The 40,774-nt window shown below is 73.5% G+C and carries 40 protein-coding genes and 1 riboswitch; of the genes, 29 read left to right on the top strand and 11 right to left on the bottom strand.

The genetic code is table 11. From position 1 onward, the window contains the following. Positions 1–218 precede the first annotated feature (218 nt). From clsA to ABT026_RS29790, 10 genes are all read left to right on the top strand, one after another. Positions 219–833: a cardiolipin synthase ClsA gene (gene clsA / locus ABT026_RS29835; protein WP_351118306.1), complete on the top strand. Its 615-nt coding sequence runs from the start codon at positions 219–221 to the stop codon at positions 831–833. A gap of 113 nt (positions 834–946) precedes the next feature. Continuing rightward, positions 947–3,442 carry a sugar phosphate nucleotidyltransferase gene (locus ABT026_RS29830; RefSeq protein ID WP_351118305.1) on the top strand — a complete coding sequence of 832 codons (2,496 nt, stop codon included), beginning with the start codon at positions 947–949 and terminating at the stop codon, positions 3,440–3,442. A 95-nt stretch (positions 3,443–3,537) separates the two neighbouring features. Then, on the top strand, positions 3,538–4,479 hold the full coding sequence (locus tag ABT026_RS29825; protein WP_351118303.1) for a DUF881 domain-containing protein: 942 nt from the start codon (positions 3,538–3,540) through the stop codon (positions 4,477–4,479). Then, complete coding sequence (locus ABT026_RS29820) at positions 4,476–4,808, top strand: small basic family protein (RefSeq protein ID WP_108956887.1); 333 nt, start codon at positions 4,476–4,478, stop codon at positions 4,806–4,808. Before ABT026_RS29825 ends, ABT026_RS29820 begins: the two co-directional genes overlap by 4 nt. 4 nt (positions 4,809–4,812) lie before the next feature. Next, the gene (locus tag ABT026_RS29815) at positions 4,813–5,688 is read left to right on the top strand and encodes a DUF881 domain-containing protein (RefSeq protein WP_351118302.1); all 876 of its coding nucleotides are present in this window, start codon (positions 4,813–4,815) and stop codon (positions 5,686–5,688) included. A gap of 82 nt (positions 5,689–5,770) precedes the next feature. Further along, the gene (locus ABT026_RS29810) at positions 5,771–6,655 is read left to right on the top strand and encodes a zinc-ribbon and FHA domain-containing protein (RefSeq protein WP_502968078.1); all 885 of its coding nucleotides are present in this window, start codon (positions 5,771–5,773) and stop codon (positions 6,653–6,655) included. Between the two features lie 39 nt (positions 6,656–6,694). Continuing rightward, positions 6,695–7,477, top strand: a complete 783-nt coding sequence (gene ftsR / locus ABT026_RS29805) for a transcriptional regulator FtsR (RefSeq protein WP_351118301.1) — start codon at positions 6,695–6,697, stop codon at positions 7,475–7,477. A gap of 67 nt (positions 7,478–7,544) precedes the next feature. Beyond that, positions 7,545–8,018, top strand: a complete 474-nt coding sequence (locus ABT026_RS29800; RefSeq protein WP_151772043.1) for a bifunctional nuclease family protein — start codon at positions 7,545–7,547, stop codon at positions 8,016–8,018. A 250-nt stretch (positions 8,019–8,268) separates the two neighbouring features. Beyond that, positions 8,269–8,916 carry a MerR family transcriptional regulator gene (locus ABT026_RS29795; protein ID WP_351118300.1) on the top strand — a complete coding sequence of 216 codons (648 nt, stop codon included), beginning with the start codon at positions 8,269–8,271 and terminating at the stop codon, positions 8,914–8,916. A 103-nt stretch (positions 8,917–9,019) separates the two neighbouring features. Further along, entirely contained in the window at positions 9,020–10,573 is a 1,554-nt protein-coding gene (locus ABT026_RS29790) for a DNA polymerase IV (RefSeq protein WP_351118298.1), read from the top strand. Between the two features lie 64 nt (positions 10,574–10,637). On the opposite strand, the gene ABT026_RS29785 is transcribed toward ABT026_RS29790, so the two are convergent. After that, positions 10,638–11,009, bottom strand: a complete 372-nt coding sequence (locus ABT026_RS29785; RefSeq protein ID WP_351118297.1) for a PRC-barrel domain-containing protein — start codon at positions 11,007–11,009, stop codon at positions 10,638–10,640. Between the two features lie 127 nt (positions 11,010–11,136). Then, a riboswitch (glycine riboswitch) is annotated at positions 11,137–11,232 on the top strand. A 184-nt stretch (positions 11,233–11,416) separates the two neighbouring features. Here ABT026_RS29785 and gcvP point away from each other — a divergent pair. After that, complete coding sequence (gcvP, locus tag ABT026_RS29780; RefSeq protein ID WP_351118296.1) at positions 11,417–14,302, top strand: aminomethyl-transferring glycine dehydrogenase; 2,886 nt, start codon at positions 11,417–11,419, stop codon at positions 14,300–14,302. 102 nt (positions 14,303–14,404) lie between these two features. Here gcvP and ABT026_RS29775 read toward each other — a convergent pair whose 3' ends face one another. Further along, entirely contained in the window at positions 14,405–14,593 is a 189-nt protein-coding gene (locus ABT026_RS29775; protein ID WP_351118295.1) for a DUF5999 family protein, read from the bottom strand. A 303-nt stretch (positions 14,594–14,896) separates the two neighbouring features. Further along, on the bottom strand, positions 14,897–15,490 hold the full coding sequence (locus ABT026_RS29770; RefSeq protein WP_351118294.1) for a hypothetical protein: 594 nt from the start codon (positions 15,488–15,490) through the stop codon (positions 14,897–14,899). A 584-nt stretch (positions 15,491–16,074) separates the two neighbouring features. On the opposite strand from ABT026_RS29770, the gene ABT026_RS29765 reads away from it, so the two are divergent. Together ABT026_RS29765 and ABT026_RS29760 are read left to right on the top strand one after the other, a co-directional pair. Continuing rightward, the gene (locus ABT026_RS29765) at positions 16,075–17,589 is read left to right on the top strand and encodes a glutamate-cysteine ligase family protein (protein ID WP_351118293.1); all 1,515 of its coding nucleotides are present in this window, start codon (positions 16,075–16,077) and stop codon (positions 17,587–17,589) included. A gap of 239 nt (positions 17,590–17,828) precedes the next feature. Further along, positions 17,829–18,569, top strand: a complete 741-nt coding sequence (locus ABT026_RS29760) for a CPBP family intramembrane glutamic endopeptidase (RefSeq protein WP_351118309.1) — start codon at positions 17,829–17,831, stop codon at positions 18,567–18,569. A gap of 9 nt (positions 18,570–18,578) precedes the next feature. Here the strand turns inward: ABT026_RS29760 and ABT026_RS29755 are convergent, their stop codons facing one another. Further along, positions 18,579–19,397 (bottom strand): PhzF family phenazine biosynthesis protein, encoded by an 819-nt coding sequence (locus tag ABT026_RS29755; protein ID WP_351118292.1) that lies wholly within the window; start codon positions 19,395–19,397, stop codon positions 18,579–18,581. A gap of 164 nt (positions 19,398–19,561) precedes the next feature. Between ABT026_RS29755 and ABT026_RS29750 the strand changes: the two genes are divergently transcribed. Then, positions 19,562–20,587: an EamA family transporter gene (locus ABT026_RS29750; protein ID WP_502968077.1), complete on the top strand. Its 1,026-nt coding sequence runs from the start codon at positions 19,562–19,564 to the stop codon at positions 20,585–20,587. A gap of 104 nt (positions 20,588–20,691) precedes the next feature. Here the strand turns inward: ABT026_RS29750 and ABT026_RS29745 are convergent, their stop codons facing one another. Continuing rightward, positions 20,692–21,378, bottom strand: a complete 687-nt coding sequence (locus ABT026_RS29745; RefSeq protein ID WP_351118290.1) for a pyridoxamine 5'-phosphate oxidase family protein — start codon at positions 21,376–21,378, stop codon at positions 20,692–20,694. A gap of 23 nt (positions 21,379–21,401) precedes the next feature. Between ABT026_RS29745 and ABT026_RS29740 the strand changes: the two genes are divergently transcribed. Continuing rightward, positions 21,402–22,733 (top strand): aminotransferase class I/II-fold pyridoxal phosphate-dependent enzyme, encoded by a 1,332-nt coding sequence (locus ABT026_RS29740; RefSeq protein ID WP_351118308.1) that lies wholly within the window; start codon positions 21,402–21,404, stop codon positions 22,731–22,733. A 107-nt stretch (positions 22,734–22,840) separates the two neighbouring features. Continuing rightward, positions 22,841–23,758, top strand: coding sequence for a LysR family transcriptional regulator (locus tag ABT026_RS29735; RefSeq protein ID WP_351118289.1), 918 nt, complete (start codon positions 22,841–22,843; stop codon positions 23,756–23,758). Positions 23,759–23,802: 44 nt separating this feature from the next. Here the strand turns inward: ABT026_RS29735 and ABT026_RS29730 are convergent, their stop codons facing one another. Beyond that, complete coding sequence (locus tag ABT026_RS29730) at positions 23,803–24,270, bottom strand: pyridoxamine 5'-phosphate oxidase family protein (RefSeq protein WP_351118288.1); 468 nt, start codon at positions 24,268–24,270, stop codon at positions 23,803–23,805. 258 nt (positions 24,271–24,528) lie between these two features. Between ABT026_RS29730 and ABT026_RS29725 the strand changes: the two genes are divergently transcribed. From ABT026_RS29725 to ABT026_RS29675, 11 genes are all read left to right on the top strand, one after another. Beyond that, the gene (locus tag ABT026_RS29725; RefSeq protein ID WP_351118287.1) at positions 24,529–25,158 is read left to right on the top strand and encodes a DoxX family membrane protein; all 630 of its coding nucleotides are present in this window, start codon (positions 24,529–24,531) and stop codon (positions 25,156–25,158) included. 133 nt (positions 25,159–25,291) lie between these two features. Further along, a complete protein-coding gene (locus ABT026_RS29720) occupies positions 25,292–26,191 on the top strand; it encodes a universal stress protein (protein WP_351118286.1) in 900 nt (299 codons plus the stop codon). Between the two features lie 150 nt (positions 26,192–26,341). Continuing rightward, the gene (locus tag ABT026_RS29715; RefSeq protein WP_351118285.1) at positions 26,342–26,788 is read left to right on the top strand and encodes a pyridoxamine 5'-phosphate oxidase family protein; all 447 of its coding nucleotides are present in this window, start codon (positions 26,342–26,344) and stop codon (positions 26,786–26,788) included. A 232-nt stretch (positions 26,789–27,020) separates the two neighbouring features. Beyond that, positions 27,021–27,707 (top strand): response regulator, encoded by a 687-nt coding sequence (locus tag ABT026_RS29710; protein ID WP_351118284.1) that lies wholly within the window; start codon positions 27,021–27,023, stop codon positions 27,705–27,707. Positions 27,708–27,716: 9 nt separating this feature from the next. Continuing rightward, positions 27,717–29,450 (top strand): sensor histidine kinase, encoded by a 1,734-nt coding sequence (locus ABT026_RS29705; protein ID WP_351118283.1) that lies wholly within the window; start codon positions 27,717–27,719, stop codon positions 29,448–29,450. 178 nt (positions 29,451–29,628) lie between these two features. Beyond that, complete coding sequence (locus ABT026_RS29700) at positions 29,629–30,384, top strand: HipA family kinase (RefSeq protein WP_351118282.1); 756 nt, start codon at positions 29,629–29,631, stop codon at positions 30,382–30,384. Between the two features lie 44 nt (positions 30,385–30,428). Next, positions 30,429–30,842 carry a DUF3037 domain-containing protein gene (locus ABT026_RS29695; protein WP_351118307.1) on the top strand — a complete coding sequence of 138 codons (414 nt, stop codon included), beginning with the start codon at positions 30,429–30,431 and terminating at the stop codon, positions 30,840–30,842. A 214-nt stretch (positions 30,843–31,056) separates the two neighbouring features. Next, positions 31,057–31,818 carry a 3-oxoacyl-ACP reductase FabG gene (gene fabG / locus ABT026_RS29690; RefSeq protein ID WP_351118281.1) on the top strand — a complete coding sequence of 254 codons (762 nt, stop codon included), beginning with the start codon at positions 31,057–31,059 and terminating at the stop codon, positions 31,816–31,818. Between the two features lie 41 nt (positions 31,819–31,859). Further along, on the top strand, positions 31,860–32,630 hold the full coding sequence (locus tag ABT026_RS29685) for an SDR family oxidoreductase (RefSeq protein WP_351118280.1): 771 nt from the start codon (positions 31,860–31,862) through the stop codon (positions 32,628–32,630). 184 nt (positions 32,631–32,814) lie between these two features. Next, positions 32,815–33,498: a uracil-DNA glycosylase gene (locus ABT026_RS29680; protein ID WP_351118279.1), complete on the top strand. Its 684-nt coding sequence runs from the start codon at positions 32,815–32,817 to the stop codon at positions 33,496–33,498. A gap of 257 nt (positions 33,499–33,755) precedes the next feature. Then, positions 33,756–34,199 carry a hypothetical protein gene (locus tag ABT026_RS29675; protein ID WP_351118278.1) on the top strand — a complete coding sequence of 148 codons (444 nt, stop codon included), beginning with the start codon at positions 33,756–33,758 and terminating at the stop codon, positions 34,197–34,199. A 41-nt stretch (positions 34,200–34,240) separates the two neighbouring features. Here ABT026_RS29675 and ABT026_RS29670 read toward each other — a convergent pair whose 3' ends face one another. Further along, positions 34,241–34,840 (bottom strand): collagen-like domain-containing protein, encoded by a 600-nt coding sequence (locus tag ABT026_RS29670; protein WP_351118277.1) that lies wholly within the window; start codon positions 34,838–34,840, stop codon positions 34,241–34,243. Positions 34,841–35,017: 177 nt separating this feature from the next. After that, positions 35,018–36,538 carry an apolipoprotein N-acyltransferase gene (lnt, locus tag ABT026_RS29665; RefSeq protein ID WP_351118276.1) on the bottom strand — a complete coding sequence of 507 codons (1,521 nt, stop codon included), beginning with the start codon at positions 36,536–36,538 and terminating at the stop codon, positions 35,018–35,020. 105 nt (positions 36,539–36,643) lie between these two features. Between lnt and ABT026_RS29660 the strand changes: the two genes are divergently transcribed. After that, positions 36,644–37,258, top strand: coding sequence for a DUF4291 domain-containing protein (locus tag ABT026_RS29660; RefSeq protein WP_351118275.1), 615 nt, complete (start codon positions 36,644–36,646; stop codon positions 37,256–37,258). Positions 37,259–37,265: 7 nt separating this feature from the next. On the opposite strand, the gene ABT026_RS29655 is transcribed toward ABT026_RS29660, so the two are convergent. The 3 genes from ABT026_RS29655 to ABT026_RS29645 form a co-directional block, all read right to left on the bottom strand. Next, complete coding sequence (locus tag ABT026_RS29655; protein ID WP_351118274.1) at positions 37,266–37,676, bottom strand: VOC family protein; 411 nt, start codon at positions 37,674–37,676, stop codon at positions 37,266–37,268. 72 nt (positions 37,677–37,748) lie between these two features. Further along, positions 37,749–38,402, bottom strand: a complete 654-nt coding sequence (locus ABT026_RS29650) for a response regulator (RefSeq protein ID WP_351118273.1) — start codon at positions 38,400–38,402, stop codon at positions 37,749–37,751. Next, positions 38,399–39,553 carry a sensor histidine kinase gene (locus ABT026_RS29645; RefSeq protein ID WP_351118272.1) on the bottom strand — a complete coding sequence of 385 codons (1,155 nt, stop codon included), beginning with the start codon at positions 39,551–39,553 and terminating at the stop codon, positions 38,399–38,401. Before ABT026_RS29645 ends, ABT026_RS29650 begins: the two co-directional genes overlap by 4 nt. Before the next feature lie 480 nt (positions 39,554–40,033). On the opposite strand from ABT026_RS29645, the gene ABT026_RS29640 reads away from it, so the two are divergent. After that, positions 40,034–40,585 (top strand): GlcG/HbpS family heme-binding protein, encoded by a 552-nt coding sequence (locus ABT026_RS29640; RefSeq protein ID WP_351118271.1) that lies wholly within the window; start codon positions 40,034–40,036, stop codon positions 40,583–40,585. Positions 40,586–40,774: the final 189 nt, after the last annotated feature.

Genomic DNA, 40,774 nt, shown 5'->3' with positions numbered 1-40,774 from the left:
GTACTGCAGGGGGGACCCTGTGGGAGAGTAGGACGCCGCCGAACAAATATTGGGAAAGCCCCCGCACCTTGTGCGGGGGCTTTCCGCATTTCCGGGCCGTTTCGGCCCCGTTATGCCCCTTTCCTCGCACGTCAGGGCACCCCTCCGCATCCGGACGGCGCGCCTGGCGGTAAGGTTCGATCGCATCGTTGACACGTATCACCACAGGAGGCCCCCGGGTGGAGGTCCAGGAGACCCGCGTCCAGACGGATCGGGTGCTCACCATCCCCAACATCCTCAGCATGGCGAGACTTCTCGGCGTGCCGTTGTTCCTGTGGCTCATTCTGCGGCCCGAGTTCGGCGGCCCGAAGAGCGACGGCTGGGCGCTGCTCGTGCTGGCGCTGAGCGGTGTCACCGACTATCTCGACGGCAAGCTCGCGCGGCGCTGGAACCAGATCAGCAGCCTCGGCCGGCTGCTCGACCCCGCGGCCGACCGGCTGTACATCCTCTCCACCCTTCTCGGCCTCACCTGGCGGGACATCCTGCCGTTGTGGCTCACGCTGGTCCTGCTGGCACGTGAAGCCGTGCTCCTGGTGATGGTCGCCGTCCTGCGCCGGCACGGATATCCGCCGCCGCAGGTGAACTTCCTCGGGAAGGCCGCGACGTTCAATCTGATGTACGCCTTCCCGCTCCTTCTGCTGAGCGACGGAAGCGGATGGCTGGCCTCCCTGGCGGCTGTTTTCGGTTGGGCCTTCGCGGGGTGGGGTACAACCCTCTATTGGTGGGCAGGAGTCCTCTACGTGGTGCAGGTCCGACGCCTTGTTCGCGCGGACACCATGGCCACTACCGACTGACTCGCCGATGAGTGGCCCTTCGGGGTCCGACGGCCCGTGTCCAGAACTGGCGCGACCCTTCGGGCGGAGGATGTCGGTCAACCCGTCGTCTGTCAGAGGAGGACGCTTCCGACATGAAGGCCGTCGTGATGGCCGGAGGCGAGGGCACCCGCCTTCGCCCCATGACCTCGAGCATGCCCAAACCGCTCCTGCCGGTGGTCAACCGGCCGATCATGGAGCACGTTCTGCGGCTGCTGAAAAGGCATGGGCTCAACGAAACCGTGGTCACCGTCCAGTTCCTGGCCTCCTTGGTCAAGAACTACTTCGGTGACGGCGAAGAGCTCGGTATGGAGCTCACCTATGCCAACGAGGAAAAGCCGCTCGGCACCGCGGGAAGCGTCAAGAACGCCGAAGAGGCACTCAAGGACGATGCCTTCCTGGTGATCTCCGGTGACGCTCTGACCGATTTCGATCTGACCGAGCTGATCAACTTCCACAAGGAGAAGGGCGCCCTCGTCACCGTCTGCCTGACGCGTGTGCCGAACCCGCTGGAGTTCGGCATCACCATCGTGGACGACGAGGGCAAGGTCGAGCGCTTCCTCGAGAAGCCGACCTGGGGCCAGGTCTTCTCCGACACGGTCAACACGGGCATCTACGTGATGGAGCCCGAGGTCTTCGACTACGTCCAGCCCGATGTGCCGGTGGACTGGTCGGGTGACGTCTTCCCGCAGCTCATGAAGGAGGGCAAGCCGATCTACGGCTTCGTCGCCGAGGGCTACTGGGAGGACGTCGGCACGCACGAGAGCTACGTGAAGGCCCAGGCCGACGTGCTCGAGGGCAAGGTCGACGTCGACATCGACGGCTTCGAGATCTCGCCGGGCGTGTGGGTGGCCGAGGGCGCCGAGGTGCACCCGGACGCCGTCCTGCGCGGGCCGGTCTACATCGGCGACTACGCCAAGGTCGAGGCCGGCGCGGAGCTGCGCGAGCACACCGTCGTCGGTTCCAACGTGGTCGTGAAGAGCGGGGCCTTCCTGCACAAGGCCGTCGTCCACGACAACGTGTACGTCGGGCCGCACAGCAACCTCAGGGGCTGTGTGGTCGGCAAGAACACCGACATCATGCGGGCCGCCCGGATCGAGGACGGGGCGGTGATCGGCGACGAGTGCCTGATCGGTGAAGAATCGATCGTCCAGGGCAACGTGCGGGTCTACCCGTTCAAGACCATCGAGGCCGGCGCCTTCGTCAACACCTCGGTGATCTGGGAGTCCAGAGGCCAGGCGCACCTCTTCGGCGCGCGTGGCGTCTCCGGCATCCTGAACGTGGAGATCACCCCCGAGCTCGCGGTGCGGCTGGCGGGCGCGTACGCCACGACCCTGAAGAAGGGCGCCACCGTCACCACCGCGCGAGACCACTCGCGAGGTGCCCGCGCGCTCAAGCGGGCGGTGATCTCGGCGCTGCAGGCCAGCGCCATCGACGTCCGCGACCTGGAGAACGTGCCGCTGCCCGTCGCCCGGCAGCAGACCGCCCGGGGCAGCGCCGGCGGCATCATGATCCGGACGACTCCCGGGGTCCCGGACTCCGTGGACATCATGTTCTTCGACAGCCAGGGCGCAGACCTCTCGCAGGCCGGGCAGCGGAAGCTGGACCGCGTCTTCGCGCGGCAGGAGTACCGGCGGGCCTTCCCCGGCGAGATCGGCGACCTGCACTTCCCGTCCAGCACCTTCGACTCCTACACCGGGTCGCTGCTGCGCAACGTCGACACCAGCGGCATCGCCGACGCGGGGCTGAAGGTCGTGGTGGACGCCTCCAACGGCAGCGCCGGACTGGTGCTGCCCAGCCTGCTCGGCAAGCTCGGGGTCGACTCCCTGACGATCAACCCTGGTCTGGACGAGGCGCGGCCCACCGAGACGCTGGAGATGCGGCGGGCCGGGCTCAAGCGGCTCGGCGAGATCGTCGCCTCCTCCGGGGCGGCCTTCGGCGTGCGCTTCGACCCGGTCGGCGAGCGGCTGTCGCTCGTCGACGAACAGGGCCGCATCGTCGAGGACGACCGGGCGCTGCTGGTGATGCTGGACCTGGTCGCGGCCGAGCGCCGCAGCGGCCGGGTGGCGCTGCCGGTGACCACCACCCGCATCGCCGAGCAGGTGGCCGCCTACCACGGCACGCAGGTCGAGTGGACGACCACCTCGCCCGACGACCTGACCCGGGTCGGCCGCGAGGAGACGACCATCTTCGGCGGCGACGGCCGGGGCGGCTTCATCGTCCCCGAGTTCAGCGGTGTCTTCGACGGCACCGCCGCCTTCGTGCGGCTCATCGGGCTGGTCGCGCGCACACAGCTCACCCTGAGCCAGATCGATGCGCGGATCCCGCGGGCGCACGTGCTCAAGCGGGACCTGGCCACGCCGTGGGCGGTCAAGGGCCTGGTGATGCGCCGGGTGGTCGAGGCGGCCGGAGACCGGTTCGTCGACACCACCGACGGCGTGCGGGTCGTGGAGGCCGACGGGCGCTGGGTGCTGGTCCTGCCCGACCCGGCCGAGGCGGTCACCCACCTGTGGGCGGAGGGCCCCGACGACGCGTCCGCGCAGGCGCTCCTGGACGAGTGGAGCACCGTCGTGGAGGGCGCCGGGAACTGAGCCGGGTCTTTCCACGCGTGCCGGGCGGCCCCCGTGGCGGGGCCGCCCGGCACGCCGGTGGGGCCGTTCGTGGTACACGGGCGCGGCATGCGACGATGTGCGGCATGCCGCAGCAGCCCCCCGTTCGGAGCACTTCCGTTCGCCCTCCGCGTCCGGACGCCTCCATGTCGCTGCTCACCAACGTCATGGACCACAGCCTCGACGACGGCTATGCCGAGGCGGCCGCGCGCAAGCGCGGGGAGGGCGGCGGGCTGCCGAAGACGCTCAAGGCGAAGCTGGGGCTGGCGGCCGGGCTCGTGCTGGCCGGTCTGGTGGTCACGCTGGGAGCGGCGCAGGCCCGGGAGGACGCGCCGGTGGTCGCCCGGGAGCGCGAGGAACTGATCGACCGGATCGGGCGCCAGACCGAGCGGGCCGACGAACTGCAGAGCAGCGTCGACCGGCTCCGGGCCGAGGTGGGCGACCGGCAGCGCGAGGCGTTGCGGGAGCACGGCGGCGGCGGTGGCCGGCTGGAGACCGTCCAGATCCTGTCCGGGGCCGTCCCCGTGCACGGGCCGGGCGTCAAGCTGGTCGTCGACGACGCGGAGGACTCCGGCACAGGGGCCGACGCGGAGCCCCGCGGCTCCAGCGGCTTCTCGGACACCGGCCGGGTACGTGACCGGGACCTGCAGCGGGTCGTGAACGGACTGTGGGAGTCGGGCGCCGAGGCGATCTCCGTCAACGGGCAGCGTCTCACCGCGCTGTCCGCCATCCGGGCGGCGGGCGACGCGATACTGGTCGACAACAAGCCGCTGGCGCCGCCGTACACGGTGCTGGCGGTGGGGGACGGGAAGCCGCTGAGCACCCGGTTCCAGGACAGCGCGGACGGCCTCTACCTGTACGCGCTGCAGGAGAACTACGGGATCCGCACCGCCATCTCGGTCGAGAAGGACCTGAAGCTGCCCGCGGCCCCCAGCGTCATACTGCGCGAGGCGAAGCCGGCGCAGCCATCGGAACCAGCAGAGGCCGAAGAGCCGAACAGCGGGAAGGGCACATCGTGATCGCCGTACTGGGCCTCGTCGTGGGAGTCGTGGTGGGCCTGTTGGTCCGGCCCGAGGTCCCGGTCGCCGTGGAGCCGTATCTCCCCATCGCCGTGGTGGCGGCGCTGGACGCCGTGTTCGGCGGACTGCGGGCCATGCTGGACGGCATCTTCGACGACAAGGTCTTCGTCGTGTCGTTCCTGTCCAACGTGGTCGTCGCGGCGCTGATCGTCTTCCTCGGCGACGAGCTGGGCGTGGGCGCCCAGCTGTCCACCGGTGTGGTGGTCGTCCTCGGCATCCGCATCTTCTCCAACGCCGCGGCCATCCGCCGGCACGTGTTCAGGGCGTGAGGCGATGAGCGAGGAGCATCGCGAGGGGCCCGTGGGGCCCCGCGGGAACGGAGAGGCGCCGGAGCACCGGTTGCGCAAGGAGCTGCCCGAGGAGAGGCCCGCCACGGCCCCTGAGCCGCGGGCGCCGGAACAAGAGGCTCCGCCGACCGTGACAGGCCGTCAGAGGCTCGTACAGAGCGTCTGGCCGCCCAGGGCGAGCAGGGCCCAGCTGATCGTGGCGCTGCTGCTGTTCGGTCTGGGCTTCGGACTGGCCGTCCAGGTGGCCTCGCACAGCGCGGGGGACACCGCGCTGCGTGGCGCCCGGCAGGAGGACCTGGTCCGCATCCTCGACGAGCTGGACGACCGCACGGCGCGGCTCGAGGAGGAGCAGAAGACCCTCGAGGACCAGCGGTCGGAGCTGGAGAACAGTTCCGACCAGGCCGAGGAGGCCCGTCGCCAGACGCTCGCCAAGGAGCGGCAGCTCGGCGTGCTGGCCGGCACGGTCCCCGCCGAGGGTCCCGGCATCGAGGTCACGGTCGAGGACCCGCGCAAGGCGGTGGGCCCCGACAAGCTGCTGGACGCCGTCCAGGAGCTGCGGGCCGCCGGAGCGGAGGCCATCGAGCTCAACGGCGTGCGCGTGGTCGCGAGCACCTACCTGACGGCCCGCCCGGACACGGGCGCCGGAGTGTCGGTGGACGGAAAGAAGATCTCCGCTCCGTATCGTTTCAAGGTCATCGGGAAACCGCAGGATCTGGAGCCCGCGCTGAACATCCCCGGAGGGGTGGTGCAGACTCTGGAGAAGGAGCAGGCCACCGTCGTCGTGGAGCGCCGGACGAAGATCGTCGTGGACGCCTTGCGAGCGGCGAAGCGGCCTGACTACGCTCGGTCGTCGGCCCGGTGAGGCGGGCCTACGGGTACGCCGTTCCGACGGGACGTCGGGTCGCGGGGGGTCGGCGCGCCGAAGAAGTGGTGTGTGGTGGAAACTGTATGGCGGAGACGGACGTTGTGAAGATGTCCGGGTCGGCCGGTCGGTGCAGTCAGGGTTCGTCCTGCCCCACGGGCGGGTCTGTTTCGGTCAAGGGGAATCGCCCGTGAATTTGTTTGCGAAGTTGTTCGGCAAGAGTGCGCGAGAGGGCGGCAGCGAGACGGCCCGCCATCGCGAAGGTTCCGACGCGGGGAACCGGCCGCTCTACCGTGACCAGGTCGCTGGTCCGGAGGGTGGCAATTCCGGTGGTCACGGCGCGTCGGCCGTTGACCCTGCCCAGGCGGCCCGCATAGGTTTCGGGGACCCGTCGGGCTCAGCGGCGGGGCAGCCGCAGCAGAGGGATCCGTCCATGTCGGCGCTGGTGTGCACGCGGTGCGGCAACCGCAATCCGGAGAACAGCCGCTTCTGCTCGCACTGCGGAGCGCCGCTGCGGGCAGGCGTCCCGGAGCGTCCCTCCGAGACGACGTCGACGATCTCCATCTCCGGCATCGAGTCGTACGACCCGGAGGCCACCGGTCAGACGCAGGTCCCGGCGCTGTCGCCCGAGGCTCAGGCCGCGGTCGAGGCGCTGCCTGCCGGATCGGCCCTCCTGGTGGTACGGCGCGGCCCCAACTCCGGCAGCCGTTTCCTGCTGGACGCCGACCTGACGACGGCGGGTCGTCATCCGCAGAGCGACATCTTCCTGGACGACGTGACGGTCTCCCGCAGCCACGTGGAGTTCCGCCGCGGCCCCGAGGGTCACTTCACGGTGGCCGACGTGGGCAGCCTCAACGGCACGTACGTGAACCGGGAGCGCATCGACGAGGTCGCCCTGGCCAACGGTGACGAGGTCCAGATCGGCAAGTACCGCCTGGTCTTCTACGCGAGCCAGCGGAGCGTCTGACCCTCCGGACCAGTCCGGAGGCAACTCCAGGGAAGGTCCATGCTTGAACCACCCAGTGGCGGCGCCGGAACCGGCGCCGCCACCGCGGACAGCCGGCTGATGAGTATCGGCACGGTGCTCAGTCTGCTGCGCGACGAGTTCCCCGAAGTCACCGTCTCCAAGATCCGGTTCCTGGAGTCGGAAGGGCTGGTCGAGCCCCGGCGCACCCCGTCGGGATACCGGAAGTTCAGTGCGGGGGACGTCGAGCGGCTGGCCCGGGTGCTGCGGATGCAGCGGGACGGCTATCTGCCCCTGAAGGTCATCCGTGAGCGTCTCGACGTGCTCGAGGGCGTGCGGGTCCCGGACGACGGGGCGGACGACGACGCGGCCGTCCCCGCCCTCGGCGGGGCGGGCGAGCCGGAGGAGTACCTCGGCGAGGCGCCCGGGGCCGACCAGGAGCCGGAGGCCGCCACGGCGGTGCGGATCGGCCGCGACGAACTCCTCGCGGCCGCCGGCACCGGCGAGGAGCAGCTGGAGGCCTGGGAGGCCTACGGACTGATCGCGCCGCTGCCGGAGGGCGGCTACGACGCGGCGTCGGTCACCGTCGCCACGCTGCTCGCCGAGATGGCCCGGTTCGGGATCGAGCCGCGCCACCTGCGGGCCATGAAGACCGCCGCCGACCGCGACGCGGGCCTGGTGGACCAGGTCGTCGCCCCGCTGCGGCGCCACCCCAACCCCGACACCCGGCAGGACGCGCGGGTCAGGACGCGGGAGCTGGCCGGGCTGGCCACCCGCCTGCACTCCGCGCTGCTGCAGACCGCGCTCGGCGTGAGCCTGTCGTGAGGGCCGGAAATCCACCCATGCCCTGCTCGACTACCCAAACCGTGCGGGCACGGCCTAGGGTTGCTGTGTGAACGAGCTCGATGTCGTAGGTGTCCGGGTCGAAATGCCCTCCAACCAGCCGATCGTGCTCCTGCGCGAAGTGGGAGGCGACCGCTACCTTCCCATTTGGATCGGCCCCGGGGAGGCGACGGCGATCGCCTTCGCCCAGCAGGGCATGGTGCCCGCGCGGCCGCTCACGCACGACCTGTTCAAGGACGTGCTGGAGGCGGTGGGCCAGGAGCTCAGCGAGGTGCGGATCACCGACCTTCGTGAGGGAGTCTTCTTCGCCGAGCTGGTCTTCGCCAGCGGCGTGGAGGTCAGCGCCCGTCCGTCCGACGCCATAGCGCTCGCCCTGCGCACCGGCACGCCGATCTACGGCAGTGACGGCGTGCTCGACGACGCGGGCATCGCGATCCCGGACGAGCAGGAGGACGAGGTGGAGAAGTTCCGCGAGTTCCTCGACCAGATCTCTCCCGAGGACTTCGGCACCAGCAACCAGTGACAGAACCACACGATCAGAGGCAGTCCCAGGACGCGCCGGCCGTTCGCGGCCGGCGCGTCGGCAATTGCCCGGGACGCGTGCCGCCGTCCTGCGGCCCGCGCGGAGCGCATTCGGCTAGCCTTTCCCCGAGACGGGGCACGGAAAACCACTCGCAGGGTGATTATCACTCGGCGTGGCGAGTGTGGCGATCGTTGACGCACCCCTGACGACTGCCTACCGTCTGGATGGCAGGTCTAGGACGGAGGTCGGCGTGAGAATCAGCGGCGACGGTACGGCCGACGGCTCCCCGGGACGTGTCCCGGGCGGCAGCGGTCCGTATCGGCCCCACGGCAACGCGGCCGGTTACGCGCCGCAGCGCTCGGCGGCCGGGACGGGCGGCCGGGACGGGGCACAGACGACGGCCGAGCAGGTCGGATACCGCGGGCCCACGGCCTGCGCCGCCGCGGGGATCACCTACCGCCAGCTGGACTACTGGGCGCGCACCGGGCTCGTCGAGCCCAGCGTGCGCCCGGCCCACGGGTCGGGGACGCAGCGGCTCTACAGCTTCCGGGACGTCGTCGTCCTGAAGATCGTCAAGCGGTTCCTCGACACCGGGGTGTCGCTGCAGAACATCCGCACCACGGTCCAGCACCTGCGCGAGCAGGGGTTCCGGGACCTGGAGGGGATGACGCTGATGTGCGACGGGGCCACGGTCTACGAGTGCACCTCGCCGGACGAGGTGCACGCGCTGCTCCAGGGCGGCCAGGGGATCTTCGGCATCGCGGTCGGAGTCGTGTGGCGGGACGTCGAGAAGGCGCTTTCGCAGCTGCACGGCGAGCGTGTGGACACCGGGGAGACGTTGATCGGTCACAACCCGGCCGACGAGCTGGCGCGCAGGCGCGGCAACCGGGCGGTCTGACCCCGCACGCCCGCCGCTCCAAGCCCCGGCCCGCCTCCGTCGGAGCCTCGCCGCGCACGGCCGGTGGGCCGCACTGTCGGTGGTGTGCGGCACCATCGGAGGTGTGAGGTCCGCGCCGACGATTCTCCATCTCGACATGGACGCCTTCTTCGCCGCCGCGGAGCAGGCGTCCAAGCCGAGCCTGCGCGGCAAGGCGGTGGTGGTCGGCGGGCTGGGGCCGCGCGGCGTGGTGGCCACCGCCTCCTACGAGGCACGCGTCTTCGGGGTGCGCTCCGCGATGCCCACCGCCCAGGCGCGCAGGCTGGCGCCCAACGCCGCGTACCTGTCGCCGCGCTTCTCCCTGTACCGCTCGGTCAGCGACCAGGTGATGGCGCTGCTTCGCGCCCTGTCGCCGCTCGTCGAGCCGCTCAGCCTCGACGAGGCGTTCGTCGACCTCGAGGCCGGCGGCGTCGCCCACGACTCCGCGTCCGCCCTGCGGGCGGGCGAGCGGCTGCGCGAGGACATCCGCAAGGTCACCGGACTCACCGGATCGGTGGGGCTCGCCGCGTCGAAGATGCTGGCGAAGATCGCCTCCGAGGAGGCCAAGCCGGACGGCCTGGTGCTGATCGAACCGGGGACGGAGCGGGAGCTGCTGGCGCCGATGCCGGTGCGGACCCTGCCCGGCGTGGGGCCCGCCACCGGCGACCACCTGCGCCGCGCGGGCATCACCACCGTGGGGGAGCTCGCCGAGGCCGGTGAGGACGAGCTGGTGCGGCTGGTGGGCAAGGCCCACGGACAGGGCCTGTACGCCATGGCGCTGGCCCTCGACACCCGGCCGGTGGTGGCCGAGCGGGAGACCAAGTCGGTGTCCGTGGAGGACACCTACGACGTGGACATCCACGACCGGGTGCGGATCCAGGTGGAGGTCCAGCGGCTCGCCGACCGCTGCGTGCGCAGGCTGCGCGACGGCGGCCACGCGGGGCGCACCATCCAGCTGAAGGTGCGGCGCTACGACTTCTCCACGCTGACCCGCTCGGAGACCCTGCGCGGCCCGACGGACGACGCCGCGGTGGTCCAGGAGGCGGCGGCGCGGCTGCTGGAGGGGGTCGACACGACCGGCGGGGTGCGCCTGCTGGGGGTCGGCGTCTCGGGCCTCGCGGACTTCACGCAGGAGGACCTCTTCGCCCAAGCCGCGCAAGCCGCCCAGGCCGCTCAGGCAGCCGAGGCCGCTCAGGCCGCCTCCGCTGCCCGTGAGGCACACGCGGGGGAGGGCGCCGGAGGGCAGCGGAAGGCCGGCGGTTCCGCCGTCGCGGACGACGCGGCGTACCGGTCGCCGCCCGGGCGGGAGCCGTCGGTCGAGCGGCCGGCGCCGCGGTGGACCGCCGGGCACGACGTACGGCACGCGGTGCACGGACACGGCTGGGTCCAGGGCAGCGGGCTGGGACGCGTCACGGTGCGCTTCGAGACGCCCACGTCGCCGGCGCCCGGGAGGGTACGGACCTTCGCTGTCGACGACCCCGAGCTGGAGCCCGCCGACCCGTTGCCCCTGGTCGAGGCGGAGCCCGCGGCGACTGCCGGCGCTCAGGACGCTGCCGCGTCGTCCGGGGCCGGGGCGAGCCCGGAGCAGCCGGTCCCGGCGGCCGCCGGTGGCGGCAAGGACGACGGAGCGTCCGGCTGAGACGACGGGGCGTCCGGCTGAGACGGCGGCCCGCCGGCCCGGCCCTGCCGGGAGGCGACGGGGATCAGGCGTCCTCCTGGTCGGGCAGGTGGCCGAAGTCGCGGTCGGGGATCGCCGCGGGAGGCTCGACGTCGAAGCCGTAGTGGCGGTAGAGGGAGAGTTCCTGCTCGGGGGAGAGATGGCGGCCCACCCCGTAACCGGGGGCGTCCTTGATGTGGGCGCGGCCGTAGGGGACGCGCAGCGCGCCCTCGACCAGTTCGCTCGTCTCCAGCGGGACGAAGACGTCGCGGCCGAAGAGCCCGGTCCGCACCGCCGCCCATTCGGGGGAACCGGTGGCGTCGTCGAGGTACACCTCGTCGACCGTGCCGATGCGGTTGCCGTCGCAGTCGAACGCCTTGCGGCCTATCAGGCTCCGGGGATCGATGTCTGTCCGCACGTTCCCTCCTTCTGGTCGCAGCACACTGACGCAGCACAGCCGTCGGGACCACCAAAGTGCACTTTCCGGGCGGCGGCCACTCGAAAGTCCACTCCACGGCCTCGCTGGTAGGCTGGGCAGTGGCTGCTGACCCCGCGCGGGAGAGTCCTCCGAGAGTCTTCGGAGGCGCCGAAGGAGCAAATCCTCCCCGGAATCTCTCAGGCACACGTACCGCGCGGACGAGGTCACTCTGGAAAGCAGAGCGGTGCCGGTCCTCCGGATGTCCGCCGCTCTCACCGACGGTGAAAGCCGGGCGCCTCGGGCGGCCGGTGAAGCTCTCAGGTCGTGATGACAGAGGGGGAGGCCGTCGGGCACCCCACAGCCGTGGTGCCCCCCGAAGGTCGCGCAAGACCAGGAGGCCTCCGCCCATGACTGCCCCTCGCACCCCGCTCTCCCACCTCGAGCAGGGCATCCCCTTCGAGCAGCGTCACATCGGCCCCGACGAGGGCTCCCGCGCCAAGATGCTGGCGCAGGTCGGCTACGGCTCGCTCGACGAGCTGACCGCCGCCGCGGTGCCCGACGTGATCAAGAACGCCGACGATCTCGACCTGCCGGGCGCGCGCACCGAGGCCGAGGTGCTGGCCGAACTGCGGGAGCTCGCCGACCGCAACCAGGTCCTCGCCCCGATGATCGGCCTGGGCTACCACGGCACCTTCACCCCGCCGGTGATCCTGCGCAACGTGATGGAGAACCCGGCCTGGTACACGGCGTACACGCCCTATCAGCCGGAGATCTCCCAGGGGCGGCTCGAGGCGCTGCTCAACTTCCAGACCATGGTCGCCGACCTGACTGGTCTGCCCACCTCCGGCGCCTCGCTGCTCGACGAGGGCACCGCGGCCGCCGAGGCCATGGCCCTGTCGCGCCGGGTCGGCAAGAAGAAGAACGGCCTGTTCCTGGTCGACGCCGACGCGCTGCCGCAGACCGTGGCCGTGATCGAGACCCGCGCCGAGCCGACCGGGGTCGAGGTCGTCGTCGCCGACCTCTCCCAGGGCATCCCCGCCGAGGTCGCCGGCCGCGAGATCAACGGCGTGCTGATCCAGTACCCCGGCGCCTCCGGCGCGGTCCGCGACATCAAGCCGCTGATCGACCAGGCCCACGAGCTCGGCGCCGTCGTCACCGTCGCCGCCGATCTGCTGGCGCTGACCCTGCTGACCTCGCCGGGCGAGCTCGGCGCGGACATCGCCGTCGGCACCACCCAGCGCTTCGGCGTCCCGATGGGCTTCGGCGGCCCGCACGCCGGCTACATGGCCGTCCGTGAGCAGTTCGCCCGCAACCTGCCCGGCCGCCTCGTCGGCGTCTCGCAGGACGCCGACGGCAACAAGGCCTACCGGCTGGCGCTGCAGACCCGCGAGCAGCACATCCGCCGCGAGAAGGCCACCAGCAACATCTGCACCGCGCAGGTCCTGCTCGCCGTGATGGCCGGCATGTACGCCGTCTACCACGGCCCGGACGGCCTCAAGGGCATCGCCGAGCGCACCCACCGGTACGCCGACATCCTCGCCGCCGGTCTGAAGGCCGGCGGGGTGGAGATCGTCAACGAGGCATGGTTCGACACCGTCACCGCGCGGGTCGAGGGCCGGGCCGCCGAGATCGTCGACGCCGCCCGCGAGCGGGGCGTCAACCTCCGCCTGGTCGACGCCGACCACCTCTCCGCCGCCTGCGACGAGACCACCGGCCGCGCCGAGCTGGAGGCCGTCTGGGCCGCCTTCGGCGTCGAGGGCGACGTCGAGGCGCTGGACGGGACGGCCGCCGACGGCCTGTCCGAGGACCTGCTGCGCACGGACGTCTACCTCACCCACCCGGTGTTCCACCAGCACCGCTCCGAGACGGCGATGCTGCGCTACCTGCGCCGGCTCTCCGACCGCGACTACGCGCTCGACCGCGGCATGATCCCGCTGGGCTCCTGCACCATGAAGCTCAACGCCACCACCGAGATGGAGCCGGTCACCTGGCCCGAGTTCGGCGCGCTGCACCCCTTCGCCCCGGCCGAGCAGGCCGAGGGCTATCTGTCGCTCATCCGCGAGCTGGAGGAGCGCCTCGCCGAGGTCACCGGCTACGACAAGGTCTCCCTGCAGCCCAACGCCGGCTCCCAGGGCGAGCTGGCCGGTCTGCTCGCGGTCCGCGGCTACCACCGGGCCAACGGCGACCTGGACCGCACCGTCTGCCTGATCCCGTCCTCCGCGCACGGCACCAACGCCGCCAGCGCCGTGATGGCGGGCATGAAGGTCGTCGTGGTGAAGACCGCCGACGACGGCGAGATCGACGTCGACGACCTGCGGGCCAAGATCGAGAAGCATCGCGACCAGCTGTCGGTGCTGATGATCACCTACCCCTCGACGCACGGCGTCTTCGAGGAGCACGTGGCCGACATCTGCGCCCAGGTCCACGAGGCCGGCGGCCAGGTGTACGTCGACGGGGCCAACCTCAACGCGCTGGTCGGGCTCGCCAAGCCCGGTCACTTCGGCGGCGACGTCTCGCACCTCAACCTGCACAAGACCTTCTGCATCCCGCACGGCGGCGGCGGCCCCGGCGTCGGCCCGGTGGGCGTGCGCGCGCACCTCGCCCCGTACCTGCCGAACCACCCGCTCCAGCCGGCCGCCGGTCCGGAGACGGGCGTCGGCCCGATCTCGGCGGCGCCGTTCGGCTCCGCGGGCATCCTGCCCATCTCCTGGGCGTACGTGCGCCTGATGGGCGGCGAGGGCCTCAAGCGCGCCACCCAGGTCGCGGTCCTCGCGGCCAACTACGTCGCCAAGCGGCTCGAGCCGCACTACCCGGTGCTCTACACCGGCCCCGGCGGCCTGGTGGCGCACGAGTGCATCATCGACCTGCGCCCGCTGACCAAGGCCACCGGCGTCACGGTCGACGACGTGGCGAAGCGGCTCATCGACTACGGCTTCCACGCCCCGACGATGTCGTTCCCGGTCGCCGGCACGCTGATGATCGAGCCGACCGAGTCCGAGGACCTCGCCGAGCTCGACCGCTTCGTCGAAGCGATGATCGCCATCCGCGCGGAGATCGAGAAGGTCGGCGCCGGCGAGTGGCCGGCCGAGGACAACCCGCTGCGCAACGCGCCGCACACCGCGGCCACGCTGGCCGGCGAGTGGACGCACGCCTACGAGCGGGAGACGGCCGTCTTCCCGGGCGGCGTCTCCATGCCGGACAAGTACTGGCCGCCGGTGCGGCGCATCGACCAGGCCTTCGGTGACCGGAACCTGGTCTGCTCCTGCCCGCCGCTGGACGCGTACGACAACTGAGGGACCGGCTGTCCCCTCCCGCGCGGCGCCGAGCCGCGCGGGGTCAGGGCCGGTGGCGGTGCTACGGCGCCGCCACCGGCCCTCCCGCTTTCCCGGCCGGGCTCAGACCGCGGTGGCGAACCGGTGCGGCGCGATGACGCGGCCGTCCGGCAGGAGCTCCCCGGTGTCCTCGAACAGCACGACTCCGTTGCACAGCAGGCTCCAGCCCTGCTCGGGGTGGTGCGCCACGAGACGGGCGGATTCCCGGTCGGGGGAGTCGGCTGTCGGGCACGGCGGCTGGTGCTGGCACATGGTCGGGTTCTCTCGTTCTGTGGTGGACGCTTCGGCTTTCCTGTCACGGCTGTTCACGGCCGCCCCCCGTATGACGTCGTGCGGACAAGTTTCGCGCTCACGGCGGGCGTTCCGCAGGGTTTTCGCGGTACGCCCCCTCATCGGTTCAGGACGCACCACCCGTGCGGCCGGTTCGTGCCAAGTGCGGAGATCTTCCGGGTGGTTCCAACGGGTGGTACGGGTCTGGTCACTTCGGGCCCGGCACGCGCCGAGCCCCCACGGCACGGGGGCCGTGGGGGCTCGGCGCGCGGCGGTGGACGACGCTCAGGCGGCCGGGCGCAGGACCGGCGGCGGGCCCGCCGGGCCCACCCGGCGGGTGAGCAGCGGCAGCAGTTCCGCGACCCGGTGCGGGCGGTGGCTGGCGATCCCCGGCGGGGCCGGGGCCAGCGGGATCAGCAGGTCCAGGGCGTCGGGCAGCCCGGCCGCGGCGTCCGCCTCGGGGTCCGCGTGGAGCCAGAGCGTCAACATGTACAGGCCCGGTACGGACAGCAGGCGGGGCTGGTACGGCTGTCCCGCCTCCTCGGCCTGACGCAGCGCGCGTTCGGTGGACGTGACGTAGGGGCCCTCGAAGAAGTGGGAGAAGGCCCAGCCCTCGGCCGTCTCCACGGTCTCCGCGGCGGCCACGGCGTGGTCGCCGGAGCGGATCAGGAACCGCCACCCGGCGAGCCGGACGACGGGCGTCCCGTCCGCCGTGATTCTGTCCAGGACATGGACCGGCAACGGCAGTTCGGGGTTGAGGGGCCCCTGGGCGCCGCGCAGGGACGGCGTTCGGGGATCACGGACGGCGGCGGGGGTGCCGAGGGCCGCCAGTACGGTGCGCAGGGCGGCGGGCGGTGCCGGAGGGACATGCAGCGGCATGGTGGGTCGCCTCTCTTTCGACAGGCACGGTGGCGCGCGGGCGAGGGGTGGGGCGGGCGCTGTCTGCTGCCAGCTCGAGGGGGTCGGAGAGCCGCGCCGGACCGGTCGGATCACCCGGACCGGGCCGGCCCGATGTCACCTTCGGTGACGGGGCGCCCGATCGTGGGCGCACGTGCTTCTCCGCCTCGTTTGCGCAGTTTATACGACCCGTGTTCACGGGGTGTTTCCGCTAGCTGTTTTCCATGTGAACGGCAAGTATTGTTCGCGCCGGAAATCCGTCGCGTTATGTTCCGATTTCCAGGATGCTTCCACGGGGTGACCTCGGGCGACGCCCGAAGCGGGGTCGGCCGGTTTTCGACGGCGTTTTCCCGGGTGCGCGGAACGCCGGAAACCAAGGCCCGGCGCATGCCGAGCGAATGTGCCGAATGGCGCTGGAGGTCAGCCTAACGGTCGGCGGGTCCTCATGGGGACGTTATCGATCGGCCAGGGCGGGCATCATCAGTTGCGGACCGGACGAAGACCCGGGCGACAGACAGACGGACACCGGCCGCACAGGCGGCCACCCATCCGAGGAGGACGCTGCGATGGGGGAGAAGGTCGAGGCAGGGTCGTTCGACCTGTCCGATCGCCAGCGCTACCGGGACAAGCTCCAGCGGTGCCTGGCGGGTCTCGAGCGGTTGCTGAAGGAGAGGCAGTTCGACCGGCCCAAGAATCTCATGGGTCTGGAGATCGAACTCAATCTCGCGGGATCCGACGGCATGCCGCGAATGATGAATGCGGAGGTGCTGGAACGGATCGCCAGCCGTGATTTCCAGACCGAACTCGCGATGTTCAACCTCGAGGTCAACATCGAACCGCACCGGCTCGGCGGGCAGGTATTCGACCAGCTCGCGGAGGAGCTGCGGACATCATTGGCATATGCCCATCGAAAGGCGGGGGAGGTGGACGCCGGGATCGTGATGATCGGCATCCTGCCGACGCTCGAGCGGGACGATCTCATCTCCGCCAACATTTCCGACGTCGATCGTTACACGCTCCTCAACGACCAGATCGTCTCCGCGCGCGGGGAGGACTTCGCGCTCGAGATCGACGGGGTCGAGAAGCTCACCACCACGGCGCGTTCCATCACTCCGGAGGCCGCCTGCACCTCGGTGCAGCTGCATCTGCAGGTGACGCCCGAGCGGTTCCCCGACGTGTGGAACGCGGCGCAGGCGATCTCCGCGGCGCAGATCGCGGTGGGCGCCAACTCGCCGTTCCTGTTCGGCAAGGAGCTGTGGCGGGAGTCGCGGCCGCCGCTGTTCCAGCAGTCGACGGACACCCGGCCGCCGGAGCTCCAGGCGCAGGGCGTGCGGCCGCGGACCTGGTTCGGCGAACGGTGGGTCTCCTCGGCGGTCGACCTGTTCGAGGAGAACCTGACGTACTTCCCGGCGCTGCTGCCGATCATGGACGACGAGGACCCGATGGAGGTGCTCGACGCCGGGGGCACGCCCAAGCTCGGCGAGATGGTGCTGCACAACGGCACGGTGTACCGGTGGAACCGGCCGGTGTACGACGTCGCGGACGGGACGGCGCACCTGCGGGTGGAGAACCGGGTGCTGCCGGCCGGGCCGACGGTGATCGACGTGGTGGCCAACGCCGCCTTCTACTACGGGCTGGTGCGCGCCCTCGCCGAGGAGTCGCGTCCGGTGTGGACGCGACTGCCGTTCGAGTCGGCGGCGGCCAACTTCGAGGCGGCCTGCCGCTACGGGATCGACGCGCGGTTCGAGTGGCCGCGGCGGGGCCGCATGGGCGGCACGCAGCAGGTCGAGGCGGTCACCCTGGTGCTCGAGGAGCTGCTGCCGCTGGCGCACGCGGGTCTCGAGGCATGGGGGATCGAACCGGCCGACCGCGAGCTGTACCTCGGCGTGATCGAGGAACGGTGCCGCCGGAGGGTGAACGGCGCCTCCTGGCAGGCGGCGGTCTTCCACACGGCCCTCGAGCGCGGGATGTCGCGGCAGGAGGCGCTGGCCGCGATGACCCGCCGGTACGCGCAGCTCCAGTGGGAGGGAGAGCCGGTCCACACCTGGCCGCTGGGCCTGCCGGAGCCCGGGGAGGGGTAGGTCCCACCCGCGCCGCCCACCCGCGCCGCGCCGGTCACAGGCCGCGCCGCCCAGCCGTCGCGCCACCCACGCGCCGCCCCCCTGACGCCGCCCCCGGGCCGCGTCAGGGGGGCGGCGCGTCGGCGTGTCGTCGGGGCTCTGGCAAGCTGTGGGGCCTGTGGTGCGTGCGGACGGAGGCGCGGGTGACGGGGACGACGGGGACGGGGCCCGGGATCGTGGTCGAGGCGGTGCCGCGGCGGATGCTGCGGGACGAGACGTTGCTGGTGCTCGCCGTCTCCCTCGGTGCCAGCGGCGTGGCGGCGGTCATCAGCTTCGTCGGGTCGCTGACCCGGCCCGGCGGGCTCAAGGACCAGGCGGCCACCCTCAACGCGTCCGCGGCGCCCGGTCGCCCCTGGCTGGACCTCGCCTGGCAGCTGTTCGGCATCGCCTCGGCGCTCGTCCCCGTGCTGCTGGTCGCCCACTTCCTCACCCGTGAGGGCGGGAGCCTGCGGACCCTCGGCCTCGACCGCACCCGACCGTGGCAGGACCTCGGGCGCGGAGCCGCCGTCGCCGCGGTGATCGGCAGCACCGGCATCGCCTTCTACCTGGCGGCGCGCGGCCTCGGCTTCAACCTCACCGTGGTGCCCGAGGCGCTGCCGGACGTCTGGTGGAAGTTCCCCGTGCTGATCCTCTCCGCCGCGCAGAACGCGGTGGTGGAGGAGGTCATCGTGCTGGGCTACCTGCTGCACCGGCTGCGCGGCCTCGGCTGGAGCCCGGGCGCCGCGCTGGCCGCCAGCTCGGTGCTGCGCGGGAGTTACCACCTGTACCAGGGCATCGGCGGCTTCGTCGGCAACATGGTCATGGGCGTCGTGTTCGTGCTGCTGTACCGGCGGTGGGGCAGGGTGGGGCCGCTGGTGGCGGCCCACACGCTGCTCGACGTCGGCGCGTTCGTCGGGTACGCGCTGCTCGCCGGGCGGGTGGACTGGCTGCCCACCGCCTGACCTGCCCGGTCAGGGGGCGGGTGCGAGCAGTTCGCCCTCGACGACGGTGACGGCCCGCCCGGTCAGCAGGGTCCGGTCGCCGCGCACCTCGGTGCGCACCAGACCCGAACGGGCCGACGCCTGGAGGCCGGTGAGGACCGGGCGGCCCAGGCGCTGAGCCCAGAACGGGGCCAGAGCGGTGTGGGCGCTGCCGGTCACCGGGTCCTCGTCGATGCCGACCCTGGGGAAGAAGCACCGCGAGACGAAGTCGTGGCCGGCGGACGGGTCCGCGGGGCGGGTCGTCGCGATGACGCCGCGCTCCGAACAGCGGGCCAGCGTCTTGAAGTCGGGGCTCAGCGCGAGCAGGGTGCCTTCGTCGGCGACCTCGACCAGCAGGTCGCCCACGTCCGGGCCGGTGTCCATGACCGTCAGCGGCTCCGCGCCGAGGGCCTCGGCCAGCTCGGCCGGGGCCTTCGCCGAGGTCAGCGGGGCGGTCGGGAAGTCGAGGGTGATCCAGCCGTCCTCCGCGGGTGTCGCGGTCAGGACGCCGCTGAGCGTGGCGAACCGGACCGGCCCCCGGTGGGCGCCGGTGGTGTGCAGGACGTGCGCGGTGGCGAGGGTGGCGTGCCCGCACATCCTCACCTCGGTGGCCGGGGTGAACCAGCGCAGGGCCCAGTCCGCCTCGCCGCCGCCGGGCAGCGGGTGGGCGAAGGCGGTCTCCGCCTGGTTCATCTCCAGCGCGACGTTCTGCAGCCAGGCGTCGTCGGGGAAGGCGTCGAGCAGGAGGACCCCGGCGGGGTTCCCTGCGAACGGGCGGTCGGTGAAGGCGTCGACGAGTCGGATACGCATGCCAGGACGTTAACCGGGCCCCGGCGGGGCGCGACAAGGCCAATCGCGGGCGGGTGGACCCGGTGGCGCCGGGCCGTCGGCCACGGGAACGCGGGCCGGGTCCCCGACCGAGGCGTGAGACAGCAGCCATCGAGGATGACGGTGCTGTCACCTGCTGTCATCATGTGTCGGTGCATGACTCAGGAATCGGTGTGGTGCGGTCCGGGAAGGGCGCGGGACTCACTCTCGCCGTCCTGTCCGCGGTGACCTTCGGCGGATCGGGTGTGGCGGCGAAACCGCTGATCGAGGCAGGGCTCGCCCCGCTGGAGGTGGTCTGGCTGCGGATCACCGGGGCGGCCCTGGTGCTGCTCCCGGTGGCCTGGCGGCACCGGGAACTGCTGCGGCGACGGCCACTGATGCTGCTCGGCTTCGGCATGTTCGCGGTGGCGGGCGTCCAGGCCGCGTACTTCGCGGCGATCTCACGGGTCCCGGTCGGCGTGGCCATGCTGGTGGAGTACCTGGCGCCCGCGCTGGTGCTCGGCTGGGTGCGGTTCGTGCAGCGGCGGCAGGTCGCCCGCGCGGCCGCGCTGGGCGTCGCGCTGGCGGTGGCGGGACTCGCCTGCGTGGTGGAGATCTGGGCGGGGCTCGGCTTCGACCCCCTCGGGCTGCTCCTGGCGTTCGGGGCGGCCTGCTGCCAGGTCGCCTACTTCGTCCTCGCCGACCACGGATCCGACGGGGAGCGCGAGGCGCCCGACCCGCTCGGCATGATCGCCTTCGGGCTGCTCGTGGGCTGCCTGGCGATCACCCTGCCGGCGCGGCCGTGGGCGATGGACTGGCAGGTGCTGAGCGGGACCGTCGACATGAACGGCAGCGCGGTGCGGGCGTGGGTGCTGGTGGCGTGGATCGTCCTCGTCTCCACGGTGCTCGCCTACCTCACCGGCGTGCTCTCGGTACGGCGGCTGTCGCCGGCGGTCGCGGGCGTGGTCGCCTGCCTCGAGGCCGTGGTGGCCTCCGCGGCGGCCTGGCTGCTGCTCGGCGAGCACCTGGGGGCGGTGCAGATCGCGGGCGGCGTGCTGGTGCTGGTCGGCGCGCTGATCGCCCAGTCGTCCGCCCCGGCCACGCCGACTGCGGAGCCGGTGGCCGGCGGGACCGGGACGGTCGCCGCCGCCGCCGAACCCGAGGCGCGGGTCGGGGATCCCGGGCGGTCCTGAGGTCCGTCCGCGGTGACTCCATGACTTCGGCGGCCCTGCGCCCGGCCGCGGTGACCGGGGGTCGGGCCGTGGAGGAACGCGGCCCCTCCACGGCCCTCGGGGTGTCAGGCGAGCACGGCCGCGATGTGGGGCGGCAGTTCCGCGCCGGGGGCCAGGGCCTCGTCGGGGAGCGGGGCCTCGTAGCCCTTGCGGAGGGGGAGGACGCCCGCCCAGTGGGGGAGGCCCAGGTCCTCGGGTTCGTCGTTGACGCCGCCGGTGCGGATCTTGGCGGAGACCTCGGTCAGGTCCACCCGCACCACCGCCGTGGCGGCCAGCTCCTTCTTGTTCGCGGGACGGCTCTGCGCCGAGCGGCCCGGGACCACGTGGTCGACCAGGGCGTCGAGCGCCGCGCGGCGCTCCTCGGGGTCGGTGACCTGGTGGGCCGTGCCGTGCACCACCACCGAGCGGTAGTTGACCGAGTGGTGGAAGGCCGAGCGGGCCAGGACCACGCCGTCGACGTGGGTGACCGTCACGCAGACCGGCATCCCCGGCTCCTCGCCGTGCGCCTCCCCGGCGCCCCGCATCGGGCGCGAACCGGTGGAGCCGTGCAGGTAGAGCCGCTCGCCGACCCGCGCGTAGATGGTCGGCAGCACCACCGGGGCGTCACCGCGGACGAATCCGAGGTGGCAGACCCAGCCCTCGTCGAGGATCGCGTGCACCACGTCCTTGTCGTACGAGGCGCGCTGCGGCGCCCGGGTCGGGACGGTGCGCTCGGTGGGCGTGTACTGCTCCCCCTGCATGGCGTTCTCCATTGCACTAGTGCATAATGTTCTTTGTGCTAGGAGAATATAGGATCGCAGGTCGTCGCGCCACGGAGATTGCCGCCGACATCGAACAGGCGGTGAGCGCCGGGGTGCTCCAGCCCGGTCAACAGCTCCCGCCGATGCGGGAGTTGGCCGAGGAGCTCGGGGTCAATCCGAACACCGTGGCCGCCGCCTACCGGACACTGCGTGAGCGCGGGGTGATCGAGACGGCGGGCCGCAAGGGGAGCCGGGTGCTGCCCAGGCCCGCCACCACCGGTCGCGACGCGATCGACGTGCTGGTGCCGGAGGGGGCGCGCGACGTCTCCCGGGGCAACCCGGACCCCGCCCTGCTGCCGCCGCTCGCGCCCGCCTTCGCGGCGGCCGCGGCGCTGGCCGACCGGGCGCCCGTGCTCTACGGGGACGACCCGCTCGACCCCGACCTGGTGCGCCTCGCCCGCGCGGATCTCGACGCCGACGGGGTGCCGGACGGACCGGTCACCGTGACCTCCGGCGCACTCGACGCGATGGAGCGGGTGCTGGTCGCCCATCTCCGGCCCGGCGACGCGGTCGCCGTCGAGGACCCGGGCTGGGGCAGTGTGTTCGACCTGGTTCCGGCCCTCGGCCTGCGGGTGGTGTCCGTCGGCGTGGACGACGAGGGACCGCTTCCGCAGGACGTGCGGCGCGCGCTGGAGGACGGCGCCCGGGCGCTGGTCGTGACCGCCCGGGCACAGAACCCCACCGGGGCGGCGGTGGGCGCGGCACGTGCCGGGGAACTGAGGGAGGTGCTCGGCCGGCACCCGCAGACGCTGCTGATCGAGGACGACCACGGGCACGGCATGGTCGACCTGCCGCTGCACCCGCTGGCCGGGGCCACCCGCTCCTGGGCGTTCGTCCGCTCGGCGGCCAAGACCTACGGGCCGGACCTGCGGCTCGCGGTGCTCACCGGCGACGGGGTCACCGTCGACCGGGTACGTGGACGCCAGCGGCTCGGCCCCGGGTGGGTGAGCCGGCTGACGCAACGGGCGGTGGTGGAGCTGTGGACCGGCGGCGCGGTGGACCGGGCGGCCGTCGCGGAGTCCTACGGGCGACGGCGAAGGGCGCTGATCGGTGAGCTCACCCGGTGCGGGGTCGAGGCGCAGGGACGCAGCGGCATGAACGTGTGGATCCCGGTCTCCGACGAGACGGGCGCGGTGGCGGGGCTGCTGCAGGCCGGGTGGGCGGTGGCGCCGGGGGCCCGCTTCCGGACGGTCTCCGGGCCGGCGATCCGGGTGACCGTCTCGACGCTCGAGGAGGCCGACATGCCGGAACTGGCCCGCACCGTGGCCCGCGTCCTGAAGGGCGACACGACGCGGGGATACGTCTGACGCCCGTCCCCGCCCCGGTGCCTCCGGCGGACATGGGGCCGCGTCTCCGGCGGACATGGGCCACGGGGACCCCGGACCGGCCCCCGGGGCCTCGTAGCATCGCCGCCATGATGAACCTCGAACGCCTGCGGGTGCTGGACGCCCTCGCGCGGCACGGGTCCGTGGGCGGGGCGGCCGAGGCGTTGCACGTGACGACCTCGGCGGTCTCCCAGCAGCTGGCCAAGCTGGAGCGGGAGGCCGGGGAGCGGCTGCTGGCCCGGCACGGCCGCGGGGTCCGGCTCACCGACGCGGGGCTGCTTCTGGCCGGGCACGCGGCACGGATCCTCGCCCAGGCGGAGCGGGCGCGCGCCGAACTCGAGGCGCGGCGCGGGTCCGTGGCGGGCGAACTGCGGGTGGCGGCGTTCCCGACCGCCGCCCGGGGCCTGCTGCCGGGCGCACTGGCGGCGCTGCGGGCCCGGCACCCCGGGCTGCGGGTGCGGTCCTGGGAGGTCGACCCCGGGGCGGCGGTGGTGGGGGTGGCCCGCGGCGACCACGACCTCGCGGTGGTGCTCGACTGGCACGACCGGCCGCTGGCCGTCCCGGAGGGACTGCGGACGGCCTCGCTGCTCGACGACCCCGCCGAGGCGGCGCTCCCCGCCGGACACCGGCTCGCGGACACGGCGGAGATCGACCTCGCGGAACTCGCCGGCGAGGAGTGGATCACCTGGGGCGCGGGGGAGTTCTGCCACGAGTGGCTGCTGGCCACGCTGCGGGCGCGCGGCGTGGAGCCGGACATCGCCCACCGGGCGCCCGAGACGCACACCCAACTCGCCCTGGTGGCCGCCGGTCTGGGCGTCTGTGTGGTGCCGGCACTGGGGCGCGAGCCGGTGCCGGCCGGCGTGGTGACGGTTCCGCTGCGGCCGCGGGTCTCGCGTCACGTCTACGCGGTCTGGCGGGGCGACGCGGACCGGCGGCCGGCCATCGGCGCGGTCGTCGGCGCACTCCGCGCGCAGGGCGCGCGGGGCGGGGGAGTCGTGCCTGCGTAGGACGAGGGAGTCGTCCCGCCGAGCTCCCCGCCCCGCCCGGGAGTTCAGCCCCGGGGGAGCTTGCGGAAGTCCCAGGACGCGACGGCCTCGGGGGTGAGACGGATCCACGCGTGGCGGTGATCGTGCGGAAGCGCCTCCAATCCGAAGTACTTGCGGGCGAACAGGGCCTCCACCCCCTCGAGTTCGGAGAACGGCTCGCCGACGCGCGGAATCTCCCCGACGAACTCGGCCGTGCCGGAGAGCTCCGCGCCGCGCAACTCGCCGTACTCCTCGCCGGAGTCGACCACCACCGCGACCCGGGGCTCCTTGCGCAGGTCGGCCCAACGGCGGCTGCGCGTCAGGGAGTACAGCCAGAGCGAGGAGCCGTCCCAGACGAACCAGAGCGCGCTGACGTGCGGCGCGCCCTCCGGTGAGACCGTGGCGACGCGGCAGGTGCGTTCCGTGGTGAGGAACGCGTCCAGCTCCTCGGCGGTCATCATGATCTTCCGGCCACGGCGCTGTGTCGCTGCCATCTGCTCCCTTTCGCGGGGGTTGTTGCCGACCCGCACACTCTCACCTCGTCCCCGGCCGGCGGGCAAGGGGAGCCGGTCCGTGTCGCCGACGGTCCCGGCAGGACGGGACCTTCGGCCCTGCGGGAGGGGCCCCACCGGCACGCAGGCGCGGCGGGCGGCAGCCAGGAGATTGGACCCGTCAGCAACCGACGGACCCCGTCGGACACCGCCAGGACCAGTCGGCCGCCGACCGGACCTCACGCGAGGGGAAGTCCTCCCATGACCGTGCACGAGCAACTCCGATCCGACGGCTCCACCTCCCGCCCCGGCGTACCGGCAGCGGCGCCGGCCGCCGCTCCCGAACCGGTGTCGGCCGCCGCGCCCGCACCCGCCCCCGCGTCGGCCTTCGCCCTGGCCGCACTGCGGCTGGCGACCGGGGTCGTGTTCCTCTGGGCCTTCCTCGACAAGACCTTCGGCCTCGGGTACGCCACCGGCTCCGGCAAGGGCTGGATCGACGGCGGCTCGCCCACCGCGGGCTTCCTGGGGCACGTCTCCGTCGGTCCGCTGCAGGAGACCTTCCGCGGCTGGGCCGGGGCGACCTGGGCCGACTGGCTCTTCATGCTCGGCCTGCTGGGCGTCGGGCTGGCGGTCACCGCCGGCGTCGCGCTGCGGCCCGCGGCCCTCGCCGGCGCCGTGATGATGGCGCTGATGTGGGCCGCGGAATGGCCTCCCGCCCGGCAGCTCGCGGACGGCGCTCCCAGCATGTCGACCAATCCCCTTGTCGACTACCACCTGATCTACGCCCTCGTTCTGGTGGTCCTGGCCGTCGCCTCGGCAGGCCGGGTGCTGGGCGCCGGAGCGCTGTGGGCCCGCCTGCCCCTGGTGCGTGACCACCGCTGGCTGCGCTGACCTGGCGCACCCCGGACCGGCCCCTCCCCCCGCCGACGGGACCGGCCGGTCCTCCCCGGGGAGTCCGTGCCCATCGGCCCGGCTCCCCGCGACACCGACGACGGACCACACCACCCCCGCAGGAGGCCACACCATGACCCGCACCATCGTCGCCGCGATCGACGGCTCCCCGGCGAGCCGCTCCGCCGCCGGCTGGGCCGCCCGTGCGGCGGAACTGCGCGGGCTGCCGCTGACACTCGTGAAGGCGTGGGAGCCGCTGCCCGACCGTCTGGCCGCGGCCACCGGGTCCGACCCCGCGACCCTGGAGCACTGGAGCGGCCGGGTCCTGCGTGCGGTCGCCGAGGAGATCACCGGCCGCAACCCCGGCCTGGATGTGTCCGAGCGGCTCGTCGCCGGACGGCCGGCCGAGGCGCTGGCCGAGGCGGCCGCGGAGGCCGAACTCCTGGTGCTCGGCTCGCGTGGCCTGGGACGCGTCGGCGGATTCCTGGTCGGCTCGGTCGGGCAGGCCGTGGTCGCCTCCAGCCGCACCCCCGTGGTCCTGGTGCGCGCGGGGCAGACCGGCGCGGACGAGTACCTGCCGGCGGTTCCGTCCGGCGGGCGCCCCGTCCCCCGGCCCGTCGTCCTGGGCATCGACACCGACAAGCCCGGCGAGGCCGTCACCGCCTTCGCCTTCGAGGAGGCGGCCCGGCGCGGCGCACCGCTGCACGTCGTGCAGAGCTGGGCGCTGCCGCCGTACACCGTCCACGCGGTGGCCGCCGCGGTGGACCTGTACGAGCAGTACACGCGGGAGATGGCCACCCTGCTGACCGAGACGCTGGCGCCCTGGCGGGAGAAGTTCCCCTCGGTCGAGGTGGTCGAGGTCTCGCGCACCGGCGGCGCCGCCGACCACCTGCTGGACGCCGCCGCCGAAGCCTCGCTGGTCGTCGTCGGCCGGCGGATCCGGCGCGGCCCGCTGGGCGTCCACATCGGTCCCGTCACCCACGCGATGCTGCACCACGCGACCACGCCCGTAGCCGTCGTGGCCCACGAGTGACCCCGCGTACGGCAGGCGGGCCGAACGGCCCTCCCGGACCGGGCCGGGCGGCCGGGTCCACGCACCCGGAGGTCCCTCGCGCGATCCCGCGGGCGTCGCCAGAATCGACGTACATCCCCTGTCGGCACCGGGCGAAAGACGGAAACGGCCATGTACCGCAACGACGGATTCCGCGAACTCGACCGGCACGAGAGCCTGCGACTGCTGGGGACCGCCGCCATCGGGCGGATCGTCCACACCCGGCAGGCGCTGCCCGCCGTGCTCCCGGTGAACTTCTGCCTCGACGACGACGGCGCGGTGGTGCTGCGCACCTCGGCCGCCTCAGAACTGGCCCGGGCCGTGGACGGCACCGTGGTGGCCTTCGAGGCCGACGAGGTCGACCGGGCCGCCCGCTCCGGCTGGAGCGTCCTGCTCACCGGCGCCGCCGAGGTGGTGACCGACCCGGCGGAGCACCGGCGGCTGGCGGAGCGGGGCCCGCGCTCCTGGGTGGCCGTGCCGCCGCGGCAGGAGGTCTTCATCCGGATCCTGCCCGAGCTGGTCACCGGCCGCGAGGTCGTCGGCGACCGCTCCCCGCACGACGCGGAGATCGGCGCCTGACCCGCCGCCCGCCGGGCCGGGCGGCCGCCGCCCGGTCCTCGTCCCCGTCCCCGTTCCCCTCGCCCCGCCCGACGCGGGGCCGACCGGCCGGGACGGCAGGGCCGTCCGGCCCTTTCCCGCCCGTGCGAAGCCCGGAGATGCTCGGCGACGGGGCCTGCCGACGACCGGCCGCGCCACATAACGGCGGACCCGCGAGACGGCGAGAAGGCGAGAAGGAGTGAGAAGGAGAGAGATGACGGACACCGGGCGGACCGGCGAGGAGGGCCCGGTGCGGGTCTTCCTGCTCGACGACCACGAGGTGGTGCGGCGCGGGGTGCGCGACCTGCTCGACGACGAGCCGGACATCACCGTGGTCGGAGAGGCCGGCACCGCCGCCCAGGCGCTGGCACGGGTGCCCGCGCTGCGCCCGCAGGTGGCCGTCCTCGACGTGCGGCTGCCGGACGGCGACGGGGTCTCCGTCTGCCGCGAGCTGCGGTCGGCCATGCCCGGCCTGGCGTGCCTGATGCTCACCTCGTTCGACGACGAGGAGGCCCTGCTGGACTCGATCATGGCAGGGGCCGCAGGATATGTACTGAAACAGATCCAGGGCTCCGACCTGATCACCGCCGTCCGCACGGTCGCCCGGGGCAGGTCGCTGCTGGACGCCGGCGCCACGGCGAAGCTGATGGCCCGGCTGCGTGCGGGTGCCGCGCCCGAGCCGGAACCACTGCGGAACCTCACCGACCGGGAGCGTGAAATCCTCGCACTCGTGGGGGAGGGCCTCACCAACCGGCAGATCGGTCAGCGGCTCCACCTCGCGGAGAAGACCGTCAAGAACCACATCTCGCGGTTGCTGGCCAAGCTCGGCGTGGAACGCCGGGTCCAGGCGGCGGTCATCGCCGGCCAGGCCCATGGGCGTCCGGCGCGCGAGCAGTACTGAGAGGTTGACGTGGGCAGCACCGACGAAGTCCCCGAGCCGCCGCGCCTGCGGCTGCCCCAGCTGCAGCTCGACGAACTGCTGCTGGAGGTGCAGGCCCGGCTCGACCTGGCCCGAGGTACCCGGGACCGGGTGCACAGCCTCCTGGAGGCCGTCCTCGCGGTGGGCCGGGAGCTCGACCTGCAGCAGGCGCTCCGCGGCATCGTGGAGGCCGCGGCCGTCCTGGTCGACGCGCGGTACGCGGCGCTCGGCGTGATCGGCCCGGACGGTCAGCGCCTGTCGGCCTTCCACACGGTGGGGGTCGGCGAGGAGGAGGCCGCCGCCATCGGTCCGCTCCCGGAGGGGCACGGCATCCTCGGTGAGCTGATCCGCCGTCCCGAGCCGCTGCGGCTGGGCAAGCTGTCCCAGCACGCCGCCTCCTACGGACTGCCCCCGAACCATCCGCCGATGAACAGCTTCCTGGGCGTCCCGATCCGGGTCCGCGACCAGGTCTTCGGCAACCTGTACCTGACCGAGAAGCGGGGCGGGGCGCAGTTCGACGAGGACGACGAGTCCGTCCTGTCCACGCTGGCCGTCGCGGCCGGTGTCGCCATCGACAACGCCCGCCTGTACGAGGAGTCGCGGCTGCGTGAGCGCTGGCTGCGGGCCAACGCGGAGGTCACCCACAGCCTGATGTCGGGCGTCGGCCGCACCGAGGTGCTCCAACTGGTGGCCGACCGGGCCCGGGAGATCACCGGCGCCGCGCGCGCCGTGGTCGCCGTCCCCGTCGACGGGGACCGGACCCTGCGGGTCGAGCTGGCCACCGGCGCCGGGACCGAGGCGTTCCACGGCGCGGAGATGGCGCCCGGCAGCGGCCTGATAGGCACCGCGTTCTCCTCGGCCGCCCCGGTCACCAGCGACGACATCGCGCACGACGACCGGCTGGCCACCTCCGCCTCCCGCGTCTCCGGGCTGGGCCCCGCCGTCGCCCTCCCCATCGGCACCGGTGACACGGGCGTCAGGGGCGTGGTGATGCTGGTGCGCGAGGCGGGGGAGCCCCTGTTCACGGAGAAGGAGACCGAACCGCTCCAGACCTTCGCCGCGCAGGCCGCCATCGCGATGGAGCTGGCCGACCGGCGGCACGACGCCGAGCGGATGGCCGTCCTCCAGGACCGCGACCGCATCGCCCGCGACCTGCACGACCTGGCGATCCAGCGGCTCTTCGCCACCGGGATGACGCTGCAGAGCGCGGGGCGGTTCATCGACCATCCGCGGGCCTCGGACCGGGTGATCCGCGCGGTCGACGACCTGGACGAGACCATCAAGATCATCCGATCCACCATCTTCGGGCTGCGCTCCCACGGCGACGGGGAGAGCTCCGGGCTGCGGGCCCGGGTGGTCCGTCTCGCCGGCGAGTCCGCCTCCGTCCTCGGCTTCGCGCCCGGCGTGCGGATGCAGGGCCTGGTCGACACGCACGTGCCTCCGCGCATCGCCGACCAGGTCGAGGCCGTCCTCTCCGAGGCCCTCACCAACGTCGCCCGGCACGCCGGGGCGAGCCGAGTGGACGTCGGTCTGGAGACCGACAGCCGGGTGGTGCGGCTCACCGTCACCGACGACGGCGTCGGCATGCCCTCCGGCGGTCGCCGCAGCGGCGTGCGCAACATGACCGAGCGCGCCCAGCAACTGGGCGGGAGCATGGAGTTCAGCACCCCCGAGCAGGGCGGCACCCGCCTGGAGTGGTGCGTGCCGCTGACCGGCACGGGGTGAACCACGGCGGGGCGGACGTTCCTCCCCGGACCCGCCGCGGGGCCCTGGCCCCGCCCTCCGCACGGCTCGCGCGGCCCCGCGATCCGTGAGCCTGGCGCCGTGCGGCTCCCGGATCCGGTCGTCGGGAGCGTCCCGGTCCGCGACGATCACGAGCGGCGGCACCGTATAACCTGGGCGGATGCTCAGCGAAGTCGCAGCCTCCCGCTTCGTGACGCCGCTCCGGGAGGGCGGGTCCATGCCGGCGCTGGTCGAGGCCGACGACCTCGGCCTGTACGTCCTGAAGTTCCGCGGCGCCGGACAGGGCCACAAGACGCTGACCGCCGAGGTGGTGTGCGGCGAGCTGGCGCGGCGGCTCGGGCTGCGGATGCCGCGCCTGGTCGTCGTCGACCTCGACCCGGCGCTGGGTCTGGGCGAGCCGGACCGGGAGGTGCAGGACCTGCTGCGCGGCAGCGGCGGCCTCAACCTCGGGATGGAGTTCCTGAGCGGCGCCGTCGGCTTCGACCCGCTGGCCTTCGAGGTCACCCCGGAGGAGGCCGGACGGATCGTCTGGTTCGACGCGCTGGTCAACAACGTCGACCGCTCCTGGCGCAACCCCAACCTGCTGACCCACCGCGGCGAGCTCTGGCTGATCGACAACGGCGCCACCATGATCTGGCACCACAACTGGCCCGCCGCCGACGCCTCGGCCGCCCGCCCCTACAACGCGTCCGACCACGCCCTCGCCCGCTTCTCCCCGGACGTCGCCGCGGCCGCCGCCGCACTGGCCCCCCTGGTGACCGAGGAACTCCTCGCCGACGTGACGTCGCGGATCCCGGAGAGCTGGCTGCTCGACGAGCCGGGCTTCGACTCGCCCGACGCGCTCCGCCGCGCCTACGCCCGCCCGCTGCTGGCGCGCGCCGCCGTCATCCACGACCGCATCGAGGGACTGAAGTGAGCCGGAACGCCGAAGGCCACGACCGCCACGACGCCGACCGGCAGGTGTTCACCCGCAACGTCGTCGACCGCAGGACCCGCGACCGGCAGGTCTACGAGTACGCCCTGCTGCGGGCCGTGCCCCGCGTCGAGCGGGGGGAGTGCGTCAACGTGGGCGTGCTCCTCTACTGCCGCGGCGAGCGGTTCGTCGCCGCCCGGACCCACCTGGACGAGGCCCGGCTGCTCGCCCTGGACCCCCGCGCCGACGTCGGCGCGGTGCGGGCCGCGCTGCGCGCGGTGGAGGCCGTCTGCGCGGGCGGCGAGGCCGCGGGACCCGCCGCGGACGACGACGCCGGCAAGCGGTTCCGGTGGCTGGTGGCCCCCCGCTCCACCGTCCTCCAGCCCGGCCCGGTGCACACCGGGCTGACCGCCGATCCGGCCGCCGAGGCGGACCGGTTGCTGGACCTGCTCGTCCGGTAGACGCCCGGACGGTCACCCGGCACCGATCAGGTCTCGGTCAGGTGGATCACATCACGCGGTGGCCCGTTGACAGCGGGTGTCCGGGCTTCTAGCGTCACGTCCTGCCGAGGGTACTAAGCGGTCGCTCACCTGCCGGGCGTAGAGTCCGCAGGAGAGACCGCACCGCGGGATCACCGAAGGCGTTCAGGCTTTCCGAGGGCGAGGAGACGCACCCATGTCCACCACTGAGCAGCGAGTCGCAGTCGTCACCGGCGGTGCGCGCGGCATCGGCGCCGCCACCGCCGTCCGGCTGGCCGCCGAGGGCCGCGCCGTCGCGGTCATCGACCTCGACGAGGCCAACTGCAAGGACGTCGTCGACGAGATCACCGCGGCCGGCGGCAAGGCGATCGGCGTCGGCTGCGACGTGTCCGACGAGGCGCAGGTCGAGGCCGCCGTGGCCCGCATCGCCGAGGAACTCGGCGCGCCGACCATCCTGGTCAACAACGCGGGCGTGCTCCGCGACAACCTGCTCTTCAAGATGAGCGCCCTGGACTGGGACACCGTCATGGGCGTACACCTCAAGGGCGCCTTCCTGATGGCCCGCGCCTGCCAGAAGTACATGGTGGACGCCAAGTTCGGCCGCATCGTGAACCTGTCCTCCTCCTCGGCCCTGGGCAACCGCGGCCAGGCCAACTACTCCGCCGCCAAGGCCGGTCTGCAGGGCTTCACCAAGACCCTCGCCAAGGAGCTCGGCAAGTTCGGCGTCACCGCCAACGCCGTCGCCCCCGGTTTCATCGCCACCGAGATGACCAAGGCCACCTCCGAGCGCGTGGGCGTGGACTTCGAGGACTTCAAGAAGGGCGCCGCCGCGATGATCCCGGTCCAGCGGGTCGGCGTCCCCGAGGACATCGCCAACGCCGTCGCCTTCTTCACGGGCGAGCAGGCCGGCTTCGTCTCCGGCCAGGTCCTGTACGTCGCCGGCGGCCCGCTCAACTGACGCCGGGCCGCAAGGTACCGGGACACGGAGGTAACACCCCCATGACCGAACTGACCGAACTGCCCGAGCTCTCCGGCAAGGTCGCCGTCATCACCGGCGCCAGCCGGGGCATCGGCTTCGGCATCGCCGAGGCGTTCGTCGCCCGCGGTGACCGCGTCTGCATCACCGGACGCAACGAGGAGGCGCTGAAGGAGGCCGTGGAGCGCCTCGGTTCCGAGCGCGCCATCGGCGTCGCCGGCAAGGCCCACGACCTGGCGCACCAGGACGCGGTCGTCGCCGCCACCATGGAGGCGTTCGGCCGGGTCGACCACCTGGTCAACAACGCCGGCACCAACCCGGTCTTCGGGCCGATCGCCGACCTCGACCTGGCGGTCGCCCGCAAGGTCTTCGAGACCAACGTGATCTCCGCGCTCGGCTTCGCCCAGAAGACCTGGGCCGCCTGGCAGCGGGACAACGGGGGCACCATCGTCAACATCGCCTCGGTGGCCGGCGTGCAGGCCTCGCCCTTCATCGGCGCGTACGGCATCAGCAAGGCCGCGATGATCAACCTGACCCTGCAGTTGGCGCACGAGTTCTCGCCGCAGGTACGGGTCAACTCCATCGCGCCCGGCGTGATCAAGACCAAGTTCGCCGAGGCGCTGTACGAGAACCGCGAGGCCGAGGTCGCCGCGGGCTACCCGCTCGGCCGGCTCGGCGTGCCCGAGGACATCGGCGGCGTCGCCGCCTTCCTGACCTCGGACGCCTCCGGCTGGATGACCGGCCAGAACCTGGTGGTCGAGGGCGGTCTCTTCCTCAACGCCGGCGTCGCCTGACACGAGGCACCCAGAAAGCGGGCGGGGGCCCGGTGACCGGCCGGCACACGGCGGGTCACCGGGCCCCCGCCGTGTGCCGGCCCGCCGTCCGCGCCCCTCACGCGCTCCGGGGCGCCGGTACGGTTGTCGGTGGGCGGCTGTAGGTTCCAGACCTGGAAGTGACCGCACACCGGAGGACGTTGACGTGACCGACATCGCCATGCTGCCCGAGTCCTGGCGCGGGGTACTGGGCGGCGAACTGGAACAGCCCTACTTCAAGGAGCTGACCGAGTTCGTCGAGAAGGAGCGGGCGAACGGCCCCGTCTACCCGCCCCGCGAGGAGGTCTTCGCGGCCCTGGAGGCGACGCCGTACGACAAGGTCAAGGTCCTCGTCCTCGGCCAGGACCCGTACCACGGCCCCGGCCAGGGCCACGGCCTGTGCTTCTCCGTGCGACCGGGTGTGCGGACGCCCCCGTCGCTGCGGAACATCTACAAGGAGATGCAGGCCGAGCTCGGCCACCCCGTCCCCGACAACGGCTACCTGATGCCCTGGGCCGAGCAGGGCGTGCTGCTGCTCAACGCGGTGCTCACGGTCCGCGAGAGCGAGCCCAACTCGCACAAGGGCAAGGGCTGGGAGAAGTTCACCGACGCGGTGATCCGCGCGGTCGTCGAGCGGCCCGACCCGGCCGTCTTCGTGCTGTGGGGGGCCTACGCCCAGAAGAAGCTGCCGCTGATCGACGAGAACCGGCACGCGGTGGTGAAGGGAGCGCACCCCTCGCCGCTGTCCGCCAAGAAGTTCTTCGGATCGCGCCCCTTCACCCAGATCGACGAGGCGATCGCGGCCCAGGGCCACGAGCCGATCGACTGGCGCATCCCCGACCTGGGCTGACGCCCACCCGGGCCGACGTCGACCTCGGCTCACCCCGACCCGCGCACGGCGCCGGACGCGACCCTGCGTCCGGTGCCGTGCGGGTCCACGGCCGGCGCCCGCCCGGTCCCTGCTCCCGCCCCCGCGCGGGAGCGCTCTGCCGCCGACCGGACGGCGTCACCGGGCGGGGCGACCCCGGTGGCCCTAGCGTCGACCGCGGGACCGCCGCGCGGCGGTCCCGCCGGTCAGGCCGGGAACGGCGGGCGACGGAGGGCGCGATGGAGCTTCAGGAACGGGACGCGGGCGCGGTCGGCGTGACGACGCGGATCGGTCAGGCCGTGCTGCTGCACCACGGCGGCGACCGGGAGGAGGCACGCGGCCGCTTCCTCGGCCTCTGGCAGGAGATCGGCGCGGACGGCGACGCCTTCCACCGCTGCGCCCTCGCCCACTACCTCGCCGACACCCAGGACGACCCCGCCGACGAACTCGCCTGGGACCTGCGGGCGCTGTCCGCGGCCGAGGAGCTGATGGAGGCGGTCCGGTCGCTGTACCCCTCGCTGCACCTGAACGTCGCGGCCGACTACGCCAAGCTGGGCTGCCCCGAGGCCGCCCGCAGCCACCTCCACCGTGCCCGGCGCGCGGCCCAGGACCTGCCGGCGGACAGCTACGGCACGCGGGTGCGCGAGGAGATCCGGGAGCTGGAGGCCGGCCTGGAACCCTGACGCGCCCGCGTGCCGTAGCCGTGGCCGTAGGTGTGCTCGGGCTACTTGGTGGCGCGGTTCTGCATCCTGCGGCAGATCGCCTCCTCGGCGCTGCCCTGACTCCAGCCGCCGTACTCGGTGCCGATGCCGCAGGCGTCGACCGAGCCGCCCTTCGGACGGCGCGGCCGGTCCGGTCGGCCCGCCGCGTCCCGGGCACGCTCGCCGGAACGGTGCCCGGCACCCTCGTCCCGGTCCCGGTCGGGACCCCGGCCGCCGGAACCACCCTCGCGCGGTCCCTTGCCCTCCTTGGCGCTCTTCGAGGACGTGCCGCCGTCCCCGCCCTTGCCGTCCTCGCCCTCCTCGGCGTCCTTGCGGCGGTCGGAGTCCTTACCGTCCTTGCCGCCTTTGCCGCTCCTGCCGTCGGCGCGGTCCTTCGCGTCCTTGCCGTCCCCGGAGCCCTTCTTCGTGCCTTCCACGTCCTCCGCGGCGGCGGAACCCACGGGCAGCGGTGCGCCCTGGCCGTCCGGGCCGGGCACCGAGCGGGCGGACGGGGCTCCCGACACCCCGGGGGAGGGGCCGGTGGAAGGAACCGTCACACAGCCGGAGAGCGCGGCGCAGGCGGTGACGAGAAGCAGTGCGGTGGTGGTCGTCGTTCGCTTCACCCTCGTCACTCTGGCGGCTGCGGGACGGGCGGGGACAGCCGACAGGCGGGCGGTCCCTTCGTAAGGGTGACGTGGCGTCTTCGGGGTTGCCGCGTCGACGCCGACCGCGTGGGCGCCGCGGCGCGGCCCACGCCCCGTCCCGGCTTCCCGCCGTGGTCGGCGGTCAGGGGTCGGCGCTCAACGGTCGCGTCGCGCGCGGAGCCGGGCCGCGGCCGCCGTGGCGGCCAGGGCGGCGAGGACGCCCGCCGCGCACGGCAGCGGCCACGCGCCCCACGTCGTGTACAGCGTGGCGCCGGGCCCGGCCAGGTGGACGGTGTGCACCGAGACTCCGCGCTCGGAGGTGCCGAGCCGCGGCCCCACCGCGCGCCCGGAACCGTCGTACACCGCGGAGACCCCGGTCAGGGTGGCGTGGGCCGTCGGGACGCCGGTCTCCGCCGCCCGCAGTGCCGCCAGCGAGGCGTGCTGTTCGGGGGCCCAGGTTCGCTGGAAGGTGGAGGTGGAGGACTGGACGACCAGCAGCCCCGCGCCCTCGGCCGCCAGATGACGGCTCATGTCGGGGAACGCGGACTCGAAGCAGACCAGCGGCCCCAGCCGCAGCCCGGGCGCGGCGTCCATCACCACCGGGGCCGTTCCGCGACGGCGGTCCTCGTCGGCCGCGCGCCCCACCGAGGTGGCCCACCCGAGCATCGACCGCAGGGGGACGTACTCGCCGAACGGGACCAGCCGCATCTTGTCGTAACGGTCTCCGGTGGGGCCCTCCGGACCGATCAGCACCGAGCTCTTGAAGATCCCGGGACGGTCCGAGCGGCGGGCGTCCACGTTCACCAGCAACGGCGCGCCGGTCTCACGGGACAGCGCGGCGAGCCTGCGAGCGAGGTCGGGACGGGTCGCCAGGTCCTCGCCCACGCTGCTCTCGCCCCAGACCACCAGGTCCAGCTCCTCGCCGCGCAGGGCCGGCTCACGGGTGAACCGTTCCTGGAGAGCGAACCGCCGCTCGGGGCCGTCCGCGCCGCTCACGACACCGGGCTGGACCAGCGCGATCCGGGCCGTGCCGCCCGGCGCGGGCCGGGGGGCCCAGGCCCAGGCGCTCGCGGTGGCCACCGCCACCACGGCCAGCGCCGCCGCCGCGACCCGCCGGGCCGAGCCGACGGCGAGCAGCAGCGTGACGGCGGTGTTGACGCAGACCAGCAGCAGGCTCAGCAGCCACACCCCGCCCACCGAGGCGAGAGCGAGCGCCGGAGCCGTCTGCCACTGGCTCGCCCCCAGCATCGCCCAGGGACCGCCGAGCCCTTGCCAGGACCGCACCAGTTCGATCATCAGCCAGCCGGAGGGCAGCGCGAGCAGCGCCGCCACGGCCCGCCGGGCGGACGGAGCGCCGGTCAGCAGCCGCCGGGCCAGCGCGCCCCAGGGCGCCCACAGCGCCCCGAGCAGCGCGGCGAGCACCGGCGTGAAGACGTGCAGGCTCGGCAGCAGCCAGTGGTGGGCGGCGAGCATCAGGCCGAAGCCGCCGCACCAGCCGTCCAGCGCGGCCCGCCCGCCGGTCGGCGCGGTCCGGATCAGCAGCAGCCAGGGGACCAGCACGACGGGGGCCGACCACCACCAGTCGGGCTCCGGGAACGCGAGCACGGGCAGCGCGCCCGCCGCGGCGGCCACCACGGGCCGCCGCCAGGAGGAGATCGCCCACCGCCCGGCCTTCACGCCCTCAGGGTGCCCGCCCCGCGGCGGATGAGACGGGTGCGGCGGAAGGAACCGGCCCGCGGAAATGCGTGGCGGCGGGCAGGGCGCCCGGGGCAGGCTGACCGGATGAATGACGAGACCGGCGTGGACACCCTCCCGCGCCACCAGGTCAGGGCGGACTGGTCCGAGGACGCCGTCACCGTGTACCAGGCCTACCGGCCGGAGATCGGAGGTCCGGCCGCGCGCGCCGGCCGCTTCCCGGCGGCCTGGAAGCGTGACCGGATGACCTGGATCAAGCCGTCCTTCCTCTGGATGATGTACCGCTGCGGCTGGGCCACCAAGGAGGGACAGGAGACCGTGCTGGCCGTGCGGATCCGCCGGGAGGGCTTCGAGTGGGCGCTGCGCAACGCCTGCCTCTCGCACTACGTGCGCGGCCTGCACCAGGACCGGGCGTCCTGGAGCCGGGAGCTGCGGCGGGCGCCCGCGCGGGTGCAGTGGGACCCCGAACGGGACCTGCGGATGCGGCCGCTGCCCCACCGGTCGCTGCAACTGGGCCTCGCGGGCGAGGCGGCGGCCCGGTACGCGGACGAGTGGATCCTGGGCATCGAGGACGTGACACCGCTGGCGCACCAGATCAAGGCGCTGCTGACGGCGGGGGACGTCGAGGGGGCCGGGGCGCTGCTGCCCGCGGAGCGGGAGTACCCGCTCGACCGGGAGGCCTGCGCCCACCTGCTGCGCTGAGGCGCGCCTACGGACGGACGGCCGGGTCCGACGGCGCCAGGCTGCGCAGGACGTCGAACTCGTTGCCCTCGGGGTCGGCCATGACCACCCAGCTCCGGCCCGAGCCCTGACCCACGTCGACCCGGGTGGCGCCGAGGGCGAGCAGCCTGGCCACCTCGTCGGCGGTGCTGCAGTCGACCGGGCTGACGTCGAGATGCAGCCGGTTCTTCACGGTCCTGCCCTCGGGCACCTGGACGAACACCAGGGTGGGCGCCATCTGGCGGGCGCGTACCTCCTCGACGGTCGGCACCCAGGAGCCGATCTCGACCTGGCCCTCGGCCCGGTCGATCACCTGGAAGCCGAGGACCGCGCACCAGAAGGCCGCGAGCCGCTCGGCGTCGCGGCAGTCGACCACCAACTCGGTGAACCTGCTGGTCATGTTCCCCTCCTGAACGACCGTACGGCGAAGGAACGATCAGCCTATCGACCGTGCCCTCCGAGCGGCCCCCGCTCAGGGAAGCAGACGTTGTTCCTTGGCCGCGGCGACGGCGCCGGCCCGGTTGTCGACGCCGAGTTTGTCGTAGACGCGGCTCAGATGGGTCTTCACGGTCGCCTCGCTGATGAACAGGGCGCGGGCGATCTCGCGGTTGGCCAGGCCCTGGGCGAGCTGGGCCAGGATGTCGAGTTCGCGGGCGGTGAGCGTCGGCCGGGGAGTGCGCATCGCCGCCACCATGCGGCCGGCGATCGGCGCGGAGAGCGCGGTGCGGCCCTGCGCCGCGGCACGGATCGCGGAGAACAGCTCCTCCGGCCGCTCGGCCTTCAGCAGGTACCCGGTCGCGCCGGCCTCCAGCGCCCGGGTGACGTCGGCGTCCGTGTCGTAGGTGGTGAGGACCAGCACGCGCGGGGCGCCGGGCCGGGCGGTGATGCGGCGGGTGGCCTCGATGCCGTCCGTGCCGGGACCGAGCTGAAGGTCCATCAGCACGACGTGCGGCGCCAGCCGGTCGGCGAGGACCACGGCCTCGTCGCCGCCGGCGGCCTCGCCGACGACCTCGATGCCGTCGGCGCTGGACAACAGGGCCCGTAGCCCGGCCCGCACGACGGCGTGGTCGTCGCAGACCAGCACCCGCGCGACAGGTTCGGCGGCTGAAGGGGCGGGGGAGGTCATCGGGACTCCGGCGGGGTGAGGGGGATCGAGGCGGTGAGCACGGTGCCCTCGCCCGGGGCGGACTCCACGGTCAGAGTGCCGCCCAGCTGCGCGACACGGGCACGCATCGCGGGCAGCCCGTGGCCGCCCTCACGGCCGGGCGCGGGGAGCCCGCCCGGATCGAAACCGCGACCGTCGTCCGCGACGTCCAGCACCACCTGGTCGTCGAGATAGCTGAGGGTGACGGCGGCCCGGGTCGCTCCCGCGTGCTGCCGCACGTTGGCCAGCGCCCCCTGCGCGACGCGCAGCAGCGCGGCCTCGCCCCGCTCGGGCAGGGGCAGGGGCACCCCCTCGATGTGGTGGCGCACGGTGAGACCGTCCTTCGTCCCGCGCTCGGCGAGCCGGCGCAGCGCGGCGAGGAGCGAGCCGCCGTCCGCCAGATCGGCCGGCGCCAGGTCGTGCACGAAACGGCGGGCCTCGGCCAGGTCGCGGCCCGCGCCCCGGGCGGCCTCCCGCACGAGCTCGAGCGCCGCCGCCGGGTCGGTCGCCCACACGCGCTCGGAGGCCTGCAGCAGCATCCTCCGACTCGACAGCCCCTGGGCGAGGGTGTCGTGGATCTCCATCGACAGCCGTGCCCGCTCGGCCAGCGCGCCCTCGCGGCGCTCGGTGGCCGCGAGCTCGCGCCGGGTGCGCAGCAGGTCCTCGATGAGGGCGCGCCGCCGCTCCGCCTGCCGTTCCATGTGCAGGAAGACGCCGGTCATCAGCGCGGCGACGGCGGGCGGGGTGACCAGGACCGCCGGGTCGAAGCCGTCGCTCAGCCGTTGCAGCGACACCACGACGAGGACCGTGAGCAGGCACGCCAGCGGGATCGCCGCGCCGGCCGGCAGGGAACGCAGCGCCAGGATGAGCAACGGGGCCGCGCACCAGGCGAAGCTGGGCGCCAGCAGGGTCAGGACCGACCAGGCCGCCACCACCGCCACCAGCCACACGAGCGGGCGGGAGGCGGGCCGGTCCCGCCCACGGGCCGGACCGGCCACCGGGCCGAGGGCGTAGAGCAGGGCCAGCAGCGCCGCCGCCGCGACCACCGAGGTCACACCGGGGCCCGGCGGATGGCGCAGCAGATAGCGGGCGAGCGAGCCGCCCAGCAGCGCGTAGAAGGCGAGGTGCACCACCGGCCCGAGCCAGCGCGCGTCCGGGTCCGCCGCCGGATCCGCAACCGGGTCCGCCGCCGGATCCGCAACCGGATCCGCAACCGGATCCGCAACCGGATCCGCAACCGGATCCGCCGCCGGGTCCGAGGTCTCGGGGGACCGGTGCCGTGTGTGCCGCATGGGTGTTTCCTCGCGTCCGCCTCGGGCCGGGCGACCCTGACCCCGTCCGGGCTCCCGCCCGTCCTCGCTGCTGCCGGCCCCTCCTCGCGAGCCGGCCGGAGCGACGGGGCCGTCCGGCCGCAGGGGCCGGGGACCGTCGCTCCCTCCAGGTAAACCCGCGCGGGCGGTGCGCGCATCAGCCGTTCGGATGACAGCCCCGTCAACCGTCGGCACCCGCGTGACCAGCCGGAACGCCGACGCCCGGGGGCCGGGTGCGCTCCGAGGATGGATGGCGAGAGGCCGGGGAGCGAGGTTCCCCGGACGACTGACGAGGAGCTGTTCATGACGAAGAGGACGACCCTGCGCACCCGTGTCCTGCTGGGTACGGTCGCCGCCGCCGCGCTGGGCGCCGGTACGGTCGGCGCCGTGACCGCGAACGCCGCCGGCCCCGCGCCCGCCGCGGCGGCCGCCGTGGCGAAGGGCCGGGACACCACGCAGACCACGCATCTGTCGGCCGATGCCGCCCTCCGGGCCGCACAGGCCGCGCTGGACGCCGCGGAGGACGCGGACCAGAAGGTGACGGTCGCCGTCGTGGACCGCAACGGCAACACCGTGGTGACCCTGCGGGGCGACGGCGCCGGTCCCCAGTCCTACGACTCGGCGGTGCGCAAGGCGTACACGGCCGTCTCCTGGAACGCGCCCACCTCGGTGCTCGCCGGGCGGCTGGACCAGGCCCCGAACCTGAAGGACATCCCGAACACCCTCTTCCTGGCCGGTGGCGCGCCGGTCACCGCCAAGGGCGCCCCGATCGCGGGCATCGGTGTCGCCGGGGCCCCGTCCGGCGACCTGGACGAGAAGTTCGCGCAGGCGGGCGTGGCCGCGCTCGGCAGGTGAACCGGTGCGGCGGCGCCCGGCCGGGACCGGGCGCCGCCGCCCGCACGAACGCGCGTGGCGGCCGAGCCGGTCTAGGGCCTGTCCGGCGGATCACGCACGTGGGTCGCGGGGTCTGGCACGCACGTCTGCGGCGTTGTCGTCGGTCGACGACGCTCCGCGTCGCCTCCCTCCTCCGCCTTGCAGCCGCAC

The sequence above is a fragment of the Streptomyces sp. NPDC002734 genome (genome assembly GCF_040295685.1).
Lineage (GTDB): Bacteria > Actinomycetota > Actinomycetes > Streptomycetales > Streptomycetaceae > Streptomyces.
This window is presented reverse-complemented; position numbering and strand designations above follow the sequence as displayed.

Excerpts from the sequence above, each read along its gene's own strand:
- ABT026_RS29675 (WP_351118278.1), top strand. The coding sequence starts at position 33,756 with ATGGAGCTTCAGGAACGGGACGCGGGCGCGGTCGGCGTGACGACGCGG.
- ABT026_RS29830 (WP_351118305.1), top strand. The coding sequence starts at position 947 with ATGAAGGCCGTCGTGATGGCCGGAGGCGAGGGCACCCGCCTTCGCCCC.
- ABT026_RS29825 (WP_351118303.1), top strand. The coding sequence starts at position 3,538 with ATGTGCGGCATGCCGCAGCAGCCCCCCGTTCGGAGCACTTCCGTTCGC.
- ABT026_RS29720 (WP_351118286.1), top strand. The coding sequence starts at position 25,292 with ATGACCCGCACCATCGTCGCCGCGATCGACGGCTCCCCGGCGAGCCGC.
- ABT026_RS29765 (WP_351118293.1), top strand. The coding sequence starts at position 16,075 with ATGGGGGAGAAGGTCGAGGCAGGGTCGTTCGACCTGTCCGATCGCCAG.
- fabG (WP_351118281.1), top strand. The coding sequence starts at position 31,057 with ATGTCCACCACTGAGCAGCGAGTCGCAGTCGTCACCGGCGGTGCGCGC.
- ABT026_RS29755 (WP_351118292.1), bottom strand. The coding sequence starts at position 19,397 with ATGCGTATCCGACTCGTCGACGCCTTCACCGACCGCCCGTTCGCAGGG.
- ABT026_RS29655 (WP_351118274.1), bottom strand. The coding sequence starts at position 37,676 with ATGACCAGCAGGTTCACCGAGTTGGTGGTCGACTGCCGCGACGCCGAG.
- ABT026_RS29735 (WP_351118289.1), top strand. The coding sequence starts at position 22,841 with ATGATGAACCTCGAACGCCTGCGGGTGCTGGACGCCCTCGCGCGGCAC.
- ABT026_RS29815 (WP_351118302.1), top strand. The coding sequence starts at position 4,813 with ATGAGCGAGGAGCATCGCGAGGGGCCCGTGGGGCCCCGCGGGAACGGA.
- ABT026_RS29700 (WP_351118282.1), top strand. The coding sequence starts at position 29,629 with ATGCTCAGCGAAGTCGCAGCCTCCCGCTTCGTGACGCCGCTCCGGGAG.
- ABT026_RS29640 (WP_351118271.1), top strand. The coding sequence starts at position 40,034 with ATGACGAAGAGGACGACCCTGCGCACCCGTGTCCTGCTGGGTACGGTC.
- ABT026_RS29775 (WP_351118295.1), bottom strand. The coding sequence starts at position 14,593 with ATGTGCCAGCACCAGCCGCCGTGCCCGACAGCCGACTCCCCCGACCGG.
- ABT026_RS29745 (WP_351118290.1), bottom strand. The coding sequence starts at position 21,378 with ATGGAGAACGCCATGCAGGGGGAGCAGTACACGCCCACCGAGCGCACC.
- ABT026_RS29650 (WP_351118273.1), bottom strand. The coding sequence starts at position 38,402 with ATGACCTCCCCCGCCCCTTCAGCCGCCGAACCTGTCGCGCGGGTGCTG.
- ABT026_RS29730 (WP_351118288.1), bottom strand. The coding sequence starts at position 24,270 with ATGGCAGCGACACAGCGCCGTGGCCGGAAGATCATGATGACCGCCGAG.
- ABT026_RS29685 (WP_351118280.1), top strand. The coding sequence starts at position 31,860 with ATGACCGAACTGACCGAACTGCCCGAGCTCTCCGGCAAGGTCGCCGTC.
- gcvP (WP_351118296.1), top strand. The coding sequence starts at position 11,417 with ATGACTGCCCCTCGCACCCCGCTCTCCCACCTCGAGCAGGGCATCCCC.
- ABT026_RS29710 (WP_351118284.1), top strand. The coding sequence starts at position 27,021 with ATGACGGACACCGGGCGGACCGGCGAGGAGGGCCCGGTGCGGGTCTTC.
- ABT026_RS29770 (WP_351118294.1), bottom strand. The coding sequence starts at position 15,490 with ATGCCGCTGCATGTCCCTCCGGCACCGCCCGCCGCCCTGCGCACCGTA.
- ABT026_RS29660 (WP_351118275.1), top strand. The coding sequence starts at position 36,644 with ATGAATGACGAGACCGGCGTGGACACCCTCCCGCGCCACCAGGTCAGG.
- ftsR (WP_351118301.1), top strand. The coding sequence starts at position 6,695 with ATGCTTGAACCACCCAGTGGCGGCGCCGGAACCGGCGCCGCCACCGCG.
- ABT026_RS29715 (WP_351118285.1), top strand. The coding sequence starts at position 26,342 with ATGTACCGCAACGACGGATTCCGCGAACTCGACCGGCACGAGAGCCTG.
- ABT026_RS29760 (WP_351118309.1), top strand. The coding sequence starts at position 17,829 with ATGCTGCGGGACGAGACGTTGCTGGTGCTCGCCGTCTCCCTCGGTGCC.
- ABT026_RS29725 (WP_351118287.1), top strand. The coding sequence starts at position 24,529 with ATGACCGTGCACGAGCAACTCCGATCCGACGGCTCCACCTCCCGCCCC.